General features: G+C 58.5%; 55 protein-coding genes (1 of these 55 running past the window's edge). 21 read left to right on the top strand and 34 right to left on the bottom strand.

What is annotated here, in order from left to right; genetic code table 11:
• The 7 genes from hscA to trmJ all read right to left on the bottom strand — a co-directional run.
• Window positions 1–1,552 carry the 5' portion of a Fe-S protein assembly chaperone HscA gene (gene hscA / locus ABLU95_RS08335; protein ID WP_023290643.1) on the bottom strand. The gene continues 299 nt to the left of window position 1, outside the view, so the window shows 1,552 of its 1,851 coding nt (coding positions 1–1,552); the start codon lies at window positions 1,550–1,552; the stop codon falls past the left edge of the window.
• 15 nt (window positions 1,553–1,567) lie between these two features.
• Entirely contained in the window at window positions 1,568–2,083 is a 516-nt protein-coding gene (gene hscB / locus ABLU95_RS08330; protein WP_023290644.1) for a co-chaperone HscB, read from the bottom strand.
• A 74-nt stretch (window positions 2,084–2,157) separates the two neighbouring features.
• On the bottom strand, window positions 2,158–2,481 hold the full coding sequence (gene iscA, locus ABLU95_RS08325) for an iron-sulfur cluster assembly protein IscA (RefSeq protein WP_002913979.1): 324 nt from the start codon (window positions 2,479–2,481) through the stop codon (window positions 2,158–2,160).
• A 17-nt stretch (window positions 2,482–2,498) separates the two neighbouring features.
• A complete protein-coding gene (gene iscU, locus ABLU95_RS08320) occupies window positions 2,499–2,885 on the bottom strand; it encodes a Fe-S cluster assembly scaffold IscU (protein ID WP_002913991.1) in 387 nt (128 codons plus the stop codon).
• Window positions 2,886–2,911: 26 nt separating this feature from the next.
• Entirely contained in the window at window positions 2,912–4,126 is a 1,215-nt protein-coding gene (iscS, locus tag ABLU95_RS08315; protein WP_017900428.1) for a cysteine desulfurase, read from the bottom strand.
• Between the two features lie 178 nt (window positions 4,127–4,304).
• Window positions 4,305–4,796 carry a Fe-S cluster assembly transcriptional regulator IscR gene (iscR, locus tag ABLU95_RS08310; protein ID WP_002913993.1) on the bottom strand — a complete coding sequence of 164 codons (492 nt, stop codon included), beginning with the start codon at window positions 4,794–4,796 and terminating at the stop codon, window positions 4,305–4,307.
• 256 nt (window positions 4,797–5,052) lie between these two features.
• The gene (trmJ, locus tag ABLU95_RS08305) at window positions 5,053–5,787 is read right to left on the bottom strand and encodes a tRNA (cytosine(32)/uridine(32)-2'-O)-methyltransferase TrmJ (RefSeq protein ID WP_023290645.1); all 735 of its coding nucleotides are present in this window, start codon (window positions 5,785–5,787) and stop codon (window positions 5,053–5,055) included.
• A 120-nt stretch (window positions 5,788–5,907) separates the two neighbouring features.
• Between trmJ and suhB the strand changes: the two genes are divergently transcribed.
• Window positions 5,908–6,711: an inositol-1-monophosphatase gene (gene suhB, locus ABLU95_RS08300; RefSeq protein ID WP_002913995.1), complete on the top strand. Its 804-nt coding sequence runs from the start codon at window positions 5,908–5,910 to the stop codon at window positions 6,709–6,711.
• A 47-nt stretch (window positions 6,712–6,758) separates the two neighbouring features.
• Here suhB and ABLU95_RS08295 read toward each other — a convergent pair whose 3' ends face one another.
• The gene (locus ABLU95_RS08295; RefSeq protein WP_060590176.1) at window positions 6,759–7,739 is read right to left on the bottom strand and encodes a nickel/cobalt transporter; all 981 of its coding nucleotides are present in this window, start codon (window positions 7,737–7,739) and stop codon (window positions 6,759–6,761) included.
• Window positions 7,730–8,368: a DUF1007 family protein gene (locus tag ABLU95_RS08290; RefSeq protein WP_101978397.1), complete on the bottom strand. Its 639-nt coding sequence runs from the start codon at window positions 8,366–8,368 to the stop codon at window positions 7,730–7,732. The genes ABLU95_RS08295 and ABLU95_RS08290 overlap by 10 nt, the downstream gene beginning before the upstream one ends.
• A 124-nt stretch (window positions 8,369–8,492) precedes the next feature.
• Between ABLU95_RS08290 and csiE the strand changes: the two genes are divergently transcribed.
• The gene (gene csiE / locus ABLU95_RS08285; protein WP_348879228.1) at window positions 8,493–9,770 is read left to right on the top strand and encodes a stationary phase inducible protein CsiE; all 1,278 of its coding nucleotides are present in this window, start codon (window positions 8,493–8,495) and stop codon (window positions 9,768–9,770) included.
• Here csiE and ABLU95_RS08280 read toward each other — a convergent pair.
• A complete protein-coding gene (locus ABLU95_RS08280; RefSeq protein WP_048336304.1) occupies window positions 9,767–10,903 on the bottom strand; it encodes a 3-phenylpropionate MFS transporter in 1,137 nt (378 codons plus the stop codon). The genes csiE and ABLU95_RS08280 overlap by 4 nt on opposite strands.
• Window positions 10,904–11,225: 322 nt before the next feature.
• Complete coding sequence (gene hcaR / locus ABLU95_RS08275) at window positions 11,226–12,110, bottom strand: DNA-binding transcriptional regulator HcaR (RefSeq protein WP_086075126.1); 885 nt, start codon at window positions 12,108–12,110, stop codon at window positions 11,226–11,228.
• 135 nt (window positions 12,111–12,245) lie between these two features.
• Here hcaR and hcaE point away from each other — a divergent pair, with 135 nt between their 5' ends.
• From hcaE to ABLU95_RS08245, 6 genes are all read left to right on the top strand, one after another.
• On the top strand, window positions 12,246–13,607 hold the full coding sequence (hcaE, locus tag ABLU95_RS08270; protein WP_048336305.1) for a 3-phenylpropionate/cinnamic acid dioxygenase subunit alpha: 1,362 nt from the start codon (window positions 12,246–12,248) through the stop codon (window positions 13,605–13,607).
• Window positions 13,604–14,122, top strand: a complete 519-nt coding sequence (gene hcaF / locus ABLU95_RS08265) for a 3-phenylpropionate/cinnamic acid dioxygenase subunit beta (RefSeq protein ID WP_023290652.1) — start codon at window positions 13,604–13,606, stop codon at window positions 14,120–14,122. The genes hcaE and hcaF overlap by 4 nt, the downstream gene beginning before the upstream one ends.
• Complete coding sequence (hcaC, locus tag ABLU95_RS08260; protein ID WP_044524356.1) at window positions 14,122–14,439, top strand: 3-phenylpropionate/cinnamic acid dioxygenase ferredoxin subunit; 318 nt, start codon at window positions 14,122–14,124, stop codon at window positions 14,437–14,439. The genes hcaF and hcaC overlap by 1 nt, the downstream gene beginning before the upstream one ends.
• Window positions 14,439–15,251 carry a 3-phenylpropionate-dihydrodiol/cinnamic acid-dihydrodiol dehydrogenase gene (hcaB, locus tag ABLU95_RS08255; protein WP_080901520.1) on the top strand — a complete coding sequence of 271 codons (813 nt, stop codon included), beginning with the start codon at window positions 14,439–14,441 and terminating at the stop codon, window positions 15,249–15,251. Before hcaC ends, hcaB begins: the two co-directional genes overlap by 1 nt.
• 9 nt (window positions 15,252–15,260) lie before the next feature.
• Complete coding sequence (gene hcaD, locus ABLU95_RS08250; protein WP_243806664.1) at window positions 15,261–16,463, top strand: phenylpropionate dioxygenase ferredoxin reductase subunit; 1,203 nt, start codon at window positions 15,261–15,263, stop codon at window positions 16,461–16,463.
• Window positions 16,464–16,564: 101 nt separating this feature from the next.
• Window positions 16,565–16,987, top strand: coding sequence for a DoxX family protein (locus ABLU95_RS08245; RefSeq protein ID WP_023290656.1), 423 nt, complete (start codon window positions 16,565–16,567; stop codon window positions 16,985–16,987).
• A gap of 55 nt (window positions 16,988–17,042) precedes the next feature.
• Here ABLU95_RS08245 and glyA read toward each other — a convergent pair whose 3' ends face one another.
• Entirely contained in the window at window positions 17,043–18,296 is a 1,254-nt protein-coding gene (glyA, locus tag ABLU95_RS08240; RefSeq protein WP_002914027.1) for a serine hydroxymethyltransferase, read from the bottom strand.
• Between the two features lie 325 nt (window positions 18,297–18,621).
• Here glyA and hmpA point away from each other — a divergent pair, with 325 nt between their 5' ends.
• A complete protein-coding gene (gene hmpA, locus ABLU95_RS08235; protein WP_023290657.1) occupies window positions 18,622–19,812 on the top strand; it encodes an NO-inducible flavohemoprotein in 1,191 nt (396 codons plus the stop codon).
• Window positions 19,813–19,886: 74 nt separating this feature from the next.
• On the opposite strand, the gene glnB is transcribed toward hmpA, so the two are convergent.
• The 5 genes from glnB to purL form a co-directional block, all read right to left on the bottom strand.
• Window positions 19,887–20,225 carry a nitrogen regulatory protein P-II gene (gene glnB, locus ABLU95_RS08230; protein ID WP_002914032.1) on the bottom strand — a complete coding sequence of 113 codons (339 nt, stop codon included), beginning with the start codon at window positions 20,223–20,225 and terminating at the stop codon, window positions 19,887–19,889.
• A 65-nt stretch (window positions 20,226–20,290) separates the two neighbouring features.
• The gene (gene glrR / locus ABLU95_RS08225; protein WP_348879224.1) at window positions 20,291–21,628 is read right to left on the bottom strand and encodes a two-component system response regulator GlrR; all 1,338 of its coding nucleotides are present in this window, start codon (window positions 21,626–21,628) and stop codon (window positions 20,291–20,293) included.
• On the bottom strand, window positions 21,615–22,301 hold the full coding sequence (qseG, locus tag ABLU95_RS08220) for a two-component system QseEF-associated lipoprotein QseG (protein ID WP_023290659.1): 687 nt from the start codon (window positions 22,299–22,301) through the stop codon (window positions 21,615–21,617). Before qseG ends, glrR begins: the two co-directional genes overlap by 14 nt.
• Window positions 22,302–22,330: 29 nt before the next feature.
• Window positions 22,331–23,752 (bottom strand): HAMP domain-containing sensor histidine kinase, encoded by a 1,422-nt coding sequence (locus ABLU95_RS08215; protein WP_072420910.1) that lies wholly within the window; start codon window positions 23,750–23,752, stop codon window positions 22,331–22,333.
• Between the two features lie 591 nt (window positions 23,753–24,343).
• On the bottom strand, window positions 24,344–28,231 hold the full coding sequence (gene purL / locus ABLU95_RS08210; protein WP_348879222.1) for a phosphoribosylformylglycinamidine synthase: 3,888 nt from the start codon (window positions 28,229–28,231) through the stop codon (window positions 24,344–24,346).
• 175 nt (window positions 28,232–28,406) lie between these two features.
• On the opposite strand from purL, the gene mltF reads away from it, so the two are divergent.
• Window positions 28,407–30,023: a membrane-bound lytic murein transglycosylase MltF gene (mltF, locus tag ABLU95_RS08205; RefSeq protein WP_348879220.1), complete on the top strand. Its 1,617-nt coding sequence runs from the start codon at window positions 28,407–28,409 to the stop codon at window positions 30,021–30,023.
• Here mltF and tadA read toward each other — a convergent pair.
• Both tadA and yfhb read right to left on the bottom strand, forming a co-directional pair.
• Window positions 30,020–30,529 carry a tRNA adenosine(34) deaminase TadA gene (gene tadA, locus ABLU95_RS08200; RefSeq protein ID WP_023290663.1) on the bottom strand — a complete coding sequence of 170 codons (510 nt, stop codon included), beginning with the start codon at window positions 30,527–30,529 and terminating at the stop codon, window positions 30,020–30,022. The two genes, mltF and tadA, sit on opposite strands and share 4 nt — an antisense overlap.
• A 62-nt stretch (window positions 30,530–30,591) precedes the next feature.
• Window positions 30,592–31,227 carry a phosphatidylglycerophosphatase C gene (gene yfhb / locus ABLU95_RS08195; protein ID WP_017900418.1) on the bottom strand — a complete coding sequence of 212 codons (636 nt, stop codon included), beginning with the start codon at window positions 31,225–31,227 and terminating at the stop codon, window positions 30,592–30,594.
• A gap of 211 nt (window positions 31,228–31,438) precedes the next feature.
• On the opposite strand from yfhb, the gene ABLU95_RS08190 reads away from it, so the two are divergent.
• Together ABLU95_RS08190 and ABLU95_RS08185 are read left to right on the top strand one after the other, a co-directional pair.
• Window positions 31,439–32,287: a MurR/RpiR family transcriptional regulator gene (locus tag ABLU95_RS08190; RefSeq protein WP_023290664.1), complete on the top strand. Its 849-nt coding sequence runs from the start codon at window positions 31,439–31,441 to the stop codon at window positions 32,285–32,287.
• Between the two features lie 56 nt (window positions 32,288–32,343).
• Window positions 32,344–32,604 (top strand): YfhL family 4Fe-4S dicluster ferredoxin, encoded by a 261-nt coding sequence (locus ABLU95_RS08185; protein WP_023290665.1) that lies wholly within the window; start codon window positions 32,344–32,346, stop codon window positions 32,602–32,604.
• A gap of 12 nt (window positions 32,605–32,616) precedes the next feature.
• On the opposite strand, the gene acpS is transcribed toward ABLU95_RS08185, so the two are convergent.
• The 11 genes from acpS to rpoE form a co-directional block, all read right to left on the bottom strand.
• Complete coding sequence (gene acpS, locus ABLU95_RS08180; RefSeq protein WP_004201835.1) at window positions 32,617–32,997, bottom strand: holo-ACP synthase; 381 nt, start codon at window positions 32,995–32,997, stop codon at window positions 32,617–32,619.
• Window positions 32,997–33,728 (bottom strand): pyridoxine 5'-phosphate synthase, encoded by a 732-nt coding sequence (gene pdxJ / locus ABLU95_RS08175; protein ID WP_004201834.1) that lies wholly within the window; start codon window positions 33,726–33,728, stop codon window positions 32,997–32,999. The genes acpS and pdxJ overlap by 1 nt, the downstream gene beginning before the upstream one ends.
• 11 nt (window positions 33,729–33,739) lie before the next feature.
• On the bottom strand, window positions 33,740–34,477 hold the full coding sequence (recO, locus tag ABLU95_RS08170) for a DNA repair protein RecO (RefSeq protein ID WP_002914062.1): 738 nt from the start codon (window positions 34,475–34,477) through the stop codon (window positions 33,740–33,742).
• Window positions 34,478–34,488: 11 nt separating this feature from the next.
• Window positions 34,489–35,394 carry a GTPase Era gene (era, locus tag ABLU95_RS08165; RefSeq protein WP_023290667.1) on the bottom strand — a complete coding sequence of 302 codons (906 nt, stop codon included), beginning with the start codon at window positions 35,392–35,394 and terminating at the stop codon, window positions 34,489–34,491.
• The gene (gene rnc / locus ABLU95_RS08160; RefSeq protein WP_002914065.1) at window positions 35,391–36,071 is read right to left on the bottom strand and encodes a ribonuclease III; all 681 of its coding nucleotides are present in this window, start codon (window positions 36,069–36,071) and stop codon (window positions 35,391–35,393) included. The genes era and rnc overlap by 4 nt, the downstream gene beginning before the upstream one ends.
• A gap of 249 nt (window positions 36,072–36,320) precedes the next feature.
• The gene (gene lepB / locus ABLU95_RS08155) at window positions 36,321–37,295 is read right to left on the bottom strand and encodes a signal peptidase I (RefSeq protein WP_004201827.1); all 975 of its coding nucleotides are present in this window, start codon (window positions 37,293–37,295) and stop codon (window positions 36,321–36,323) included.
• Between the two features lie 15 nt (window positions 37,296–37,310).
• The gene (gene lepA, locus ABLU95_RS08150) at window positions 37,311–39,110 is read right to left on the bottom strand and encodes a translation elongation factor 4 (RefSeq protein ID WP_348879214.1); all 1,800 of its coding nucleotides are present in this window, start codon (window positions 39,108–39,110) and stop codon (window positions 37,311–37,313) included.
• Between the two features lie 185 nt (window positions 39,111–39,295).
• Window positions 39,296–39,775, bottom strand: coding sequence for a SoxR-reducing system protein RseC (gene rseC / locus ABLU95_RS08145; protein WP_004201822.1), 480 nt, complete (start codon window positions 39,773–39,775; stop codon window positions 39,296–39,298).
• The gene (gene rseB, locus ABLU95_RS08140) at window positions 39,772–40,728 is read right to left on the bottom strand and encodes a sigma-E factor regulatory protein RseB (protein ID WP_004201821.1); all 957 of its coding nucleotides are present in this window, start codon (window positions 40,726–40,728) and stop codon (window positions 39,772–39,774) included. The genes rseC and rseB overlap by 4 nt, the downstream gene beginning before the upstream one ends.
• The gene (gene rseA, locus ABLU95_RS08135) at window positions 40,728–41,378 is read right to left on the bottom strand and encodes an anti-sigma-E factor RseA (RefSeq protein ID WP_032453736.1); all 651 of its coding nucleotides are present in this window, start codon (window positions 41,376–41,378) and stop codon (window positions 40,728–40,730) included. The genes rseB and rseA overlap by 1 nt, the downstream gene beginning before the upstream one ends.
• 32 nt (window positions 41,379–41,410) lie before the next feature.
• Window positions 41,411–41,986, bottom strand: a complete 576-nt coding sequence (gene rpoE, locus ABLU95_RS08130) for an RNA polymerase sigma factor RpoE (protein ID WP_002914074.1) — start codon at window positions 41,984–41,986, stop codon at window positions 41,411–41,413.
• 420 nt (window positions 41,987–42,406) lie between these two features.
• Here rpoE and nadB point away from each other — a divergent pair, with 420 nt between their 5' ends.
• Window positions 42,407–44,026: an L-aspartate oxidase gene (nadB, locus tag ABLU95_RS08125; RefSeq protein WP_348879212.1), complete on the top strand. Its 1,620-nt coding sequence runs from the start codon at window positions 42,407–42,409 to the stop codon at window positions 44,024–44,026.
• Here nadB and ABLU95_RS08120 read toward each other — a convergent pair.
• Window positions 44,011–44,748, bottom strand: a complete 738-nt coding sequence (locus ABLU95_RS08120) for a tRNA1(Val) (adenine(37)-N6)-methyltransferase (RefSeq protein WP_348879210.1) — start codon at window positions 44,746–44,748, stop codon at window positions 44,011–44,013. The genes nadB and ABLU95_RS08120 overlap by 16 nt on opposite strands.
• Before the next feature lie 132 nt (window positions 44,749–44,880).
• Here ABLU95_RS08120 and srmB point away from each other — a divergent pair, with 132 nt between their 5' ends.
• Window positions 44,881–46,212 (top strand): ATP-dependent RNA helicase SrmB, encoded by a 1,332-nt coding sequence (srmB, locus tag ABLU95_RS08115; RefSeq protein WP_032453738.1) that lies wholly within the window; start codon window positions 44,881–44,883, stop codon window positions 46,210–46,212.
• A 45-nt stretch (window positions 46,213–46,257) separates the two neighbouring features.
• Here the strand turns inward: srmB and grcA are convergent, their stop codons facing one another.
• Window positions 46,258–46,641, bottom strand: a complete 384-nt coding sequence (gene grcA / locus ABLU95_RS08110; RefSeq protein WP_080901514.1) for an autonomous glycyl radical cofactor GrcA — start codon at window positions 46,639–46,641, stop codon at window positions 46,258–46,260.
• A gap of 311 nt (window positions 46,642–46,952) precedes the next feature.
• On the opposite strand from grcA, the gene ung reads away from it, so the two are divergent.
• The gene (gene ung / locus ABLU95_RS08105) at window positions 46,953–47,642 is read left to right on the top strand and encodes a uracil-DNA glycosylase (RefSeq protein WP_348879208.1); all 690 of its coding nucleotides are present in this window, start codon (window positions 46,953–46,955) and stop codon (window positions 47,640–47,642) included.
• A gap of 55 nt (window positions 47,643–47,697) precedes the next feature.
• On the opposite strand, the gene ABLU95_RS08100 is transcribed toward ung, so the two are convergent.
• Complete coding sequence (locus ABLU95_RS08100) at window positions 47,698–48,783, bottom strand: tRNA/rRNA methyltransferase (protein WP_023290674.1); 1,086 nt, start codon at window positions 48,781–48,783, stop codon at window positions 47,698–47,700.
• Window positions 48,784–48,986: 203 nt separating this feature from the next.
• Between ABLU95_RS08100 and trxC the strand changes: the two genes are divergently transcribed.
• The 5 genes from trxC (at window position 48,987) to ABLU95_RS08075 (ending at window position 54,707) form a co-directional block, all read left to right on the top strand.
• Window positions 48,987–49,412 (top strand): thioredoxin TrxC, encoded by a 426-nt coding sequence (gene trxC / locus ABLU95_RS08095; RefSeq protein WP_002914091.1) that lies wholly within the window; start codon window positions 48,987–48,989, stop codon window positions 49,410–49,412.
• Between the two features lie 69 nt (window positions 49,413–49,481).
• Window positions 49,482–50,180 (top strand): tRNA-uridine aminocarboxypropyltransferase, encoded by a 699-nt coding sequence (gene tapT / locus ABLU95_RS08090; RefSeq protein ID WP_032453740.1) that lies wholly within the window; start codon window positions 49,482–49,484, stop codon window positions 50,178–50,180.
• Between the two features lie 34 nt (window positions 50,181–50,214).
• A complete protein-coding gene (gene pat / locus ABLU95_RS08085; RefSeq protein ID WP_049013875.1) occupies window positions 50,215–52,866 on the top strand; it encodes a protein lysine acetyltransferase in 2,652 nt (883 codons plus the stop codon).
• 120 nt (window positions 52,867–52,986) lie between these two features.
• Entirely contained in the window at window positions 52,987–54,342 is a 1,356-nt protein-coding gene (gene pssA / locus ABLU95_RS08080) for a CDP-diacylglycerol--serine O-phosphatidyltransferase (protein WP_023290677.1), read from the top strand.
• Between the two features lie 41 nt (window positions 54,343–54,383).
• The gene (locus ABLU95_RS08075; RefSeq protein WP_023290678.1) at window positions 54,384–54,707 is read left to right on the top strand and encodes a YfiM family lipoprotein; all 324 of its coding nucleotides are present in this window, start codon (window positions 54,384–54,386) and stop codon (window positions 54,705–54,707) included.
• A gap of 3 nt (window positions 54,708–54,710) precedes the next feature.
• Here the strand turns inward: ABLU95_RS08075 and ABLU95_RS08070 are convergent, their stop codons facing one another.
• Window positions 54,711–56,009: an MFS transporter gene (locus tag ABLU95_RS08070; RefSeq protein WP_023290679.1), complete on the bottom strand. Its 1,299-nt coding sequence runs from the start codon at window positions 56,007–56,009 to the stop codon at window positions 54,711–54,713.
• Between the two features lie 80 nt (window positions 56,010–56,089).
• On the opposite strand from ABLU95_RS08070, the gene ABLU95_RS08065 reads away from it, so the two are divergent.
• On the top strand, window positions 56,090–56,408 hold a 319-nt coding region (locus ABLU95_RS08065), incomplete at its 3' end, for a hypothetical protein (protein WP_348879206.1).

The raw sequence follows: 56,408 nt of genomic DNA, 5'->3' as shown, positions 1-56,408 counted from the left end.
TCATCGAATCTTTAATCATGGTGGCGATTTCGCCATCGGTCAGACCGTAAGACGGTTTCACCTGAATAGAGGCTTCCACGCCGGTCGACTTTTCCATCGCCGTGACGCTCAGCAGGCCATCGGCGTCCACCTGGAAGGTGACGCGAATATGCGCCCCGCCCGCCGGCAGCGCCGGGATACCGCGCAGCGCAAAGCGCGCCAGGGAGCGGCAATCCTGCACCAGCTCACGCTCGCCCTGCATCACATGAATGGACATCGCCGTTTGGCCATCTTTGAAGGTGGTGAACTCCTGGGCGCGGGCCACCGGAATGGTGGTATTACGCGGGATCACTTTCTCCACCAGGCCGCCCATGGTTTCCAGCCCTAACGACAGCGGGATAACGTCGAGCAGCAACAGTTCGCTGTCCGGCTTGTTGCCGACCAGAATATCGGCCTGGATCGCCGCGCCAATGGCGACGACTTTGTCAGGGTCGATGGAGGTCAGCGGGGTGCGACCGAAGAAGTCGCCGACGCGCTCGCGCACCAGCGGCACGCGGGTGGAACCGCCGACCATCACCACTTCCAGCACCTCTTGCGCCTCAACGCCAGCGTCTTTCAGCGCCCGGCGGCAGGCCATTAACGTGCGTTTTACCAGCGGGGCGATGAGATCGTTAAACTGGCTGCGAGTGATATCGCCCTGCCAGCCGCCGACCTCAACGTGCGCCACCTCGGCATCGCTAAGGGCGATTTTCGCCGCGATGGCGGCATCCAGCAGCTCACGCTGCAGGCGGTTGTCGCTACGGTCGCTGAAGCCCGCCTGCTCGCGCAGGTAGTCCGCCAGCAGATGATCGAAATCATCGCCGCCGAGGGCCGAGTCGCCGCCGGTGGCCAGCACTTCAAACACCCCGCGGCTTAAGCGCAGAATAGAAATATCAAAGGTGCCGCCGCCGAGATCGTAGACCGCAATCACCCCTTCCTGGCCGGAATCAAGGCCATAGGCGATAGCCGCCGCGGTCGGTTCATTAAGCAGGCGCAGCACGTGCAGACCCGCCAGGCGCGCCGCGTCTTTGGTCCCCTGACGCTGGGCGTCATCAAAGTAAGCGGGGACGGTGATGACCACGCCGTCGAGCTCGCCGGCCAGCGCTTCAGTGGCCCGGGCGGCCAGCGCTTTCAGGATATCGGCGGAGACGCGAATCGGGTTCAGCAGGCCGCCGGCGGTCTGGATCATCGGCAGGCCGTTTTCACTGGCCTGCAGCTGATACGGCAGATGCGGATAGCGATGTTGGATATCGGCGAGGGAGCGCCCCATCATCCGTTTCACGGAGCTGATGGTATTGGCGGGATCCTGGGCGGCGTTCAGCCGGGCGTCATAGCCGACGGTCAGCCCCGATGCGTGGTAATTCACCACCGACGGCAGCAGATAGCGGCCTTGATGATCGGGCAGAGTCTCGGCCTGGCCGCTACGCACGGTAGCCACCAGAGAATTGGTGGTGCCCAGGTCGATACCGGCCGCCAGACGACGCTGGTGCGGCGCGGCGCTCAGGCCGGGCTCACTAATTTGTAATAAGGCCATAATTGCTTCCGAAAATTAAAAATCGAGCAGTTTTTCTTCGAGTTCTTCAGCACTGCTGCGCAGTTTATCGAGGAAACGGAGCTTACGAACCGTGTCCGCCGCCGCCTCCCAGCTCTCATTATGCAATTGGTCAACCATCAGCTGATGGCGGGTATCAAACAGCGCTTTCACTCGTTTGATAAAGCCTTCCAGCCGCGCTTCGTCTTTCGCCTGGCCGATCTCATCCAGCTCTTCGCGCAGCTCCAGCTGTTCCATCAGGAACGCGGTATCGCGAACGGTATGCTGCTCGCTGGCCAGATCGAAGCCATGCAGCGAGAGGAGGTATTCTGCGCGGGTCAGGGGATGGCGCAGCGTCTGCCAGGCCTGGTTAATGGTGGCGGAATACTGAACCGCCGCAAGCTGTTCCGCAGCGGGCGCGCTGGCAAATTTATCCGGATGGTACTGGCGCTGCAGATCCTGATACCGGACAGCCAGTTGTTCAAGCGAGAGGGTATAGCTGGCTGGTAACCCGAAGAGGGTGAAATAGTCCATAGTAACCTCAGGGTCATGCATCTAAACGAAAACCCCACGCGCGGCGTGACCGCGGTGGGGTTGGGGAGTACCGATTATACGTTAAAGCTTTCGCCGCAGCCGCACTCATCTTTGACGTTAGGGTTAGTGAACTTGAACCCTTCGTTAAGGCCTTCTTTGACGAAGTCCAGCTGCGTGCCGTCGAGGAATTGCAGACTTTTGCCGTCGATCACGACCTTCACGCCTTTGTCTTCAAACACGGTGTCTTCAGCCGCCGGCTCGTCAACAAACTCCAGTACATAGGCCATACCTGAGCAGCCGGAGGTTCTCACGCCCAGGCGCAGGCCAAACCCTTTTCCGCGGTTTGCCAGGAAGGCATTGACTCGCGCTGCTGCACTGTCGCTAAGAGTAATCGACATAACAAAACCTCAACTAATTATTTTGCTTCACGTTTGCTTTTGTAATCCGCAATCGCGGCTTTAATCGCGTCTTCCGCCAGAATAGAGCAGTGAATTTTCACCGGCGGCAGCTCCAGTTCATCGGCGATATCGGTGTTCTTGATCGCCTGCGCTTCGTCCAGGGATTTACCCTTCACCCACTCGGTGACCAGAGAGCTGGAAGCGATAGCGGAACCGCAGCCGTAGGTCTTGAAGCGCGCGTCTTCAATGATACCTTCATTGTTGACTTTAATCTGCAACTTCATCACGTCGCCGCAGGCCGGCGCGCCGACCATGCCGCTGCCGACGTTCTCGTCGCTGTTGTCAAAAGAGCCGACGTTGCGCGGGTTCTCGTAATGATCGATAACTTTTTCGCTGTAAGCCATGATGAATTCTCCTTATTGGTGCCGAATTAGTGATGTGACCATTCAATACTGTTCAGATCCACGCCCTGTTTGAACATTTCCCACAGTGGAGAAAGCTCGCGCAGACGGCCAATGGATTTACGAATCAGGTTGATGGCGTAGTCAATCTCTTCTTCGGTAGTGAAACGACCTAAAGAGAAACGAATAGAACTGTGCGCCAGTTCATCAGTCATGCCTAACGCGCGCAGCACGTAGGATGGCTCAAGGCTCGCGGAAGTACAGGCTGAACCGGAGGAAACCGCCAGGTCTTTCAGCGCCATAATCAGCGACTCGCCTTCAACATAGTTGAAGCTGACGTTAAGAATGTTCGGCGCGCCCTGCTCGAGGTCGCCGTTGAGGTACACTTCTTCCATATCCTTCACGCCGTTCCACAGACGGTTGCGCAGCGTGCGCAGACGCGCCATCTCGCTTTCCATCTCTTCTTTGGCGATACGGTAAGCTTCACCCATGCCGACGATCTGGTGAACAGGCAGAGTACCGGAACGCATACCGCGCTCGTGGCCGCCGCCGTGGATTTGCGCTTCGATACGAATACGCGGCTTACGACGCACGTACAGCGCGCCGATGCCTTTCGGACCGTAGATTTTATGACCGGAGAAGGACATCAGGTCAACTTTCAGCTGGCTCAGATCGATAGGCAGCTTGCCCACGCTCTGGGTGGCGTCTACGTGGTAAATGATACCGCGGGCGCGACACATCTCGCCGATGGTTGCGATATCCTGCACCACGCCGATTTCGTTATTCACATGCATGATGGAAACCAGGATGGTGTCGTCACGCATCGCCGCTTCCAGCTCTTTCAGATCGATAATCCCGTTGCTCTGCGGCGCCAGGTAGGTCACTTCGAAGCCTTCGCGCTCCAGCTGACGGCAGGTATCCAGAACCGCTTTATGCTCGGTTTTGCTGGTGATGATGTGCTTGCCTTTTTTCTGATAAAAGTTGGCTGCACCCTTGATCGCCAGGTTGTCGGATTCAGTCGCACCAGAGGTAAAGACGATTTCGCGCGGGTCGGCACCGACCAGCTCGGCAATCTGATTGCGGGCGATATCAACCGCCTCTTCAGCCTGCCAGCCAAAACGGTGGGAACGGGAGGCCGGGTTACCAAAGGTCCCGTCCATGGTCAGGAACTGCATCATTTTCTCGGCAACACGCGGGTCCACCGGCGTGGTTGCGGAGTAATCGAGGTAAATCGGTAATTTCATTGCTCTTAAACTCCGTACATCACTCAATGCAAGGAATCAGGCAACCGGCTTGATGTACGACCGAGTACACGGAATGTCGGAGCATCCCGGCCTGATTCTGAAAGCTCTTTATAATCGTTGTCCCGCCGTTTCGCGCTGCCTCGCCCTGTCAGCCGCAGCCCGAAACGGGACGGGTCACTCAGGCGCGCAGCTTAACGTCGATCGCGTCCTGGGTGCGCGCATTGCGCTGGGTTTCGTGCTGATGCTGACGACCGGAAACATCGAGGATCTCCTGGTTATTCACCAGTTCCCCGAGGGTGATATTGTTCAGGAAGCCGGTCAGGCGTTCGCTCAGATCGCGCCACAGCGCGTGAGTCAGGCATTTATCGCCGCCCTGACAGCCGCCCTTGCCCTGGCAACGGGTGGCGTCAACGGATTCGTCCACGGCGCTAATGACTTCGCCGACGGCGATACTGCCGGCATCTTTACCTAACAGATAACCGCCGCCTGGGCCACGAACGCTGGAAACCAGGCCATTTTTACGCAGGCGAGAGAACAGCTGTTCCAGATAGGAAAGCGAAATTCCCTGACGCTCTGAAATATCTGCCAACGGCACCGGGCCCGTTTCAGAGTTGAGCGCAACGTCAAGCATCGCGGTCACGGCATAACGCCCTTTAGATGTCAGTCTCATGTCTTACTTAACCTCAAACTCGCCCCTGGCCGGGCTTTTTATTAATATGGGTATTGCATAGCAGGGCCAAGTCTGACATTCCCGAGTAATTTGGTCAACTATTTACTTGACTGTTTTAGTCAGGTATTTGGCTTTCCGTGCCGTTTTCCTTCCGCGTTGCCGGGCGCCCTCACCCCGGCCCTCTCCCACCAGGAGATAGCAAGGGCCGCGTGATTTGCATGCCGGATAAGCGCAGCGCCATCCGGCATCAACGCGGTTACTTGCCTTTATTCTGCTGGTCAATCGAGGCCAGCATGCCGCGCAGGATGTTCAGCTCCTGGCTTTCCGGGCGCGCACGAGTGAACAGACGACGCAGTTTGTTCATCACCTGCCCCGGATGATTCGGGCGGATAAAGCCCGTCGCCAGCAGCGTCTGCTCAAGATGACCGTAGAAACGCTCCAGGTCATCTACCAGCGGGTACGGCGCTTCTTCGTGCTCAACCGCCGGCTGCGCTTGCTCCTGCGCCGCCAGCCAGGCCATCCGCACTTCGTAGGCGATAACCTGCACCGCCATCGCCAGGTTCAGCGAGCTGTACTCCGGGTTGGCGGCGATGGCCACATGGTAGTGACACTTCTGCAGTTCGTCGTTGGTCAGGCCAACGCGCTCGCGGCCAAACACCAACGCCACCGGCGCATGCTGGCCTTCGGCGATGCTTTTCAGGCCGCATTCGCGGGGATCGAGCATCGGCCACGGCAGCGTGCGGGAGCGCGCGCTGGTGCCAACCACCAGGCTACAGCCCGCCAGCGCTTCATCAAGGGTATCGACGATCTGCGCGTTGCCAATGACGTCGCTGGCGCCCGCGGCCAGCGCAATGGCCTGGGAATCAGGTTTCACCAGCGGATTGACCAGCCACAGGTTGGTTAAGCCCATGGTTTTCATCGCGCGGGCAACGGAGCCCATATTGCCGGTGTGGGAGGTTTCTACCAGTACGATTCGAATATTTTGCAGCATTATGGTTCTTCGGCTAAAGATTATTCGGGCATGCTACCATAAAACGGAGACATAAGCAGAATTCGCTGTTATTATATGCGCCGTTTTTTCCCGTTCTTTAACATCCAGTGAGAGAGACCGATGCATCCGATGCTGAACATCGCCGTGCGCGCCGCGCGCAAGGCGGGTAATTTAATTGCCAAACACTACGAAACGCCAGACACCGTAGAAACCAGCCAGAAAGGCAGCAATGATTTTGTGACCAACGTCGATAAAGCCGCCGAAGCGATTATTATCGAAACCATTCGCAAATCTTACCCGCAGCACACCATTATCACCGAAGAAAGCGGTGAACACGCTGGTGAAGAGCAGGATGTTCAATGGGTTATCGATCCACTGGATGGCACCACCAACTTCGTTAAACGTCTGCCGCACTTCTCTGTTTCCATCGCCGTACGCATCAAAGGCCGTACTGAAGTCGCGGTGGTTTACGATCCGATGCGTAACGAACTTTTCACCGCGACCCGCGGCCAGGGCGCGCAGCTGAACGGCTACCGTCTGCGCGGCAGCAACGCTCGCGACCTCGACGGCACCATCATCGCGACCGGTTTCCCGTTCAAGGCGAAGCAGCACGCCACCACTTACATGAATATTCTCGGCAACATGTTCACCGAATGCGCCGATTTCCGCCGCACCGGCTCCGCCGCGCTGGATCTGGCCTACGTTGCCGCCGGCCGCGTTGACGGTTACTTTGAAATTGCCCTGAAACCATGGGATTTCGCCGCAGGCGAGCTGATCGCCCGTGAAGCAGGCGCTATCGTTTGCGACTTCACCGGCGGTCATAACTATATGCTGACGGGCAACATCGTTGCCGGTAACCCGCGTGTGGTGAAAGCGATGCTGGCGAATATGCGCGAGCAGCTGAGCGACGCGCTGAAGCGTTAATCTCTTGCAGATGTAAAAAGGAAGCCGCGGCTTCCTTTTTTTATGTTCTAAAACGGTCGCAAACCGCCGCCTGGCGCGATCGCGCTACTCCACATCACGACAGCGGCCACCAGCAGCGCCACGCCGCCGGCCAGCGCCAGCGTCAGCCAGCCCACCTGACGCCACAGCGGCGGCGCCTGATGCCGACCCAGCTTCACCGCCAGCTGGCGAAAACTGTGCACCAGCAGCGCCAGCGCCGTGATAGTCAATGAGGTCCCTGCCGCCATCGCCAGCGCCGCCGCCATCCCCCAGTTGAACACCCCGATCACCTTGCTGAACAGCAGGACCATGATCGCCCCCGAGCAGGGACGCATGCCCATCGACAGGACAATCACGGACCGAGCCCGCCAGTCGTCGCCGGCCTGCAGCTGCTCCGGGGCCGGGAGATGCTGATGCCCGCAGCCGCAATGTTCGTTATGAACATGATGCGGGGTAAACGCGGTAAACGTTGGCCGGCTCAGCAGCAGACGCAGCTTTTTCAGCGCCCGCCAGCAGAGCAGCAGACCTAACGCGCCCACCAGCAAATAGCTCCCCTTCTCCAGCCAGAAACTACTGAGATGCAGCTGGCGCGCCGGCAGCTGCAGCAGCGCCAGCACCACTACCACCAGCGCGATAGCCACCAGCCCCTGCAATAAAGAGGCGGCCAGCGTCAGGTTAATACTCGATTTCAACTTCGAAGGATGGGTGGCAAGCCAGGTGGTAATGACAATTTTGCCGTGGCCGGGCCCTAAGGCATGGAGCACCCCGTAAACGAAGCTGAACCCAAGCAGCGACAGCCCCGCCGCCGCCGGGTTCTCCGCCACCGCCTGCAGCAGGCGGCTGAGCTCCAGATTGAGCGCGCGCTGCCAGACCGCGCTCTGCATCAGCACCTGCGGCCAGGCCTGCCACAGCCAGAAGCCGCCCGTGACGCTCACGGCCAGCAGTAGCGCCAACGGCCACAGCGCTTTCCAGCGCGACGCGCGCGTGCGCGGGGTAAAAATTACTGACATGTCAGGGTCACCTTCTGGGCAAAATAGCTGCCCAGCGCCATATCCTCCGGCGGCGCATCCGCTTTATCCAGCGACTGGGCGTATGAGAGCATTTTGTCATTCGGTTTTGGCGTCATTACCGTTGCCTTACAGTCGGCCTGCAGCCCTGCGGGCAGGGAAAAATCGCTATCTTTGTCATAAAACATGTCGACATAGTAGGTTGGGTCGAAAGTGGAAAAGGTAAATGTCTGTCCGGCAACGGGTTGCGGCGTCGCCAGCGGCAGGGTGAAGGTCAGTACCGCCTGCAGGCCGTCGCGCTCAAGACCGTAGCCGTCGGGGCGATTTTCAAATTTCACCCGCTGGCCGTTGTGCCACAGCTCGCTGAAATAGTGCTGGCCGAGCACGTTGGCCATCACCTCCGCCGCCAGTTTTTTCCATATTTCGCTGCCCGGTTTCGCGTTTCCGGCGTCGTAGAGCAGATCCGATGAGGTGATTTCATCCATCGTCCAGCGCATTTTAAACCCGCTCAGCAGGCCGTCTTTGACCACCGGCTCGCTCTGCAAACTGATGAAGCTATGCGGATGCGCGGCGGCTGTCCATGATAAAACCATGAAAAACGCCGCGCTGGTGCATTGTTTCACTCTGTTCATCTGTTCCTCACGTGAAAAATTCTGTGAACTTCGCCAGCAATCCTGAGCTAAAGCGGGCGCACTTCCCTGCCCCCGCCGCTGTCATTGTCTATTCTTAGCGGAAACCCTAACTGGAACTTACCAGATGATGACCGTCATTGAACCACCATCTGCGCTTTCCAGTCCACAGCGCCGTAGCCAGGTGCTCCTGATGTTTTATCTGCCCGGACAGTCGGTAACGACTGAACGGCTTGGCAGAATCAACCTCGTTGATGAGACCACGGCCCGGCAGGATATTGAGGAGACCGGACGCGAAATTCAGCGTTACCACCGCCTGACCCTTCGGTCACAGGTGGACGGCAGCTATCGGATTGAAGGCGCCGCGCTCGACCAACGTTTATGCCTGCTGCATGCGCTGCGGCGGGGCCTGCGCCTGTGCCCGCAGTTCGTTAACCATCATTTTACCCCGGCGCTGAAAACGCAGCTTAAACAGGAAGGCATCGCCCGTACTCTGTACGATGATACTAACCTGCAGGCGCTGGTGAACCGCTGCGCGCGAGCGCTCAATCGCCAGTTCGACTGCCGGGACGTTCAGTTTCTGCGCCTGTACCTGCAGTACTGTCTGCTTGAGCATCACCGGGGATATTCACCCGACTTCAATGATGAACAGCAACGCTGGGCGCAGACCGCCGCCGAGTTCACGCTGGCGCAGGAGATTGTCCGCCACTGGCAGCGTCGGGTCGGCGCGACGCCGCATGTCGGAGAGCCTTTTTTCCTCTCGCTGCTGTTTATGATGCTCAAAACCCCCGATCCGCTTCGCGATGGTCACCCGCAGGATCGACGCCTGCGGCTGGCTATTTCCGGCCTGATCCACCGCTTCCAGATGCTCGCCGGCAGGTCGTTCAGTGACGAGCAGGGGCTGAGCGATCAGCTTTATATTCACTTGTCGCAGGCGTTGATCCGCAGCGTGTTTGCTATCGGCATCGATAACACGCTCACAGAGGAAGTGAGTCGGCTCTATCCTCGCTTACTGCGTACCACCCAGGCGGCATTGAGCGAATTCGAAGAGGCCTGGCACGTCCGTTTTAATGAGGAAGAGACCGGCTTAATTGCGGTGATCTTTGGCGCCTGGCTGATGCAGAAAAGCGACCTGCATGAGAAGCAGGTCCTGCTGCTGACCGATGATAATCCGGATATGGAGGCGGCCCTGGAGCAGCAGTTGCGCGAACTGACGCTGCTGCCGCTGAACATCAAATACCAGAACGTAGAGCGCTTTCAGAAAGAGGGGGCGCCCAAAGGGGTGACGCTTATCGTCACCCCCTATGCGACGGCGCTGCCGCTGTTTTCACCGCCGCTGATCCACGCGGAGAACTGCTTCACTGAACGCCAGCAGCAGCATATCTGCGCGATGCTCGAAGACTAGGCCGCCACCGTTTTTGGCCGGATAGCCAGCGCCGGGATGGTCAGCAGCGCCATCACCCAGAACACGCCCTGGTGCAGGTGCTGGTAGAGGAAGCCGGCGAAGACGGTCATGATGGCAATACTGCCGCCCATCGCCACCGCGGAGTAGACGGCCTGCAGGCGGATCACTTCGCTGCCCTGGCGGGCGGCGATATAGCGCATCGCCGCCAGATGACACACCGTAAAGGTGCCGCAGTGAAGGATCTGCGCGAGGATAAGCCCCGGCAGCGCCGTGGTCCAGCCCATCAGCGTCCAGCGGACCAGCCCGCACAGGGCAGAGAGCAGCAGCAGATCCCGCGCGCTGAAGCGGCGGAACACCTTTTTACTCAGCGCGAAGATCACCACTTCCGCCACCACGCCTAGCGACCACAAATAGCCCACCGCCGAGGCCGAATAGCCTGCCTGCTGCCAGTAAATGGCGCTAAAGCCGTAGTAGGCGGCGTGCGCCCCCTGCAGCAGGCAAACGCAGGCGAGAAAGCGCCAGCTCTGGCGCACCAGCGTCAGCCAGGCCGCCAGCCCGGCCCCCTGCTGCTGGCGCGACGCCCCCTCGGGCATCACCGACGGTTTCAGCAGCATGCCGAGCAGCATCGAGGCGACGCCCAGGCTGAGCATCAGCAGGATCGCCCGGTAATCAAACAGGCTCACCAGCTTGCCGGTCAGCGCCGAACCAATCACAAAGGCGATGGAGCCCCATAGCCGCACCCGGCCATAGTCCATGGTGATTTGCTTTTGCCAGGTATTGGCCAGGGCATCCGTCAGCGGCACCAGCGGCGAAAAGAACAGATTGAAGCCCACAATGATCGCCAGCAGCCATGCGACATGGCTGCCGGCCCAGAAGGCCAGCGCGAAGAGCAAGGTTAACAGCGCCAGCACGCGCAGCGCGGCGATCAGCCGGGAGGGGTCGCTCACCCGCGGGGCGATCAGCAGGCTGCCGAGAAAACGGGCTACCAGACCGGCGCCGAGCAAGATGCCGATGGTTTCCGGGGTCAGTCCGTTACCGGCCAGCCAGACGCTCCAGAAGGGCAGAAAAATACCGTAGCTAAAAAAGTAGGTGAAGTAACTGAGCGCCAGCCAGCGCGTGGAGTGCAAGACCATGATTTCCTCCCGAATGGTGGCGACAGTCTGGCGATAAACCCCGGCGGACGCAAGTCAGGCAGAAAGCGGAAAAAGGCGGTTTATTCACCACGGTGCCTCGTTCTCCGGGCGATGCCCCTGGCGGAAAAAATGGCATTCCGGCGGATACCGCGGCTGAAACGCAGTGCCCGAGGCGTTGGAGTTAGCCATGGCGTAGGATGACAGGCCAGACAGGCTGACAGACATAACCCTGAAAGTTTGCGTTAAAATCGTGAAGTTCATCACAGCTCACGACCGACGTTCAGGCGCCGCCGCCCGTCAGCGGTCCGCTAAAGACAGGAGATTATCCTGCAGCCGCATGCTCTCTGGCCGTGGCGATAAAATCGGCCAGCGCCGGCTTGATGGTGCCTTTTTTCCATGCCATCAGCAGCGCAATGGTCGGGGCATTGCCGGCGATAGGACGAAAAACCACCCGGCCAGTATTAAAATGATTCATATAACCGGGTATCAAAGTCACCCCGAGCCCCATCCCCACCAGATTCATGGTCACCAGAATATTGGTCGCCACCTGGACAATACGCGGCTGGCTTTTTTGCTGTTCGAACCACGCCTGGACGATCGGCGCCAGCGCCCCAGAGTACGCCGGGTCAGTGCTGACAAAATCAACGCCGTCCAGCTGGCTGGCGCTCACCTTCTCTGCTTTCGCCAGCGGATGATCTACCGGCAGCACCACCACCAGCGGTTCGTGGAGCAACTCAAGATAGTCAATTTCCGGACTGTAGATCGGTTGGCGCATCAGTCCGATATCCAGTTCACCGCTGCGAATTTTATCTTCCTGCTCGGTGGTGATAAGACTGACCAGCTCAACCCGGGTATTCGGTTGTTTGCGGCGAAACAAGGGCAGAACGCCGGGCAGCAAATTGACTTCGGCCGACGGAACAAAACCAATCGCCAGGTGGTTATCGTGCTGGACGATTTTTCGCGCGCGCATTTTGGCACTCTCTGCCTGGTCGAGTATCGCCTTCGCATCCTGCAGAAAACACTCCCCCGCCGCCGTCAGCGTCACCTTGCGTTTGTCGCGCTCAAGCAACGACACGCCGACGCACTGTTCCAGATCGCGAATTTGACTGCTCAGCGAAGGCTGCGAGGTATGCAGTTTTTCTGCCGCGCGGGTGAAGTTTAGTTCCTGCGCCACCGCGACGAAATAGCGCAGGTGCCTCAATTCCATCAACCCCTCCTTGTTATCGATAAAACATCTCAGCTGGTAGAAATTAACTATTTCACACATTGATAACCCACAAGCAACATAAGGATGACACAAAAAAGAGAAGGTCAATACCTCTTACCCCACAGGATGAAAAAAATGACCATCAAAATGAAAACCGATGTCTACCAACTGGTCGACCCGCAAAACGGTCGCGTCACCCCACGGATCTATACCGACCCTGAGATCTATCAGCTTGAGCTGGAGCGGATCTTTGGCCGCTGCTGGCTGTTTCTGGCCCATGAAAGCCAGATCCCGCGGGCAGGGGATTTCTTTAACACGTACATGGGTGAAGATGCCGTGGTGGTGGTCCGCCAAAAGGACGGCAGCATTAAAGCCTTTTTAAATCAATGTCGTCACCGCGCGATGCGCGTGAGCTACGCCGACTGCGGCAATACCCGAGCCTTCACCTGCCCCTATCACGGCTGGTCTTATGGCATCGACGGCGAGCTGATCGACGTCCCGCTCGAGCCGCGCGCCTACCCGCAGGGGCTGTGCAAGTCCCACTGGGGGCTCAATGAAGTCCCGTGTGTGGAAAGTTACAAAGGCCTTATTTTCGCCAACTGGGATCCTACAGCCCCCACGCTGCGTGACTATCTGGGCGATATGGCCTGGTATCTTGACGGCGTCCTCGACCGTCGTGAAGGCGGGACCGAGATCGTTGGCGGCGTACAGAAGTGGACCATCGACTGCAACTGGAAATTCCCCGCCGAGCAGTTCGCCAGCGACCAGTATCACGCGCTGTTCAGCCACGCCTCGGCGGTGCAGGTGCTGGGCGCGAAAGATGATGGCAGTGAAAAGCGCCTGGGCGAAGGACAGACCGCCCGTCCGGTGTGGGAGACTGCCAAAGACGCGCTGCAGTTTGGTCAGGAGGGGCACGGCAGCGGCTTTTTCTTCACCGAACAGCCGGACGCTAACGTCTGGGTCGACGGCGAGGTCTCCCGCTATTACCGCGATACCTTTGCCGAAGCCGAGCAGCGGCTGGGCACCGTCCGCGCCCTGCGCCTCGCAGGTCACAATAACATCTTCCCGACCCTCTCGTGGCTAAACGGTACCGCCACGCTGCGCGTCTGGCACCCGCGAGGACCGGATCGGGTTGAGGTCTGGGCATTCTGTCTCACCGATAAAGCCGCCTCCGATGAGGTCAAAGCGGCGTTCGAAAACAGCGCCACGCGCGCCTTTGGTCCGGCTGGTTTCCTCGAGCAGGATGACTCGGAAAACTGGTGTGAAATTCAAAAACTGCTGAAAGGACACCGGGCGCGTCACACCAGCCTGTGCCTGGAGATGGGATTAGGCGAGGAAAAACGCCGCACAGACGGCATTCCCGGGATAACCAACTATATCTTTTCCGAAACTGCCGCCCGCGGTATGTACCAGCGCTGGGCCGATCTGTTAAGCAGCGAAACGTGGCAGGAAGTGCAGGAAAAAACCGCCGCTTACCAGCAGGAGGTGATGAAATGAGCGCCTTAGTCTCTGCTGAACTGCACTACCGCATCAGCCAGTTCCTCTACGAGGAGGCGCGTCTGCTGGACGACTGGCAGTTTCGCGACTGGCTGACGCAGCTGGACGACGAGATCCGCTACACCATGCGCACGACCGTCAACGCCCAGACCCGCGACCGTCGCAAAGGGGTCCAGCCACCGACCACCTGGATCTTTAATGACAACAAAGACCAGCTTGAGCGCCGGATTGCTCGCCTGGAGACCGGCATGGCATGGGCAGAGGAGCCGCCATCCCGCACCCGCCATCTGATTAACAACCTGCAGATCAGCGAAACCGGACAACCGGATCGCTTCGCCGTGCGCCTTAACTATCTGCTATATCGCGCACAAAAGGAGCGTGACGAGACCTGCTACGTCGGCACGCGGAGGGACACCGTCCGCCGTCTGCCTGGCGGCGAGTGGCGCCTGACGGCAAGAGAGATCGTGCTCGATCAGGCAGTGATCGCGTCCCACAACCTGAGCGTACTCTTCTGATGAATCGAATATTCGCCTGCTCCACCGTTGAGCTGCCGGAGGGGGAAGCCCTCCGCCTGGAGACCTCTCCCGTTATTGCCCTGTTCCATATTGGCGGAGCGTTTTATGCCGTTAACGATCGCTGCAGCCATGGCAACGCGTCGATGTCCGAAGGCTACCTGGAAGACGACGCGACGGTGGAATGTCCACTACACGCCGCCAGTTTCTGCCTGAAAACCGGCAAAGCGCTGTGTCTGCCCGCCACCGAGCCGCTGACCACCTATACGGTGCACGTGGAAGGCGGTGAGGTGTTTATTGATATTCCTGAGGAGGCCTGATGAGCGATTTACGCGATAACATGGTGTTGATTACCGGCGGCGGTTCCGGCCTGGGTCTGGCGCTGGTTGAGCGCTTTATTGACGAGGGGGCGAAGGTCGCGACCCTCGAACTGTCCGGCGCGAAAGTCGCCAGCCTGCGCCAGCGCTTTGGCGATCGGGTGCTGGCGGTGGAAGGCAGCGTAACCCGCTACGGTGATTATCAGCGCGCAGTGGATCAGATCCTCACCACCTATGGCCGTCTGGACTGTTTTATCGGCAACGCCGGTATCTGGGATCATAACGCCTCCCTGATGGACACCCCGGCGGAGGCGCTGGAGAATGGCTTCCATGAGCTGTTCAACGTCAACGTGCTGGGCTATCTGCTCGGCGCCAAGGCCTGCGCCCCGGCATTAATCGCCAGCGAAGGCAGCATTATTCTGACCCTCTCCAACGCGGCCTGGTATCCGGGCGGCGGCGGCCCGCTCTACACCGCCAGCAAACATGCGGCGACCGGCTTAATTCGCCAGCTGGCCTACGAGCTGGCGCCGAAGGTGCGGGTCAACGGCGTTGGCCCCTGCGGGATGGCGACCGATCTGCGCGGCCCGCAGGCGCTGGGGCAAAGCGACACCACGATAATGCACTCCCTAACGGCGGAGAAGATCGCCGCCATCCTGCCACTGCAGTTTTTCCCCGAACCGGTCGATTTCACCGGCCCGTACGTCATGCTGGCTTCCCGACGTAATAATCGGACGCTGAGCGGGGTGATGATCAATGCCGATGGCGGGCTGGGGATCCGCGGGATCCGCCATGTCGCCGCCGGACTAAACCTGTAAGGAGTGATGATGAGCGAACCGATGATTGCCATTATCGGCGGTGGACAGGCCGGGGCGATGGCCGCCGCGGCCCTCCGCCAGCAGGGTTACCAGGGTCCCCTGCACCTGTTTTCTGATGAACCCCATTTACCCTATGAGCGCCCGCCGCTGTCGAAAGCGATGCTGCTGGATGCAGATCCACAGCGACAGCCGGTGCTCCCCGCCAGCTGGTGGCAGGACAACAACGTCCAGCTGCATCTCGGTGTGACGCTGCGCGATATCGATCGTCAGGCGCAGAGCCTGACGCTGGCAGACAATCGCGTCTTTCACTGGCGACAACTGCTGCTGGCGACCGGAGCCGCCGCCAGGCCGCTGCCGCTGCTCGACGCGCTGGGGGAACGTTGCCTGACCCTGCGACACGCCGGCGATGCTGCGCGTCTGCGCGCGGCGCTGCAGCCAGGGAGCGAGGTGGTTATCATCGGCGCAGGCACCATCGGCCTGGAGTTGGCCGCCAGCGCTATTCAGCGCGGCTGTCGCGTCACGGTGGTGGAGCAGGCATCGACGGTGATGGGTCGCAACGCCCCGCCGCCGGTCCGCGATTACCTGCTGGCCCGCCATCGCCAGGCCGGGGTACGGGTGCTGTTGAACAGCGCCATCGAACAGGCGGAACAGGGAACCCACCTCTCCCTCACTTTACAGAGTGGCGAAACCCTGCGCGCCGGGACGGTCGTATATGGCATTGGCATCGTGGCTAACGATGCTCTCGCGCGCCGCGCCGGGCTGGAGACCGACAATGGCATCGTCGTGGATGCCGACGGCAGGACCTCGGACCCGGCTATTTTTGCCGCCGGCGACGTCACGCTGACGCGGCAATCAGATGGTTCGCTGTCGCGTGTCGAGAGCTGGGAAAATGCTAATATCCAGGCGCAGATTGCCGCTGCGGCCATGCTTGGCAAACCACGCCCCGCCAGGGCGCCAGGCTGGTTCTGGACCGATCAGTACGAAGATAACCTGCAGTTTATTGGCGATATGCAGGGCGAAAAGTGGTGGTGTCGGGGAGCGCCCGCCGATCGCAAAGCGATCTGGTTCCAGCTGCGCGACGGCGTGTTAACCGGCGCGGTCACCCTCAATCACGGTCGCGAGATCCGCACGCTACGCAAGCTCATCCAGAGTGGTCAAGCGGTGAATGCCGAAACGCTATGCGATGAAAACGTCCCGTTAAAAATGCGGTAATTTCGTTGTTCAGCGGACCGGGGATGTTGCCAGGACTAACGTGGCGGGAAGCAAAAACGTGTATTACGTTTAAAGGACACTTCTCTCATAACGAGCTGATTATGAACACACTCCGCTATTTTGATTTTGGCGCATCCCGCTCTCTGCTACTGCTTATCGCCCGCATCGCCGTGGTAGTTCTGTTTATTCTTTTTGGCTACCCCAAACTGCTGGGCTTTGACGGTACGGTGCAGTACATGGCCGCCTCCGGCGCGCCGATGCCGACCCTGGCGGCGATTATCGCCGTCATTATGGAAGTGCCTGCCGCCATTTTAATTGTGCTGGGCTTTTTCACCCGCCCGCTGGCGGTCATCTTTATCTTCTACACCCTGGGCACCGCGGTGATTGGCCATCACTACTGGGATATGACTGGCGATGCGGTATTGCCGAACATGATTAACTTCTGGAAAAACGTCAGCATCGCCGGCGCTTTCCTGCTGCTGGCGGTAACCGGCCCCGGAGCGATTTCGCTCGACCGCCGCTAATCTCCAGACGCAAAAAAGGCCGCAAACGCGGCCTTTTTGATGTCAACGCTAACGCTTACGCATAAACCGGGAAGCGGGCGCAGATATCCAGGACTTTGCCTTTCACGCGCTCAATGACCGCGTCGTCATTGATATTGTCCAGCACATCACACATCCAGCCAGCCAGCTCTTTGACTTCCGCTTCTTTAAAGCCGCGGCGAGTCACTGCCGGAGAACCGATACGGATACCGGAGGTTACGAACGGGCTCTTCGGATCGTTCGGCACGCTGTTTTTGTTGACGGTGATGTTGGCGCGGCCCAGGGCAGCGTCAGCTTCTTTACCGGTCAGGTTTTTATCCACCAGGTCCAGCAGGAACAGATGGTTCTCAGTACCGCCAGACACCACTTTGTAGCCGCGGTTCAGGAACACTTCCACCATTGCTTTGGCGTTTTTCGCAACCTGCTGCTGGTAAACTTTAAACTCTGGCTCCATCGCTTCTTTCAGCGCCACCGCTTTCGCTGCGATAACGTGCATCAGCGGGCCGCCCTGCGCGCTTGGGAATACCGCAGAGTTCAGTTTCTTGTACAGCTCTTCGCTACCGCCTTTCGCCAGGATCAGGCCGCCGCGCGGACCGGCCAGGGTTTTGTGGGTGGTGGTGGTCACGACGTGAGCATGCGGAACCGGGTTCGGATACACGCCAGCGGCAATCAGGCCTGCCACGTGCGCCATATCGACAAACAGGTATGCGCCGATGCTGTCAGCGATTTCACGCATTTTTGCCCAGTCAACGATACCGGAGTAAGCGGAGAAACCACCGATGATCATCTTCGGTTTATGTTCCTGAGCCTGCTTCGCCATGTCGTCATAGTCAATTTTGCCGGACTCATCAATACCGTAAGGGATGATGTTGTACAGTTTGCCGGAGAAGTTAACCGGAGAGCCGTGAGTCAGGTGGCCGCCCTGCGCCAGGTTCATCCCCAGCACGGTATCGCCCGGCTGCAGCAGCGCGGTGTAAACGGCAAAGTTAGCCTGGGAGCCGGAGTGCGGCTGGACGTTAGCATAGTCAGCGCCGAACAGCTCTTTCGCGCGGTCGATAGCCAGCTGCTCAACCACGTCGACATATTCGCAGCCGCCGTAGTAACGCTTGCCCGGATATCCTTCAGCATATTTGTTGGTCAGCTGAGAGCCCTGCGCTTGCATCACGCGCGGACTGGTGTAGTTTTCGGAGGCGATCAGTTCGATGTGCTCTTCCTGACGTACTTTTTCCTGCTCCATAGCCTGCCACAGTTCGGCATCATAATCGGCAATGTTCATTTCACGCTTTAACATCCGCATCTCCTGACTCAGCTAACAATAAAATTTCGGCCTAAAAAGGCGGTCCGATTGGACAACGGCCCACAGTATAACCGAATCATTCTGTGATAACAGGTCTTGACAAAGGATTTTACGCAAACGTTTGGCTCCGCATGACACAAGGCTTTGAGCAATAACGCCTCTCTCAGTATCAACGGATTTCTTTTCAGGATTGTGATGCAAATTCTTCATGTTGTAACTGCAACGGCGGAAAGTGTTAAAGAACCATTTACAACGCAGGGTTATTTCCTTAAGATGTATTTAAAATACATCATTAAAGTAACACACAAGGAAGCACGCTATGCTCGACGCTCAAACCATCGCTACGGTCAAAGCCACCATCCCCCTGCTGGTAGAGACTGGACCAAAATTAACCGCCCATTTCTACGATCGTATGTTTGCGCATAACCCGGAGCTCAAAGAGATCTTCAATATGAGCAACCAGCGCAACGGCGACCAGCGAGAAGCGTTGTTCAACGCCATTGCCGCCTACGCCAGCAATATCGATAACCTGCCCGCCCTGCTGCCGGCGGTGGAAAAAATCGCCCAGAAACACACCAGTTTCCAGATCAAACCGGAGCAGTACAACATCGTGGGCAGCCATCTGCTGGCGACCCTCGATGAAATGTTCAGCCCGGGTCAGGAAGTCCTTGATGCCTGGGGGAAAGCTTACGGCGTGCTGGCGAACGTTTTTATCGGCCGCGAAGCCGAGATCTATCAGCAAAACGCCAGTAAAACCGGCGGCTGGGAAGGGACCCGCGCGTTCCGCATCGTGAAGAAAACCCCGCGCAGCCAGCTTATCACCAGCTTTGAGCTCGAGCCGGTCGACGGCCAGCCGGTCGCCGATTACCAGCCTGGCCAGTATCTGGCCATCTGGCTGAAGCCGGAAGATTTCGAATATCAGGAAATTCGCCAGTACTCCCTGACCCGCAAAGCGGACGGCAAGGGCTACCGCATCGCGGTTAAACGCGAAGAAGGCGGCCAGGTTTCCAGCTGGCTGCATAACCATGCCAGCGAAGGCGATGTGGTCTATCTCGCGGCGCCGGCCGGGGACTTCTTCCTTAACGTTGAACCGCAGACGCCGGTCACTCTGCTCTCCGGCGGCGTCGGGCAAACGCCGATGCTGGCGATGCTGGATGCGCTGGCGAAGAGCCGCCATCAGGGTCAGGTGAACTGGTTCCATGCGGCGGAAAATGGCGAAGTCCATGCCTTTGCGGATGAAGTACAGGCGCTCGGCGCGGCGCTGCCGGCGTTTACCGCTCACGTCTGGTATCGCAACCCGAGCGAGGCCGACCGTCAGGCAGGACGTTTTGATAGCGAAGGTTTGATGGATTTAGCGGCGGTGGCGGAAACCCTTCGCGACCCGCAGATGCAGTTCTATCTCTGCGGCCCGGTGGCCTTTATGCAGTATGCGGCGCAGCAGCTGGTGGCGCAAGGGGTGAATAAAGACAACATTCATTACGAATGCTTCGGGCCGCATAAGGTGCTGTAAGCCCCGACGACGCGGGGATTTGTAGGCCGGGTAAGCGCAGCGCCACCCGGCAATACTGCAGCGAGCGGCGAGCGTTAAATCGCCGCGTCGTCTTCTTCGCCGGTACGGATACGAATCACGCGCGCGACATCAAAGACAAAGATTTTACCGTCACCGATTTTGCCGGTCTGCGCGGTACGGATGATGGTATCCACACAGGTATCGACGATATCGTCGGTCACCACGATTTCAATTTTCACTTTCGGCAGAAAATCCACCATATACTCCGCGCCGCGGTAGAGTTCGGTGTGCCCTTTCTGGCGGCCAAAGCCTTTCACTTCCGTTACCGTCATCCCGGTGATGCCGACTTCGGCCAGCGCTTCACGCACGTCATCCAGTTTGAAAGGTTTAATAATCGCATCAATCTTTTTCATGGTGTTCCTGTCTTAGTCGCGTAACCGGTTGCTTACCGTATCATAACTTGCGCTATGTTGCGGAGCTACTCTTTAAAGTCGTTGGCGTCGATCTCATGGCGCGACAGCAGCTTATAGAATTCAGTGCGGTTGCGTCCAGCCATCCGCGCGGCATGGGTGACGTTGCCCCTGGTAATCTGCAGCAGCTTACGCAGGTAGTTCAGCTCAAACTGATTGCGCGCCTCCACGAAGGTCGGCAGGGCGGTGTTCTCGCCCTCCAGCGCCTGCTCCACCAGCGCATCGCCGATCACCGGCGACGAGGTCAGGGCCACGCACTGCTCAATCACGTTCACCAGCTGGCGCACATTGCCGGGCCAGTTGGCGGCCATCAGCCGCTTCATCGCATCGCTGGAAAACGCCCGAACGAACGGCTTATGGCGATCGGCGGACTGACGCAGCAGATGGTTGGCCAACAGCGGAATATCTTCCGTGCGTTCGGAGAGCGGCGGGATCTTCAGGTTAACCACATTGAGGCGATAGAACAGATCTTCGCGAAACTCGCCGCGAGCCATCGCCTTCGGCAGGTCGCGGTGGGTGGCGGAGATGATCCGCACGTTGATCTCGATATCGCGGTTGCTGCCGAGCGGGCGTACCTTACGCTCCTGCAGGACGCGCAGCAGCTTCACCTGCAGGGCGACCGGCATATCGCCAATCTCATCGAGAAACAGCGTACCGCCTTCGGCGGCCTGGAATAACCCTTCGCGGTTGCTGACCGCGCCGGTAAAGGCGCCCCGCGCATGGCCGAACAGTTCGGACTCGAGCAGCTGTTCCGGCAGCGCGCCGCAGTTAATCGCCACGAACGGCTTGTCATGACGCGGGCTGGCGTTGTGGATCGCCTGGGCGACTATCTCCTTCCCGGTCCCGCTCTGGCCGTTAATCAGCACGCTAACGTCGGACTGCGCCACCATCCCGGCCTGCTCGAGCAGGCGCAGCATCAGCGGGCTGCGGGTGACAATGGCCTGACGCCAGGCTTCGTCGGTGGCTGGCGAGCGCTGCTCCAGCGCCTCATCAATGGCTTGATACAAGGCGTCTTTATCAACCGGCTTAGTCAGGAAGCTGAAGACGCCCTGCTGGGTGGCCGCCACCGCGTCGGGGATCGAGCCATGGGCGGTGAGAATGATCACCGGCATGCCGGGCTGTCCCTTCTGGATCTCACTGAAGAGCTGCAGACCGTCCATTTCATCCATCCGCAGATCGCTAATCACCAGATCCACCTTCTCACGCCCCAGCACGCGCAGCGCTTCCGGGCCGCTCTCGGCGGTGACCACGCTATAGCCTTCGCTGACCAGGCGCATGCCCAGCAGCTTCAGCAGCCCCGGATCGTCATCCACCAGCAGCAAACGCGCCGGTTTACGGATCGTCATGGATAACCTCCGGCACTTTTTCGCTGCCGAAATTGCCGCCCGGCTTGCGGCTGGAGAGCTGGCGTTCAATATCCGTCAGATTCTCCAGCTTACGGGTGGTCAGCTCCAGCTGTTCGCGCAGCGACTGCTCCTGCTGGCGCAACGTCTCCAGCTCGCTATCGCTGGACTGCTGAAGCTTCGCGTAGCGGGCTCGCTCCTCCACCAGCTGCAGCTGACGGGCCTGCCCGTCGCGCCAGAGCTGATACAGCGGGCGGACCTGAACGGCGATTTGCGGGCTGAAGGTGTCGAGACGCGCCACCAGCTCGCGGCGCTCGTCAGGGGTAATTTTGGCATCGGCAAGCAGAATGCCGCGGCGGAACGCGTCCTGCCAGCTGTCGTCGGTATGGCGTTTCGCCTCCGCTCGCGCCTGCGCCGGCGCGAGACGATCGGCGCAGTCAATGCCCCGCAGCCAGTAGAGGGGGTTTTTGTCGCTGGCATCGCTGCTGTGCGCCCAGATATCGGCGCAGTCCACCGCGACAAAATCGGCCACCTGATGCTGCGCCTGCCCGGGGGCGGCGGCACCTTCCGCACTATGCGGCGAGAAGCCGGCGGAACACCCCGCCAGCGTCAGACAAGCAATGCCTGAGAGCAGCCATCCGCTAAGGGAACGGCGCCAGGCCAGGAATTGGGACATAGTTCCCCGATATCGATTCATTAGTTGGATTATTCCGGCGCTGAGGGAAGCGTAATGCGAAAACAGACCTGCCCGGCGGGGGCGTCAACCAGACTGAGCTCCCCTTGCATCTGACGGACGCAGTCGCGGGCGATGCTTAACCCCAGTCCACTGCCTTTCACGGCCCCTTTACGCTGGTGACTCCCCTGGTAAAAGGGCTCAAAAATCATATTCTTTTCCGCGGCCGGGATCGGTTCGCCGCTGTTGGCGACATCAATACGCACCTGCTCTCCGTGCCGGTAGCTATGGATACGAATGTTACCGGATTCAGCGCCATAGTGCACCGCATTGGAGTAGAGATTATCCATTACGCTTATCAATAGCGCAGGCTCTGCCAGACAATGCCGCGCCTGCAGCGCCAGCTCGGTATGCATCAGTTTAGCCCGCGCGGGCAAACTGTGCGCCGCCACGACGTTTTCCACCAGCTCCACCAGGTCCACTTCTTCCCGGGCTACCGGGCCGTCGGCCTGTTTGCGGTTGTAGTCCAGCAGCTGTTCAATCAGCTTTTGCAGGTTGCGGCTGCTGCTGTCGAGGATCTCGACGATCTCCTGCTGCTCCGGCGTCAGCGGCCCGGCGACACGGTCGGCCAACAGCTCGGTGCCTTCACGCATACTGGCCAGCGGGGTTTTCAGCTCATGCGACAGATGGCGAAGAAACTGATGCCGCTGCGACTCCAGCCATGCCAGGCGCTCGCTGAGCCAGATAATGCGCTTGCCCACCGAGCGCAGCTCGCGCGGGCCGGTAAACAATGCCGCGTCGTCCAGCGACTTCCCAGCCCCCAGCTGGTTGATCATTCTTTCGATGCCTTTCACCGGGCCGATGATCATGCGGGTAAAAAGCAGCACCAGCGCCAGGCTCAGCAGAAACAGCACCAGCGCCTGCCAGCCGAAAAACTGGCCGCGCTCGGCAATCTCCTGCTGCAGCTGCTGGCCGCGGGAATAGACCACCGCCCGGGTCGCCTGGACCATGTCGCTGTTATTACTGGCGAACACTTCCAGTCTGGCGGCTGCCTGGGCGTCGGGGCCGCTGTTGTTACACTGCAGCTGCGCCAGATCGCTGACATCCTGGCGCAGCGCCTGCCAGAGCTTCTCGTCCGGCAGCACGCCGGCGTGCGCATCCAGCATCTGGCTGTAGCGCTGCCGCTGGTTTTGATAGACGCGCGCCAGCGTCGGATCGTCCAGCACGCAGTACTGGCGATAGCTGCGCTCCATCTCCAGCGCGGCATTGATCATCGCCTCGCTGCGGCGGGCATCGACCAGCGTAGTGCGGTTGATATGCGCCGCCTGGGCGCTGAGGGCATTGAGGCTCTGCCAGGCCTGCCAGGCCAGCACCAGCAACGGCAGCAGGATCAGCACAAAGGAGAGCGTCACCAGCTGACGCAGCGAACGGGGAAAAAGAGAGAGTCGCTTCAAGGGTGTGGTCTCAATCATTAGCTCTGGTCGATGCTAACTGAGGAGCGCGGCGGAGAAAAGCGATACCCGTCGCCACGGCGCCGCAGAAACAACAAAGCCAGGCGCAAGGCCTGGCTTTGTTGAGAAATGAGGCGGTGCCTTACTCGACGTTTCGCCCGATGTCTGATAAAGCCAGGCTGTTATCAGGAGTTGGACGGCAGGCACCTGTTTGTGCGTCATTCGAAGTTTATGTAGCGCGTCCCGAAGGGGCTGACATAAGAAGGTGAATGAGCCACTGGTTAATATTATGCATGAACTATGCCATCTTTCAAAACATTTTATTAACACGTTGATATATATGACTTTCACCATAAAATCCAACCATTCCAGCGCTGTATACTTTTCATCCATGATGTCGCCGATTAGCGACACTAAATATGCCCCAGGTTACTCATCATTTAAATCAATAACTTAAGTGTCGCCTTTTGACGACACCGCAATATGCCAGTTGTCGGTGATTCCCGACACCCTGGCGTGCCGACCGTCACAGATAAAAAAAGCCCCCTGCCTGAGCAGGGGGCCGATACGTTCGCGAGACACGCTTCGGGAAGATTAACCCAGCTGTTTACGCGCGTTGCGGAAGATACGCATCCACGGGCTGTCTTCGCCCCAGTTTTCCGGGTGCCAGGAGTTGCTTACGGTGCGGAAGACGCGTTCCGGGTGCGGCATCATGATGGTCGCGCGCCCGCTTTCGCTGGTCACCGCGGTGATACCGTTCGGGGAACCGTTCGGGTTCGCCGGATAGGTTTCGGTCACTTTACCGAAGTTATCCACGAAGCGCAGCGCCACCAGACCTTTGCTCTCCAGCTGAGCCAGATGCGCGCTGTCGCGTACTTCCACCTGCCCTTCGCCGTGGGAGACCGCAATCGGCATCTGTGAGCCAACCATGCCCTCCAGCAGCAGAGACGGGCTTTGCGTCACTTCCACCAGGCTGAAGCGCGCTTCAAAGCGGTCAGACTGGTTGCGCACAAAGCGCGGCCACAGGTCGCTGCCCGGGATCAGCTCGCGCAGGTTGGACATCATCTGACAGCCGTTGCACACGCCAAGCGCCAGGGTCTGCGGACGATGGAAGAAGGTCGCGAACTCATCGCGCACGCGCTCGTTGAACAGAATCGACTTCGCCCAGCCTTCGCCTGCCCCCAGCACGTCGCCGTAGGAGAAGCCGCCGCAGGCCACCAGGGCATGGAAATCGCCCAGACCGGTGCGGCCCGCCAGCAGGTCGCTCATATGCACGTCGATGGCGTCAAAGCCGGCGCGATGGAAGGCTGCCGCCATTTCAACGTGAGAGTTCACCCCCTGCTCGCGCAGGACGGCCACTTTCGGACGCGCGCCGGTGGCAATGTAAGGCGCGACGACGTCGTCATTAATATCAAACGAGAGCTTCACATTAAGGCCCGGATCGGCGTCGTTGGCTTTCGCCTCGTGCTCCTGATCGGCGCAGGCCGGGTTGTCGCGCAGACGCTGCATCTGCCAGGTGGTTTCCGCCCACCACATGCGCAGGGTGGTGCGGCTTTCGCTAAACACCGTCTGACCGCTGGCGGTCAGCACGAAGCGATCGCCCTCGACCGCTTTACCGAGGTAATGCACGCAGTCCGCCAGGCCGTTAACCGCCAGAATGGCTTCCACTGCCTCACGGTCTGCGGCGCGGACCTGAATCACCGCCCCCAGCTCTTCGTTGAACAGCGCCGCCAGACGGTCGTCGCCCAGCGCGGCGATATCCGCTTCCAGTCCACAGTGGCCGGTAAAGGCCATTTCCGCCAGGGTGACCAGCAGGCCGCCGTCGGAGCGGTCGTGGTAGGCCAGCAGTTTACGCTGCGCCACCAGGGCCTGCATCGCATCCCAGAAGCCTTTCAGCTGCGCGACATCGCGCACGTCAGCCGGCTTGTCGCCGAGCTGGCGATAGACCTGCGCCAGCGCCGTCGCGCCCAGCGCGTTGTGCCCTTTACCGAGGTCGATCAGCAGCAGGGCGTTATCTTCCGTCGAGATCTGCGGCGTGACGGTATGACGAACATCTTCGACACGAGCGAAGGCGGAGATCACCAGCGACAGCGGAGAGGTCATCTCACGCTGCTCGCTGCCTTCCTGCCAGCGGGTTTTCATCGACATTGAGTCTTTGCCGACCGGAATGGTCAGGCCCAGCGCCGGGCACAGCTCTTCGCCCACCGCTTTCACCGCCTCATACAGACCCGCGTCTTCGCCCGGGTGGCCGGCGGCGGCCATCCAGTTAGCCGACAGCTTCACGCGGTTCAGCTCGCCAATCTGCGTGGCGGCGATATTGGTCAGCGCTTCGCCAACCGCCAGACGGCCGGAGGCGGCGAAGTCCAGCAGAGCAACCGGGGCGCGCTCGCCCATCGCCATCGCTTCGCCGTAGTAGCTGTCGAGGCTGGCGGTGGTGACCGCGCAGTTGGCCACCGGGATCTGCCACGGGCCGACCATCTGGTCGCGGGCGACCATGCCGGTCACGGTGCGGTCGCCGATGGTCACGAGGAAGGTTTTCTCGGCCACCGTCGGCAGGTGCAGAACGCGATTAACCGCATCGGCGATGGTGATCGGTTGGCGATCCAGCGCGCTGCCCTGGGCTTTCAGGGTCTGCACGTCGCGGGTCATTTTCGGCGTTTTGCCAAGCAGGACGTCCAGCGGCAGATCGATCGGCTGATCGTTAAAGTGGCTGTCGCTCAGGCTCAGGTGCTGCTCGGCGGTGGCTTCGCCGATAACCGCATAAGGCGCGCGCTCGCGGCGGCACAGCTCGTCGAACAGCGGCAGTTGCTCCGGGGCGACCGCCAGGACATAACGTTCCTGCGATTCGTTACACCAGATCTCCAGCGGGCTCATGCCTGGCTCATCGCTCAGGATATCGCGCAGCTGGAATTTACCGCCGCGGCCGCCGTCGCTGACCAGCTCCGGCATGGCGTTGGAGAGACCGCCGGCGCCGACGTCGTGGATAAACAGGATCGGGTTGGCGTCGCCCAGCTGCCAGCAGCGGTCGATCACTTCCTGACAGCGACGCTCCATTTCCGGGTTGTCACGCTGGACGGAGGCGAAATCGAGGTCGGCATCGGACTGGCCGGAGGCCATGGAAGACGCCGCGCCGCCGCCGAGGCCGATGTTCATCGCCGGACCGCCCAGCACGATCAGCTTCGCGCCGACGGTAATCTCGCCCTTCTGCACGTGCTCGCCGCGGATGTTGCCGATACCGCCGGCCAGCATGATTGGTTTGTGGTAGCCGCGCAGCTCTTCACCGTTATGGCTGGTGACTTTCTCTTCATAGGTGCGGAAGTAGCCGTTCAGCGCCGGGCGACCAAATTCGTTGTTAAACGCCGCGCCGCCCAGCGGGCCTTCGGTCATGATGTCCAGGGCGGTGACGATGCGATCCGGCTTGCCGAAATCTTCTTCCCACGGCTGTTCGAAGCCCGGGATGCGCAGGTTGGAAACCGAGAAGCCCACCAGGCCCGCTTTCGGCTTCGCGCCGCGGCCGGTGGCGCCTTCATCGCGGATTTCGCCGCCGGAGCCGGTTGCCGCGCCCGGCCATGGGGAGATGGCCGTCGGGTGGTTATGGGTTTCCACCTTCATCAGAATGTGCGCCGGCTCCTGATGGAAGTCATAGCGTCCGGTCTGGTGGTCGGCAAAATAGCGCCCCACTTCAGACCCTTCCATCACCGCGGCGTTGTCTTTATAGGCCGACAGGACGTAGTCCGGCGTTTTTTCGAAGGTGTTTTTGATCATTTTGAACAGCGACTTCGGCTGCTGTTCGCCGTCGATGATCCAGTCGGCGTTGAAAATTTTGTGACGACAGTGCTCTGAGTTCGCCTGGGCGAACATATACAGCTCGATATCGTTCGGATTGCGTCCCAGACGGGTAAAGGCGTCCTGCAGGTAGTCAATTTCGTCATCTGCCAGCGCCAGCCCCAAACGGAGGTTGGCGTCAATCAGCGCCTGACGCCCTTCGCCCAACAGGTCAACGCTGGTCACCGGCGTCGGCTGATGATGAGCGAACAGCTTTTCGCCCGCTTCCAGCGCGTCGAAGACGCTCTCCATCATGCGGTCGTGCAGTTCCGCCGCCACCGCGGCCCACTGTGCTTCGGTCAGAGTCGAGGCTTCAACATAATACGCCACGCCGCGCTCCAGACGCACAACCTGAGCCAGGCCGCAGTTATGGGCGATATCGGTAGCTTTAGAAGACCAGGGAGAGATGGTGCCAGGGCGAGGGGTCACGAGCAGTAATTTACCGGTCGGGGTATGGCTGTTTAAGCTCGGGCCATACTTAAGCAGTCGCGCCAGGCGCTCGCGATCGTCAGCGCTCAGCGGGGCGTTCAGATCGGCAAAATGAATATACTCGGCATATATGGCGCTTACCGGAAGGTTGGCCGCCTGAAATCGTGCCAGCAGTTTATTAATACGGAATGCCGACAGTGCAGGTGAACCACGCAAAATTTCCATCATAAGTCTCTCGTCTTCGAAGCTTTCAGGGTGAGCCAGGGGGGGAAACGGGCGTCATTATAGTGAATCCTGCGCCCCGACGAAACCGTTTGCGTAGAAATAAAATCATTGATGCTGTTTATCAATAAATGTGACGTCCATCGCGAATAAGTTGCCAACTGGCGCATTCTTAAGCAGAATGCCGCTCATTCGACGACAACCTTGCGTTTTTTCCGGACATCGCCTGCTGAGGAACCTGAAGCTGCAGAAGATTAACGCGCTGAAAAAATTAAAGATTAATTATCTGCTCATCGGCATTGTCACCCTTTTGCTGGCGGCTGCCCTGTGGCCGTCGATCCCCTGGTCCGGTAAACCGGAGAACCGGGTGGCGGGCATTATCGCTCGCGGCGAGTTACGCATCAGCACCATCAACTCGCCGATGACCTTCACCACCATGAACAATAAAACCTTCGGCCTGGACTACGAACTGGCGAAGCAGTTTGCCGACTACCTCGGCGTGACGCTTAAGATAACCGTCCGCCAGAACATCAGCCAGCTGTTTGACGACCTCGACGACGGTCAGGCCGATATGCTGGCCGCCGGGCTGGTCTATAACCAGGAGCGGGTGAAAAACTACCAGGCCGGCCCTGGCTACTACTCCGTTTCCCAACAGCTGGTCTATCGCGTCGGCAATACCCGGCCGCGCAGCCTCGCGGCGCTGACCGCCGAGCAGCTCGCCATCGCCCCGGGTCACGTGGCGATCAACGATCTCCAGGTACTGAAAGCGGAGAAATACCCGGATCTTGCCTGGCGCGTGGACGAAAAGCGCGGCACCACCGCGCTGATGCAGGCGGTGATTGACGGCAAACTCGATTACACCATCGCCGACTCGGTAGCCGTCAGCTTGTTTCAGCGCGTCCATCCGGAGCTGGCGGTAGCCCTCGATATCACCGACGAACAGCCGGTCACCTGGTTCAGCGCTCGGGACGACGATAATTCGCTGTCGGCGGCGATGCTTGATTTCTTCAACAATATTAATGAAGACGGCACCCTGGCGCGCCTGGAAGAGAAGTACCTCGGCCACGGCAACGATTTCGATTATGTCGATACCCGCACCTTCCTGCGCGCGGTGGAAAACATTCTTCCGGAGGTGCAGCCGCTGTTTGAAAAGTACGCCCGCGAGATCGACTGGCGCCTGCTGGCCGCCATCGCCTGGCAGGAATCCCACTGGGATCCGCAGGCCACCTCGCCTACCGGCGTGCGCGGCATGATGATGCTTACGCGTAATACGGCGCAGAGTCTGGGGCTGACTGACCGGACCGATGCGGCGCAGAGTATCGACGGCGGTATGCGCTATCTCCAGGATATGATGGATAAAGTGCCGGATTCGATCCCGAAAGATGAACGCATCTGGTTTGCGCTGGCCGCTTACAATATGGGCTATGCCCATATGCTGGACGCCATGGCGCTCACCCGCAAACAGAAAGGCAATCCCAACAGCTGGGCAGACGTTAAGCTGCGTTTACCCCTGCTGAGCCAGAAACCCTATTACAGCAAACTTAAATACGGCTATGCCCGCGGCCATGAGGCCTACGCCTATGTGGAAAACATCCGCAAATATCAGATAAGCCTTGTCGGCTATTTGTCAGAAAAGGAGCGCCAGCAGCAGCAAACGCTGGTCCTGGCGGAGGATTACCCGGCGGTGCTCCCCAATGAGCTCGAACAGCCGCAGGAGACCACCCTGCCCTTTTTCAAGTTTCGCGCCGATAAACAGATGGATAATGCCCGGATGAAACTCCCCGGCCACCTGTATTAACTTTCCCCGTTCTGCTCCCGGGCTTTCTTCAGCGCTTTTTTCTCTTCCCGCCGCCAGCGGAAGAAGTCGCTCAGCATGGCAGAGCAGGATCCCGCCAGCACGCCTTCGCTAATCTCAACCCGATGGTTCATTCCCGGGTGGTGCAGAACATCCATCAGTGAGCCGGCGGCGCCGGTCTTGGCATCCCTGGCGCCAAACACCAGGCGGGCGATACGGCTGTGCACCATCGCGCCCGCGCACATCACGCAGGGCTCGAGGGTCACGTACAGCGTGGCGTCGATCAGGCGATAGTTTTGCAGCACCAGCCCGCCCTGGCGTAAGGCCATAATTTCCGCATGGGCGGTGGGGTCGTGACGGCCTATCGGCCGGTTCCAGCCCTCGCCAATGACCTGATTGTTATGCACCAGCACCGCGCCCACCGGCACCTCGCCCTCTTCCCAGGCGCGCTTCGCCAGCGTCAGGGCATGACGCATCCAGTATTCATCATTGAGTTCGAGGTCAGACACAGCGGCCACTCCAGCAGAAAAAGCGGGGCGCATTATACATGGGAGCTATCAATTACACACTATTACTCCAGTTGCTGCAGCTCTCCCTGCGGGGTGACCCGCCAGCGATGCTGGCAAAAGCCGAGCAACGGGTTATCCTGCTCGCTATCGCTATAGCCGCTATACAGCTGCAGCGGAGCGCCAATCTTTTTCTCCAGCTGCACCACCTTTTCATGTCCCAGGCAGCGCAGGGTCAATACCCAGCCGCCCCAGCGGCGCGCGGTGCGGCTGGCTATCAGATTCACCCGCGGCAGCCAGAGGGTATCGCGATAGACCTGTTCCACCAGCGACTGCGGCGAGCCGGTGATCAACCAGACGTCGGCATCGGTACTGGTCAGGTAGGCCGTCAGCCGCGCATGAACCACCGGAAACGCCGTCACATGATGACGAAACCAGCCGACGAACTCCGCTTCCAGCCGCTTCAGTACCGCCTCGCGACGGCCAAAGGTTGACGCCCACAGCAGCAGGCTCATCGGCCAGCGCGCCGCCCGCCCGCACACCGCCAGCCCGGCAAGGATCGCCGGCCCCATCGCCACCACCAGCAGCAGGTTCAGCGGCAGGTGGCGCAGCAGGTAGCGCAGAAAACTGCCGAACATATCCTGTTGATGCAAGGTTCCGTCCAGATCGAAAAACACCACTCTCCGTTCACTGTGCTGCAAACTGCCTCCTTCTATCAGGATTCGCTTCTCGTTAGGGTAAGCTTAACAGTCTTATGCCATGAAGAGGGAAAACATCCCTGCCGTTAAGGAAGAATTAAATTAGCAGGCGAAGGAAAAATTGTGGCTTATGAATTTTTAATTCGTGGTATACCCCTTATAATCGAATAAAAATTCTGTCAGTCACGAGCCGGACGGCTCCAGCGGAGCTCCAATGAACTGTTTAACGCGTATTCGTCAGCGCTATCCCACCCTGGCGGCGAGCGACAAAAAGTTGGCCGATTTTATTCTGAGCCAACCCGATGACACCCGGCACCTCAGCTCGCAGCAGCTGGCGGTGGAAGCCGGTGTGAGTCAGTCCAGCGTGGTTAAATTTGCCCAGAAACTGGGGTTCAAAGGCTTTCCGGCGCTGAAGCTGGCACTGAGTGAAGCCCTGGCCAGCAGCCCGGATCCGCACTCCGTTCCGGTACATAACCACATTCGCGGTGACGACCCGCTGCGTCTGGTGGGCGAGAAACTCATTAAAGACAATGTCGCCGCTATGCATGCCTCGCTGGACGTCAACACTGAAGAGACGCTACGGGAAGCCGTCACGCTGCTGCGCAACGCCCGGCGGGTGATCGTCACCGGGATTGGCGCGTCCGGCCTGGTGGCGCGTAACTTTAGCTGGAAGCTGATGAAGATCGGCGTTAATGCTGTTTCGGAGCAGGATATGCACGCCCTGCTGGCGACGGTGCAGGCCATGTCCAGCGACGATCTGCTGCTGGCGATCTCTTACTCCGGCGAGCGTCGGGAGATCAATATGGCGGCCGGTGAAGCGCTGCGCGTGGGCTCCAGGATCCTGGCGATCACCGGCTTTAGCCCTAACGCCCTGCAGCAGCAGGCGACCCACTGCCTGTACACCATCGCCGAAGAGCAGGCGACGCGCAGCGCGGCCATCTCTTCCACCAGCGCGCAAATGATGCTCACCGACCTGCTGTTTATGGGGCTGGTGCAGCAGGATCTGGAGCGGGCGCCGGAGCGCATTCGCCATAGCGAAGCGCTGGTGAAAAAGCTGGTCTGAGCAGAAAATGGGCGTATAATGCCCGCCCTGTTTGTGTTGTTTCTGAGATTTTCCTGATGGCGCTGTTAATTACCAAAAAATGCATCAACTGCGATATGTGCGAGCCGGAGTGCCCCAATGAGGCCATTTCGATGGGTGACAGCATTTATGAAATTAACAGCGACCGCTGCACCGAATGCGTGGGCCATTACGACACGCCCACCTGCCAGAAGGTGTGCCCGATCCCAAATACCATTCTGAAAGATCCGGCACACGTCGAGAATGAAGAACAGCTGTGGGATAAATTCGTCCTGATGCACCACGCGGATAAAATTTAACCGCTTCCCGGCTTAGCTTTCGACAATCACCGTGGCGCAGGCGTAATGGCGCTCATCGGCGAGCGTGACATGAATATGGCTCACCCCCAGTCGTTCCGCCAGCCGTTGCGCCTCACCCCATAGCCGCAGCTTCGGCTTGCCCAGCTCATCGTTGTAAACTTCGAACTGATTAAAGGCCAACCCGTTGCGGATCCCGGTCCCCAGCGCTTTCGCCGCCGCTTCCTTGACCGCAAAGCGTTTCGCCAGAAAACGCACCGGCTGCTGGTGCTGCTCCCAGATGCTCCATTCATGGTCGCTCAGCACCCGGCGGGCAAGGCGATCGCCGCTGCGGGCGATCACCGCCTCGATGCGGGCGATCTCGACGATGTCGGTACCCAGCCCGAGGATGGCCATTAGCCGCGCGCTTCCAGCATCAGACGTTTCATTTCCGCCACCGCCTCTTTCAGGCCGCTCATTACCGCCCGGCCAATAATCGCGTGGCCGATATTCAGCTCATGCATTTCCGGCAGCGCAGCAATCGCTTTCACGTTGTGATAGGTCAGACCGTGACCCGCATTGACCTTCAGGCCGAGGCTGGCGGCGTAGGTGGCCGCTTTGGCAATACGTTCCAGCTCCTTCGCCTGCTCGGCGTCGGTTTTAGCATCGGCATAGCAGCCGGTGTGGATTTCGATATAGGGCGCGCCAACGTCCGCCGCCGCTTTGATCTGCGCTTCATCCGCATCGATAAACAGGGAGACCAGGATACCGGCATCCGCAAGGCGTTGACAGGCATCACGCATCTTGTCGCGCTGGCCGGCCACGTCCAGTCCGCCTTCGGTGGTCACTTCCTGACGCTTCTCCGGCACCAGGCAGCAGAAATGCGGTTTGGTTTCGCAGGCGATCGTCAGCATCTCTTCGGTGACCGCCATTTCAAGGTTCATGCGGGTGTGCAGCGTCTGGCGCAGGATACGCACATCGCGATCGGTGATATGGCGGCGGTCTTCGCGCAGATGCACGGTTATGCCGTCGGCGCCGGCCTGTTCGGCAATGAAAGCCGCCTGAACCGGATCCGGGTAAGCGGTGCCGCGGGCGTTACGCAAGGTCGCGATATGGTCAATATTGACCCCTAACAGTAATTCAGCCATGACAATCCTCGTTAATCATTATTCGTATTATCCGCTCGCGCCTTTCGCGCGGGCATAAACTGGCGAAACAATTCCCGGCTCTTGAGCGGTTTGCCGCCGAGATAGGGCTTCAGGGCGATACGGGTAAAGCGCTTTGCGGCGCGCAACGTATCAACATCAGGAAACTCGCGACTCGCCAACGCTTTCAAATGGTGCCCGGTAAACGTGTTGTTATCAATCACCAGGCTGGCAATAAAGCCTTTTTCTTCGCGATAGCGGTAGGTCATGGTGTCGTCCACCGGCTCGCCGCTCCCGGCACAGTGGAGAAAATCCACGCCATAGCCCAGATGCCCGAGCAGCGCCAGCTCAAAGCGCCGCAGCGCAGGCTCCGGCGAACCGCTGGCCCCGGCGAGCGCCTGAATGCAGTGCAGGTAGTCAAAAAAGAGTTCGGAGAAGCGCGTTTCGTGCTCAAGCACGCGGGAGATAAGCTCGTTAACGTAAAGACCGCTGTAGAGGGTGATGCCGCTGAGTGGCAGCGCCAGCGAGACAGCTTCCGCGCTGCGCAGGGTTTTGACTTCGCCGCGGCCGCCGAAGCGAACCAGCAAGGGGGTAAAGGGCTGTAAAGCGCCTTTAAGATTCGAGCGTTTGGAGCGTGCGCCCTTGGCAACCAGGCGCACGCGACCGGATTCTTCCGTGAAGACGTCCAGCATCAGGCTGGTTTCGCTCCACGGTCGGCTATGCAGGACAAAGGCGCGCTGCCATCCATCCACGTTGCGTTAACTCAGAGGTCGTCAACATAACCGAGACTGCGCAGGGCGCGCTCGTCATCGGCCCAGCCGGATTTCACTTTGACCCACAGCTCGAGGTGGACCGGCGCTTCAAACATCTCCTGCATGTCCTTACGCGCTTCGATGCCGATGGTTTTGATTTTGGCGCCTTTGTTGCCAATCACCATCTTCTTCTGCCCTTCACGCTCGACAAGGATCAGGCCGTTGATGTCGTAACCGCCACGCTCGTTGGTCACGAAACGTTCGATTTCCACGGTGACGGAGTACGGTAGCTCAGCGCCGAGGAAACGCATCAGTTTTTCACGGATGATTTCGGAGGCCATAAAGCGCTGGGAACGGTCGGTAATATAATCTTCCGGGAAGTGGTGGATCGCTTCCGGCAGATGCTTACGCACGATCGACGCAATGGTGTCGACGTTGGTCCCCGTTTCCGCCGACATCGGCACGATATCAAGGAAGTTCATCTGGCTGGCGAGGAACTGCAGATGCGGTAACAGATCCGCTTTTTCCTGCACGTTATCCACTTTGTTGACCGCGAGGATCACCGGCGCTTTGGCGTCGCGCAGCTTGTTGAGCACCATCTCGTCGTCCTGAGTCCAGCGGGTGCCTTCCACCACGAAGATGACCAGCTCAACATCGCCAATAGAGCTGCTGGCCGCTTTGTTCATTAAGCGGTTAATGGCGCGCTTTTCTTCCATATGCAGGCCCGGGGTATCGACGTAAATCGCCTGATACGGCCCTTCGGTATGGATGCCGACGATGCGGTGACGGGTGGTCTGCGCTTTACGGGAGGTGATCGAGATCTTCTGCCCAAGCAGCTTATTCAACAGCGTGGATTTGCCAACGTTTGGACGACCCACGATGGCGACAAACCCACAATAACTTTTTTCTTCGCTCATTCCAGCTCCAGCTTTTTCAGCGCCTGTTCGGCGGCAGCCTGCTCCGCCTTACGACGGCTGGAACCTGTGCCAACCACCGGTTCACTCAGGCCACTGACCTGGCAGTGGATAGTAAATTCCTGATCGTGCGCTTCGCCGCGCACCTGGACTACCAGGTAGGACGGCAGCGGCAGATGACGACCCTGCAGATACTCCTGCAGACGCGTCTTCGGATCCTTTTGCTTATCGCCCGGGCTGATTTCGTCCAGACGAGTCTGGTACCAGGAGAGGATTAAGCGTTCAACGTTCTGAATATCGCTGTCGAGGAAAACCCCGCCAATTAACGCTTCAACGGTGTCCGCGAGAATCGATTCGCGACGGAAACCGCCGCTTTTCAGTTCGCCCGGCCCGAGGCGCAAGCATTCGCCCAGTTCAAACTCGCGGGCGATTTCCGCCAGCGTGTTGCCGCGCACCAGCGTCGCGCGCATACGGCTCATGTCGCCTTCATCCACGCGAGGAAAGCGATGATACAGCGCATTAGCGATCACGAAACTTAAAATGGAGTCGCCTAAAAATTCCAGGCGCTCATTATGTTTGCTGCTGGCACTGCGGTGAGTTAATGCCTGTTGCAACAGCTCCTGATGATGAAAAGTGTAGCCCAGCTTTCGTTGAAGCCGATTAATTACGATGGGGTTCATGCGTTACCAATAAATGAATGCGTCAAAGATGCAGCACACGAAACCGACCTGAGCATACGCTTCAAACAGTAAGTTGAAACAGACCAATACGCTTTCGTGTGCAGTGTCACCCGGCAGAGCGACAACCAAAAACTTCGGGGGGATATTCTATACGCAACGACACGGGATGTCGTTAGTTTGAATGGATTTAAATACTAAATAATTCGCGCCGCTGCGATAACAGCAGCGGCGTGAATTCAGCAGATGAAATTAATGAATTCCACCAATGCGCGATAACCGCACGCCGGTCGGCCATTCACCTTCCTGCTTTTCAAAACTCATCCAGATAGCGGTGGCCTTCCCGACCAGGTTTGCTTCCGGCACAAAGCCCCAGTAACGGCTGTCGGCGCTGTTATCCCGGTTGTCGCCCATCATGAAGTACTGACCCGGCGGCACAATCCAGGTGGCCAGCGGCAGACCGCTCTGATGGTAATACATCCCAGCCTGATCCTGAGCAATCGGCACCATCAGAATACGATGCGTGACGTCGCCCAGCGTCTCCTGACGCTCGGTGAGGCGAATGCCGTCGGCTTTGGTTTCACCCTTCGGCAGCTGCCAGAAACCGCTGCTCGCTTCGCCGCCGTTGCTGCGGGAGAAGGTCTGAACGAAATCGCTCGGCTCCACGTTGGAGTAAGTCACCGGCAGCGCGTTGCCGCAGGCCTGTCCGGAGCTGCAGCCCGGCTGAATGGTGACCTGCTTGGCAATCGGATCGTAGGTGACTTTATCCCCCGGGAGCCCCACCGCGCGCTTGATGTAGTCCAGGCGCGGGTCTTCCGGATATTTAAACACCACGATGTCGCCGCGCTTAGGATGGCCCGTCTCGATCAGCGTTTTCTGGTAGATAGGATCTTTAATGCCGTAGGCAAATTTCTCCACCAGGATGAAATCGCCAATCAGCAGAGTCGGCATCATCGAACCTGACGGGATCTGGAACGGCTCATAAATGAATGAACGTACCACCAGAACGATCGCCAGCACCGGGAAAACCGATGCGCCGGTTTCCAGCCAGCCCGGTTTCGGGCCGACTTTCTTCAACGTCTTTTTGTCCAGCTGCTCGCCGGTCGCTGCCTGAGCAGCGGCCTGACGCTCACGACGTTTCGGTGCAAAAATGAACTTGTCCAGGCACCATAAAACGCCCGTCACCAGGGTTGCAATCACCAGGATCAGGGCAAACATGTTCGCCATGCCAACTCCTTAGGGTTATTTGCCGTCTTTACCAACGTGCAGAATGGCGAGGAACGCTTCCTGCGGCAGTTCAACGTTACCGACCTGCTTCATACGCTTCTTACCTTCTTTCTGCTTCTGCAGCAGCTTTTTCTTACGGCTGACGTCACCGCCGTAGCATTTCGCCAGCACGTTTTTACGCAGCTGTTTCACGGTAGAACGCGCAATGATGTGGTTGCCGATGGCCGCCTGAATCGCGATGTCGAACTGCTGACGCGGAATAAGATCTTTCATCTTTTCCACCAGCTCGCGGCCGCGATACGGCGCGTTATCGTTGTGGGTGATCAGCGCCAGCGCATCGACGCGCTCGCCGTTGATCAGCACATCGACGCGTACCATGTTCGACGCCTGGAAGCGTTTGAAGTTGTAGTCCAGCGACGCATAGCCGCGGGAGGTAGACTTCAGACGGTCGAAGAAGTCGAGCACCACTTCCGCCATCGGGATTTCGTAGGTCAGCGCCACCTGTTTACCGTGGTAAACCATGTTGGTCTGCACGCCGCGCTTCTCCACACACAGGGTGATCACGTTGCCGAGGAACTCCTGCGGCAGCAGCATGTGACACTCGGCGATCGGCTCACGCAGCTCCTGAATATTATTCAGCGGCGGCAGCTTGGACGGGCTGTCGACGTAGATAACTTCTTTGGAGGTGGTCTCCACTTCGTAAACTACCGTCGGCGCGGTGGTGATCAGGTCAAGATCGTATTCACGCTCCAGACGCTCCTGAATGATCTCCATGTGCAGCAGGCCGAGGAAGCCGCAGCGGAAGCCGAAGCCCAGCGCGGTAGAACTTTCCGGCTCGTAGAACAGAGAGGCGTCGTTGAGGCTCAGTTTGCCCAGCGCGTCGCGGAAAGCTTCATAATCATCGGAGCTCACCGGGAACAGGCCGGCATACACCTGCGGTTTCACCTTCTTAAAGCCAGGCAGCGCTTTGTCTGCCGGGTTGCGGGCGGCGGTCAGGGTATCGCCCACCGGCGCGCCAAGGATGTCTTTGATCGCGCAGACCAGCCAGCCTACCTCGCCGCATTTCAGCTCGGTACGGTCAACCTGTTTCGGGGTGAAGATGCCCAGACGGTCGGCGTTATAGACCTGGCCGGTACTCATGACCTTGATCTTGTCGCCCTTGCGCATGGTGCCGTTTTTAATTCGTACCAGCGACACTACGCCGAGGTAGTTATCGAACCAGGAGTCGATAATCAGCGCCTGCAGCGGCGCGTCCGGATCGCCTTCCGGCGGCGGAATATCGCGCACCAGACGCTCCAGCACCTCGGTCACGCCGATGCCGGTTTTCGCCGAGCAGCGCACCGCGTCGTGGGCGTCGATCCCGACGATATCTTCAATCTCGTCCGCTACGCGCTCAGGGTCGGCCGCAGGCAGGTCGATCTTGTTGAGTACCGGAACGACCTCCAGGTCCATCTCCATCGCGGTGTAGCAGTTGGCCAGGGTCTGGGCTTCTACGCCCTGCCCGGCGTCAACCACCAGCAGCGCGCCTTCGCACGCGGCGAGGGAACGGGAAACTTCATAAGAGAAGTCCACGTGGCCCGGGGTGTCGATAAAGTTCAGCTGATAGGTCTCACCGTCGTTGGCCTTATAGTCCAGGGTGACGCTCTGCGCCTTGATGGTGATCCCGCGTTCGCGCTCAAGATCCATGGAGTCCAGAACCTGGGCTTCCATTTCACGATCAGAAAGGCCACCGCAAATCTGGATGATACGGTCAGACAGCGTCGACTTACCGTGGTCGATGTGAGCGATGATCGAAAAGTTACGTATATTCTTCATATTTAGAGTTAATTATGCCTTACGAGTATCATGAGGCCGCTGTACTGTGCCTGACGTTTTTTAATCCGAAAACGCCGCATTCTACACTACATCCTTGAAACCAGGAAATGCTGTTAGATCCAGCATAACCGCAGAAATTGTGGCGTTGTAACAGGAAGGGTAAATAAAGATAAGGGCCAGTGAAATCACTGACCCATGTCGGAGGAAGGCGTTTCGATACGCACCAGATCCGGCGGCAACGCGACGCTCAGAATCACCGGCTGCCACGACTGGCGCGCTGCCAGCTGCGGCGACAGACCGCGCGCCACCAGAAACCCGCCGACGCCGCCCAGCAGCGCGCCGCACAGCGAAGCGATATCGCTGGCAAACAGCACCTGGAAAATCGACGCCATCACAAACAGACCCACCAGCGGCGCCATGTAGACCAACAGCGCCGAACCCAGCAGACTGCTCTCGGCGATCCCCAGCTCCACTTTTTGCCCCGCCGTCAACGGCTGCTCGCAGGGCACGCTGATGGTATGGCTGGTCTGCGGCCCCAGCTTGTTTAATACCCGGCTGCCGCAGCCGGCGCGGGAGGCGCAACTGCTGCAGGAGGCTTTAACGTCGCAGTGCACCTGCGCCACGCCGTTATGCCAGGAAACCACGGTGGCCCACTCTTTGATCATTGTACTGCCTTGAATTTAATGCTGTCTGAGATACGCTTCGCCGTCTGCGGCGGCAGTTCGCCCACCACGGTGATCTCCGCGTTATCGCGTACCGTCGTGCTGACGGTGCGTCGGCCGGTGCGCAACAGCTGGTCGCTGCTGGCCGCGGTGGCGCGGTTGATATTGATCGAGAAGCTGAACAAGCCGTCGGAATAGAGACGTGATTCTACCGGACCATCAAAGGTGGGCAGACGACGCTGGCTGCTGGAGACCTCAGTCATGCCCTGCGGGAGCCACGTTGGCGCCCAGTTGAAGTTGGCTTTGTCGCCTCCTTCAGGCACCGACAGCTGCGGCGGCAAATTCGCTTTCGCCAGCGTCTCCATGCTGGCGCTGACGTTATCGCCAACGTTGAAAGAGACGACCCGGAACTGCTCCAGCGTTTCACCGTCGCGGTCGAGCAAATCGACGCGCAGCGGCAGCTTGGTCTCAGCGTCCAGCCAGGCGATAAAGCTATAGCGCGTGCCGTCGCGAGCCACGACGCGGATCACGTCGCAGAGGCGGTCGGCGATACGGGTACGGCCCACGGAGATAAAATCATAGGCTGCGCTGAGACGTTTGAAATCGCTGTAAACCAACGACGGCAGTGAATCGACGATATAGTCGCCGTTCAGGGTGAACGGATCGAGGCCGGGTTCAAAATAGCTGATTTCCGTACCGCGCAGGACCACTTCCCGGCGCGGACCGTCCAGCTGCAGAAGCTGCGCCAGCGGTTGATTGTTCAGTCGCGCGTGACGATAGCGCAGCGACTCAACGCCTTGTTTGCTGATGCTGACGAAAGACAGCTCATAATTGAGGGACTGGCTGGCCAGGTTCATCTGCTGCAACAACGCCCCGGACGATGTATCAGCCGAGGCGTTGACAGAGAACAACAGACTGCCTGCCATGAGCGACATGGCACACCAAAGTTGCTTCATTACTGCGATTGCGTTCCTAAAGTTTGATAACCCGGCACCTGGACTGCGGCCTGCTGAGTCTGGGCCTGGCCAAACTGAAGCTGCTCAGCGTGCAGGCGGCGCTGCAGTTCGTAGTCCTGCAGCATGGCGTTAATCCGCCGACGCTGTTCCTGGACCTGAGCCTGCTGGCCGCTACCTGCTGATACGTCAGCCGGTACGCCAAGGCTTACCGGGCTCGCTTTACCCATCATCGGCAGCGTATTGAACACCGGCGCCTCTGGCTGCTGAGCGGCATCAGACTGCCCATTATAGTGCTGGACGCCGACGATAACCGCAAGCGATACGCAGGCGGCAACGCCCATCTGGGTCAGTGAGCTGGCCCACGGACGCACTTTGTTCCAGAACGGCATCTGCCGCCACTGGTGCGGTGCGGGCTGAGATTCAGGAATAAGCGGCGCCGTCTGACGAACGGGCTCATTTTCAATGGCGGCCATCACCCGGGCGGAGATATCAAATTGCAGCACCTCTGCGGTATCGCCACGCAGCGTATCGCGGATAAGGTGATAACTCTCCCAGGTTTTTTGCATCTCAGAAGAACGACTCAGCTCGTTGAGCAGTTCGTTATCCAGCGTTTCACCATCCATTAAAGCCGAAAGTTTTTCTTTCTGCATGCCTGATACCCTTTTCCAGTATTCCGCTATCGTCAACGCCTGATAAGCGGTTGAACTTTATTATCAATAGCTTCTCGCGCCCGGAAGATACGTGAACGCACCGTCCCAACCGGACAATCCATGATAGCGGCTATCTCTTCATAGCTTAGGCCATCCAGCTCCCGTAACGTAATTGCCATGCGTAAATCTTCCGGAAGCGATTCAATGGTACGAAAAACTATTTGTCTCAGTTCTTCTGACAACATTAAGTTCTCAGGGTTCGAAATTTCTTTCAACGCCCCGCCGCTTTCGAAGTTTTCCGCCTCGTTGGCGTCAACATCGCTGGACGGCGGACGGCGTCCCTGAGCAACCAGATAATTCTTCGCCGTATTGACGGCGATACGGTATAACCAGGTGTAAAAAGCGCTATCTCCCCGGAAAGAGTCCAGCGCACGCCATGCCTTAACGAACGATTCCTGAACGACGTCAGCGATATCGCCCGGCGGTACATAGCGGGAAACCAGGCTCGCGACCTTATGCTGATAGCGCACTACCAGCAAATTAAACGCTTTCTGATCTCCTTTCTGGACCCGTTCAACAAGGACCTGATCCGTTAACTGCTCGCTCATCCGAGGTAATGTCTCCCCAAACCCAATTCCCATGCGTCTTCAAAACACCACCCAAAATCTGCATTATGAGCAAGCTGACTCTTGGAGTGTATGAAAACAATAAAGTTCCGTTACGCTTTTGTTTTTTGTCTGGCAACGGCGGCAGATCGTTATCAATCATTATATGCCCAGGTTGCTAAACGATAGGTTAGTCAATAAGAAAAAGCGCAGGCCCGTCTGAAGGGTATCGTAACACGGCGTTTATTTCACTATAAAATCCAATGCTATCAACCTGCCACGCGTCTCATTTTCGCCGTGCTCCAGACCGTTTCCGCTCGCCTGCTGTTTAGCCGTCACAACGCCAGTTAAAAAAAATTGTACGATTCCTCACGAGCTGGTGCTATTGTGAGCTAAATGTGTTTAGTAAATTAAACAAAGACGATGAATGCCACTCCTGACTTCTCTTGTGATGTGTTGATTATCGGCAGCGGCGCTGCCGGCCTCTCTCTTGCGCTGCGCCTGGCAGAGCACAGTTCGGTGACGGTGTTGAGCAAAGGGCCGATCAGCGAAGGTTCGACGTTCTATGCGCAGGGCGGGATTGCCGCCGTCTTCGACGAGACCGACAGTATTGAATCCCATGTCGAAGATACCCTGATCGCCGGCGCAGGGTTATGCGATCGCCATGCGGTCACCTTCGTCGCCAGCAACGCCAGACCATGCGTCCAGTGGCTTATCGATCAGGGCGTATTGTTTGACACCCAGGTCCAGGCCAATGGCGAAGAGAGCTATCATCTCACGCGCGAAGGGGGCCACAGCCATCGGCGCATTCTTCACGCCGCCGACGCTACCGGCAAAGCGGTGGAGACGACGCTGGTCGATAAAGCCCTCGCCCATCCCAATATCCGCATCCTTGAGCGCAGCAATGCCGTCGACTTGATCGTATCGGATAAGATTGGCCTGCCGGGCACGCGCCGGGTAGTCGGGGCATGGATCTGGAACCGCAATAAAGAGCGCGTGGAAACCTGCAGCGCGAAGGCGGTGGTACTCGCCACCGGCGGAGCCGCCAAGGTTTATCAATACACCACTAACCCCGACGTCTCTTCCGGAGACGGTATCGCGATGGCCTGGCGGGCGGGCTGCCGGGTGGCGAATCTGGAATTCAACCAGTTTCACCCCACCGCGCTGTATCATCCGCAGGCGCGCAATTTCCTGCTGACCGAAGCGCTGCGCGGCGAAGGCGCCCACCTTAAACGCCCGGACGGCACCCGCTTTATGCCGGACTTTGACGAACGCGGCGAGTTGGCCCCACGCGATATCGTCGCCCGCGCCATCGATCATGAGATGAAGCGCCTTGGCGTTGACTGTATGTTCCTTGATATCAGCCATAAACCCGAGGCGTTTGTTCGCCAGCACTTCCCGATGATTTACGAAAAGCTGCTCGGTCTGGGAATTGATTTAACCAAAGATCCGGTGCCGGTCGTCCCTGCCGCGCATTACACCTGCGGCGGCGTGATGGTGGATGATAATGGCCGCACCGACGTCGATGGGTTATACGCCATCGGCGAAGTCAGCTATACCGGGCTGCACGGCGCGAACCGTATGGCCTCGAACTCGCTGCTGGAGTGTCTGGTTTACGGCTGGTCCGCCGCAGAAGATATTGCCCGTCGCCTGCCGCTGGCCCAGAAGGTCAGCACCCTGCCGGCGTGGGATGAAAGTCAGGTGGAGATCCCGGATGAACTGGTGGTTATCCAGCATAACTGGCACGAGCTGCGCCTGCTGATGTGGGACTACGTGGGGATTGTGCGCACCACCCGCAGGCTGGAGCGCGCCCTGCGGCGCATTACCATGCTGCAGCAGGAGCTGGATGAGTATTACGCCCGCTTCCGCGTCTCGAATAATCTGCTGGAGCTGCGCAATCTGGTGCAGGTGGCGGAACTTATCGTACGCTGCGCGATGTTGCGCAAAGAGAGCCGGGGACTGCATTACACCCTCGACTATCCGCAGCCGCTGCCGAACAGCGGTCCGTCGATATTGTCGCCCCTGGCTCACATAAAGAGATAAAAATCCTCGGTCAGAGCGGTAAAGCCTTCTGAATACTGCTGCTCTGGCCCGCGGATCGCCAGCCTGTCGCTGAAACACTCCCCCGCCGTCGGGGAGAAAGCCAGCAGCACCCGATGCGGCGGCCGCATCTCGGTCTCCGCCACGTCAGTGCGCAGTCGCAGGTGCCAGCCCATCGCGGTTGCCCGTTCGATAAACGCATTACCGATATCGACCGGCAGCACCACGCAAAAAAAGCCTTCTTCGGTGATATGCTCAGCGGCACAGGCCAGCAGAGAAGCGTGATCGAGCGTCGTGGTATACCGCGCCTGCTCCCGCTGCGAGGTGGCGCAAGGCACCCCTTCCGCAAAAAAGGGCGGGTTACTGATTATCAGTTGATAGCGTCGGGTCTGCGGCGGCTGCCACTGATGGATATCGGCCTGACAGACCTCAACCCGCGAAGCCCATGGCGACGCAAGGGCATTTTCCTGCGCCTGGGCGGCGGCCTCCTCATCCAGTTCGACCGCATCGACACGCACATCATCGCCGGTACGCTGCGCGAGCATTAGCGCCAGCAGGCCGCTGCCGGCGCCAATATCCAGCACATGTTTCACCCCGGCAATCGGCGCCCAGGCGCCGAGCAAAATGCCGTCGGTACCCACCTTCATCGCGCAACGATCGTGGGCGACAAAAAACTGTTTGAAGGTAAAACCATTGCGCGGCAGCGCAAACTTCGACTGAGACATCCTCAATAACCTTGCCGACAAAAAACTCCTGAACGTAAGGCTATGCACAATACCGGAGAACAGATAGCCTTACAAACAGATGAACATTACGTCAGTAACGTCTATAATCGGCGGCCCACTCAGAGGTAGAACATGACTGTAACGACTTTTTCCGAACTTGAACTCGATGAAAACCTGCTGGAAGCCCTCCAGGATAAAGGTTTCACTCGCCCGACAGCCATTCAGGCCGCCGCTATTCCGCCTGCGCTCGATGGCCGTGACATTCTCGGTTCAGCGCCGACCGGCACCGGTAAAACGGCGGCGTATCTGCTGCCAGCGTTGCAGCACCTGCTCGATTTCCCGCGTAAGAAATCCGGCCCGCCGCGTATTCTTATCCTGACGCCGACCCGTGAGCTGGCGATGCAGGTGGCTGACCACGCCCGCGAGCTGGCGAAGCATACCCATCTGGATATCGCCACCATTACCGGCGGCGTAGCCTACATGAACCACGCGGAAGTGTTCAGCGAAAACCAGGACATCGTGGTCGCCACCACTGGTCGCCTGCTGCAGTATATAAAAGAAGAGAACTTCGACTGCCGCGCCGTCGAGACCCTGATCCTCGATGAAGCCGACCGCATGCTGGACATGGGCTTTGCGCAGGATATCGAAACCATCGCCGGTGAAACCCGCTGGCGCAAGCAGACCATGCTGTTCTCCGCGACGCTGGAAGGCGATGCGATCAAAGACTTCGCTGAGCGCCTGCTGGAAGAGCCGGTTGAAGTTTCCGCTACCCCGTCTACTCGCGAGCGTAAGAAAATCCATCAATGGTACTATCGCGCGGACGATATCGAACATAAGACCAGGCTGCTGGTGAATCTGCTGCAACAGCCGGAAGCTACCCGCGCTATCGTCTTTGTGCGCAAGCGCGAGCGCGTGCATGAGCTGGCCAACTGGCTGCGTGAAGCGGGGATTAACACCTGCTGGCTGGAGGGCGAGATGGTGCAGGCCAAGCGTAACGAAGCCATTAAGCGTCTGACCGACGGCCGCGTAAACGTGCTGATCGCCACCGACGTCGCCGCCCGCGGTATCGATATTCCGGACGTCAGCCACGTCTTTAACTTCGATATGCCGCGCACCGCCGACATCTATCTGCACCGTATCGGTCGTACCGGCCGTGCAGGTAAGAAAGGCACCGCGATTTCGCTGGTTGAAGCGCACGATCACCTGCTGCTGGGCAAGATCGGCCGCTACGTTGAAGAACCGCTGAAAGCTCGCGTGATTGATGAATTGCGACCCAAAACCCGCGCGCCAAGCGAGAAGTTGACCGGTAAGCCATCGAAGAAAGTGCTGGCGAAACGCGCCGAGAAAAAAGAGAAAGAAAAAGAGAAGCCGCGGGTGAAGAAGCGCCACCGCGATACGAAAAATATCGGTAAGCGCCGGAAGCCAAGCGCGACCGGGACGCCATCAGCGTCGAGCGAAGAGTAAAAAAAACGCCGGGATATCCCGGCGTTTTCACATCTGGCGTTAGCCTTACAGGCTTTCGGTAAAGGTACGAGCGATAACGTCGCGCTGCTGTTCCGGGGTCAGGGAGTTGAAGCGTACCGCGTAGCCGGAAACACGAATGGTCAGCTGCGGGTATTTTTCCGGATGCTCAACCGCGTCCAGCAGGGTTTCGCGACGCAGCACGTTAACGTTCAGGTGCTGACCGCCTTCCACGCGAACTTCTGGTTTCACGTCTACCGGGATTTCACGGTATTCGATTTCACCCAGTTTGCTGACTTCCACCACGTCATCTTCCGCAAAACCACCTTTGGCGCACAGGCAACGCGCTTCGCCTTTTTCGCTATCCAGCAGCCAGAAAGAGTTCAGCAGGTCGTCGTTTGCCGCTTTAGTAATTTGGATACCAGTAATCATTTGATGCCTCCCAGGCAGTGTTTATTCGATTTTGGCCTCTTCGCGGCCAATTGGTAAAACCATTGTTGTATGAGTGTATATATATCAGCCGCACCCTCGGCATTCTTTGATGTAAATCAATAAAAACCACTCACTCTAAGTGGGTATGCAAGGATTTTATTGTTTTACATCAAGTTACGCCATACGCCGCTATAAATAATTTTGTAAATTTTCAATTTTTTTTGCATAAAGGCCCGCGTCAAGCCGTGCCGATTTTGTTCTGTAGAAAGAAGCCGTTAAGCTATAGCGATGACCCTTTGCAGGAGAGCAAGATGACCACCCCTTTAACCTGGCATGACGTGCTGGCGGATGAAAAGCAACAACCCTATTTTCTCAATACTCTGAAGACCGTCGCCGAAGAGCGCCAGTCCGGGATCATCATCTATCCACCGCAAAAAGATGTCTTTAATGCGTTTCGCTTTACCGAACTGGGCGATGTCAAAGTCGTCATTCTCGGTCAGGACCCCTATCACGGCCCGGGGCAAGCCCACGGTCTGGCGTTCTCGGTTCGCCCCGGCGTCGCAATCCCGCCCTCGCTGCTGAATATGTACAAAGAGCTGGAGGCCACTATCCCTGGCTTTACCCGCCCTACCCATGGTTACCTGGAAAGCTGGGCGCGCCAGGGGGTGCTCCTGCTTAATACGGTCCTGACCGTCCGCGCCGGGCAGGCGCACTCGCACGCCAGCCTCGGCTGGGAGACGTTTACCGATAAGGTAATCGCGTTAATCAATGAGCACTGCGAGGGGGTGGTCTTTCTGCTGTGGGGCTCCCATGCGCAGAAGAAAGGCGCGATTATCGATCGCCAGCGCCACTGCGTACTGAAGGCGCCGCACCCTTCACCGCTCTCCGCGCATCGCGGCTTCTTTGGCAGCAACCATTTCGTGCAAACCAATCAGTGGCTGGCCGATCGCGGCGAAGCGCCGATTGACTGGATGCCGGTCCTTCCCGCCGAAAGCGAGTGATCGACAGCCATAAAAAAAGCCAGCATCAGCTGGCTTTTGTATTCAGGGACAGGTATTACGCCTTGTTCTGACGCCACCATTCCGCCAGCAGGACGCCGGTCGCCACAGAGACGTTCAGGCTTTCGACATTGCCGGTACCATCGATGGCGACGCTGAGGTCCGCGCTGGAGATGGCTGCATCCGACAGGCCATCGCGCTCCTGGCCTAACACCAGCACCATTTTCTTCGGCAGCTCGGCTTTAAAAAGCGGGGTACCATTATGGCTGGAGGTCGAGACAATCGCGTAGCCCGCCTGACGGAACTGATCCAGAGTATCGATGAAGCTGTCGCCGGTGATCGGTTCAACATGTTCCGCACCGCCTTCCGCCGTACGGATCGCCGCGCCGGACTCCAGCACGCCGGCATCCTGAACCACAACACCCTTCACGCCGAAGTGCGCGCAGCTGCGCATGATCGCCCCGAGATTATGTGGGTTACCCACGTCCTCCAGCGCCAGAACGCAATCTTCTTCTGCGGCCTTCGCGACCCACTGGGCAACAGAGGTACCGTGGCGTTTTTTGATCAGGAAGCAGACGCCGCCGTGGTGATCGGTCCCGGAGGCTTTTGCCAGCTCGGCTTCATCAACCACATGGTAGGCTTTACGGTTAGCCGCCATCCAGCGCAGCGCCTCTTTAAAGCGCGGCGTCACGCTCTGGATAAACCAAGCGCGGACAATGGCTTCCGGGCGGCTCTGGAACAGGGCCTGACAGGCGTTTTCACCATACACGCGGGTCTCTTCCGCACGCTGGCGACGCAGTACTTCCGGATCGATAAAGCTCTTCCCGCTGATCCCGCCGTGATCCTCTTTTACCGGCGTCTCATCGCCAGGAGCGCGAGAAACGGTACGCCACGGGGACGCATCGTCACGATTAAAATCATCGCGCTTGCGCTCATCACGCTTGCGGTCATCGCGTTTACGATCGTCACCGCGGCTGTTTCGTTCGTCACGCGCAGGGCGGCTGCGGCCGTCAACACGAGATTTTCCTGGACGACCTCCCCCTTTCCCGGTACGTGGGTTATGGGTGCGTTTGTCAGAATCATCATCACTGCGGACATACATCACTTTGACCTTGCCGCTTTTATTTTTCAGTTCGTCGCTCATCAATTTTCTCCACCTGCGCTGCGCGAAGCGCGCAGATTACCCGATGTGTCATCGCTTCGCCATGATTTCGTTTAAAAGACGGCCTCTATTGCACTCATCGAACAAAACGCATTGTCCTTAAATAACACTTAATCGATAATATGTAACATCACAGAAACATATTGGCCACGTGCCACGTTGCAACCCATCACCAGAGGTTAGTTATGAATACCGTTTGTGCCAGTTGTCAGGCTCTGAACCGCCTCCCGGACGATCGTAGCGCGGATGGCGCAAAGTGCGGACGCTGCGGTCACGATCTTTTTGATGGCGACGTCATCAACGCGACCGGGGCAACGCTGGATAAACTCTTAAAGGACGATCTGCCGGTCGTTGTCGATTTCTGGGCACCATGGTGCGGTCCCTGCCGCAGCTTCGCGCCGATCTTTGAAGACGTCGCGGAAGAGCGTAGCGGGAAGATGCGTTTTGTGAAAGTTAACACCGAAGCGGAACGTGAGCTTAGCGCACGGTTTCGTATCCGCAGCATCCCGACCATTATGATGTTCAAAAATGGCGAAGTGATCGACATGCTCAATGGCGCGGTGCCAAAAGCGCCATTTGATAGCTGGCTGAACGAAGCCGGACAGCAGTAATCCTTCCGGGGCACCGCTTGTGCCCCGTTTTCGCCTCTGCGACAATAGCGTTTTTCACTAGCGACTCCCATGACTGATAACGCTGTCCTTCGCCTGCGCGCCGAACGTCTCGCGCGAGCCACCCGCCCTTTCCTTGCTCGCGGCAACCGCATCCGCCGCTGCCAGCGCTGTCTGCTGCCGCTCAAGCAGTGCCTGTGCGCCACGTTAACGCCGGCGCAGGCCACCAGCCGTTTCTGCCTGGTGATGTTTGATACGGAGCCGATGAAGCCCAGCAACACCGGCCGGCTCATCGCCGATATTCTGCCGAATACCGAGGCTTATCAATGGTCGAGAACCGAGCCGCCGCAGGGGCTGCTCGATCTGGTCGCCCATCCCGATTACCAGCCGATGGTGGTGTTTCCCGCCTCCTACGCCGCACCGGAGCGCCAGGTCCTGAGCGCGCCGCCGTCCGGCAAACCGCCGCTGTTTATCATGCTCGACGGCACCTGGACCGAAGCGCGTAAAATGTTCCGTAAGAGCCCTTATCTGGACGCGCTGCCGATCATCTCCGTCGATCTGTCGCGCATCTCAGCCTACCATCTGCGCGAGGCGCACGCCGACGGACAATATTGTACCGCGGAAGTGGCTATCGCCCTGCTGGATCTGGCGGGCGATGCGCCGGCCGCCGCAGCGCTTGGCGAACACTTCACCCGCTTTCGGACCCGCTACCTGGCGGGAAAAACCCAGCATAAGGGCAGTATCACAGCGGGCCAGGTGGAAAACGTTTAAAATCATTCGGTCACTGGGATGAAAGGAGACCGGTATGAGCCAACGAGGCCTGGAAGCGCTGCTGCGACCAAAATCCATCGCCGTTATTGGCGCATCAATGAAGCCGCAGCGCGCTGGCTATCTCATGATGCGCAACCTGCTAGCCGGCGGCTTCAATGGCCCGGTACTGCCGGTGACCCCCGCCTGGAAGGCGGTGCTTGGGGTGCTGGCGTGGCCCACCATCGAGAAGTTGCCGTTTACGCCGGATCTGGCGGTGCTTTGTACCAACGCGCGACGTAATCTCGAGTTGCTCGAAGCCCTGGGGCAGAAAGGCTGCAAGACCTGCATCATCCTCTCTTCGCAGCCGGAACAGTATCCGGCGCTGCTCGAATGCGCTGCACGCTATCAGATGCGCCTGCTCGGCCCAAACAGCCTGGGGCTGCTGGCGCCGTGGCAAGGCCTGAACGCCAGCTTTTCTCCGGTCGCGATCCACCGCGGTAAACTGGCCTTTATCTCGCAGTCGGCCGCCGTCTCCAACACCATCCTTGACTGGGCGCAACAGCGCGAGATGGGGTTTTCCTACTTCATCGCGCTGGGCGATAGCCTGGATATAGATGTCGATGACCTGTTGGACTTTCTGGCCCGCGACAGCAAAACCAGCGCCATTTTGCTTTACCTTGAGCATCTCAGCGACGCGCGCCGGTTTGTCTCCGCCGCGCGCAGCGCCTCGCGAAACAAGCCAATCCTGGTGATCAAAAGCGGCCGTAGTCCCGCGGCGCAGAAACTGTTGCACGTCAATTCAGGGATGGATCCGGCATGGGACGCGGCCATCCAGCGTGCTGGTCTGCTGCGGGTCCAGGATACCCATGAGCTGTTCTCCGCCGTAGAAACCCTGAGCCATATGCGCCCGCTGCGCGGTGAAAAACTGATGATCGTCAGCAACGGCGCGGCGCCGGCGGCGCTGGCGCTGGATGAGCTTTGGTTGCGTAACGGTAAGCTGGCGACCCTCAGCGAGGAGACGCGCGACGCCCTGCGCCAGGCGCTGCCGGGCGGCGTTGAGATCGCCAACCCACTGGATTTACGCGATGACGCCAGCAGCGAACACTATCAGCGGGCGGTGAATATTCTGCTTAACAGCCAGGACTACGACGCGCTGCTGGTGATCCACTCGCCCAGCGCCGCCGCGCCGGGCACCGAGAGCGCCCTGGCGCTGATAGACGCCCTAAAGCACCATCCGCGTGGCAAATATGTCACCGTGCTGACCAACTGGTGCGGCGAATTCTCTTCCCAGGAGGCGCGACGGCTGTTCAGCGATGCCGGCCTTCCCACCTACCGTACGCCGGAGGGCACCATCACCGCCTTTATGCATATGGTCGAGTACCGCCGTAACCAGAAACAGCTGCGCGAGACTCCAGTGCTGCCGGACTCGTTAACCGCCAATACCAGCGAAGCGCATGCTCTGCTCCAGCAAGCGATAGATGACGGCGCCACCACGCTGGATACCCACGAGGTCAGCCCGGTGCTCCGGGCCTACGGTATCCACACACTGCCAACCTGGATCGCCGCTGACAGCGCGGAAGCGGTGCATATCGCTGAGCAGATAGGCTATCCGGTTGCGTTGAAGCTGCGTTCCCCGGATATTCCGCACAAATCAGAAGTACAGGGGGTCATGTTGTATCTGCGTACCGCGGCAGAAGTACAGCAGGCAGCGGATGCGATGATCGATCGCGTCAGGCTGGCCTGGCCCCAGGCGCGCATTCATGGCCTGCTGGTGCAGAGTATGGCCAATCGCGCCGGCGCCCAGGAGCTGAGAGTGGTGGTTGAGCACGATCCCCTCTTCGGCCCGTTGATTATGCTGGGCGAAGGCGGCGTGGAGTGGCGGGCCGAGGACCAGGCCGCTGTGGCGCTGCCGCCGCTGAATATGAACCTGGCGCGTTATCTGGTGATCCAGGCGATCAAAAATAAGAAGATCCGCGGCCGCAGCGCATTGCGACCGCTGGATATCGCAGGCTTAAGCCAGCTGCTGGTTCAGGTCTCGAACCTGATCGTCGACTGCCCGGAGATCCAGCGGCTGGATATTCATCCCCTGCTCGCCTCCGGCAACGAGTTTACGGCGCTGGACGTTACCCTGGGGCTTGCTCCCTTTAGCGGCGACAGTGAAAGCCGTCTCGCTATTCGTCCCTATCCGCACCAGCTGGAGGAGTGGGTGGTGATGAAAAATGGCGATCGCTGTCTGTTCCGGCCGATCCTTCCGGAAGATGAACCGCAGTTGCTCGCGTTTATCGCTCAGGTCACCAAAGAAGATCTCTATTATCGCTATTTTAGTGAGATCAACGAATTTACCCATGACGACTTAGCCAATATGACCCAGATCGACTACGATCGAGAAATGGCGTTCGTCGCCGTCAGGACCACCGCGGAACAGAGCGAGATCCTCGGCGTGACGCGGGCGATCTCCGACCCTGACAATATTGATGCCGAGTTTGCTGTGCTGGTCCGTTCAGATTTGAAAGGGTTAGGCCTGGGGCGAAGGCTGCTGGAAAAGCTGATCGCCTATACGCAAAGCCATGGCCTGCAACGGCTGAATGGGATTACGATGCCGAATAACCGAGGCATGATCGGCCTCGCCAGAAAGCTGGGATTCACCGTTGATATTCAGCTGGAAGATGGGATTGTCAGTCTGTCGCTGCCCCTGAATCAGGGATAATCGCGCGACGCTGACCGCAATTGTTGACCACATTAGCGGGTAGTAATGGTATTATTGCCCGCTTACGTCGTCTGCATGGTACAGAAGACCCTTCAATAAACAGAGAAGAAACGCACTGTGATGTTGTCAAAATTTAAGCGTAATAAACATCAACAACACCTTGCCCAACTCCCTAAGCTTTCTCAGTCAGTTGATGATGTAGAGTTCTTTTACGCCCCTGCAGATTTCAGGGAAGCGTTACTGACCCGGATTGCCAACGCCACTCAGCGTATATGCATTATTGCGCTCTACCTGGAGCAAGATGATGGCGGAAAAGGAATTTTGCAGGCCCTTTATGACGCCAAACGTCAGCGTCCGCAACTGGATGTTCGCGTCCTCGTTGACTGGCACCGCGCTCAACGTGGCCGTATCGGCGCCGCCGCCTCCAACACCAATGCTGACTGGTATTGTCGGATGGCCAATGAAAATCCGGGCGTAGAGATCCCCGTTTACGGCGTGCCGATTAACACCCGGGAGGCGCTCGGCGTTCTCCATTTCAAAGGCTTTATTATCGATGACTGCGTCCTCTACAGCGGCGCCAGCCTGAACGATGTTTATCTGCATCAGCATGATAAGTACCGCTATGACCGCTATCAGTGCATCCGTAACGGCAAAATGGCGGACGTCATGTTCGACTGGGTCGACAATAATCTGGTTCAGGGACGCGGCGTGAATCGTCTCGACAGACCGGATCGGCCAAAAAGTCCGGAAATCAAAAACGATATTCGCCAGTACCGTCAGGAGCTGCGCGACCGCAGCTACCATTTTGTCGGCACCGCCGGTGACGAAGAACTCTCCGTCACCCCGCTGGTAGGCTTGGGGAAATCCAGCCTGCTGAACAAAACTATCTTTCACCTGATGCCCTGTGCCGAGCACAAGTTAACGATCTGCACCCCCTACTTCAACCTTCCTGCCGTGCTGGTAAGAAATATCATCCAGCTGCTGCGCGACGGTAAACAGGTGGAGATTATTGTCGGCGATAAAACCGCGAACGATTTCTATATTCCGGAAGATCAGCCGTTTAAAATCATCGGCGCGCTTCCTTATCTGTATGAGATCAACCTGCGGCGTTTCCTCAGCCGGCTGCAGTATTATGTGAATACCGATCAGCTGATCGTCCGCCTGTGGAAGGATGACGATAACAGCTACCACCTGAAGGGCATGTGGGTTGACGACGAGTGGATGCTGCTCACCGGCAACAACCTTAACCCGCGCGCCTGGCGACTCGATCTGGAAAATGCCATTCTGATCCACGATCCAAAGCAGCAGCTGGGAGCCATGCGGGAGAAAGAGCTGAAGCTCATCCGCACCCACACCACGGTGGTGAAACATTATCGGGATCTGCAAAGTATTGCCGACTATCCGGTGAAAGTGCGTAAACTGATCCGCCGACTGCGGCGGATCCGCATTGACCGGCTGATCAGCCGTATTCTCTGACAATCAGCCCCGCCTCGACGGGGCTTTTTTCTGGAAGCGCTATGCGTACGATAATCGTGATTGCTTCGCTGATGTTAACGGGCTGCAGCCACATGGCAAATGATGCATGGTCCGGTCAGGACAAAGCCCAGCATTTTCTGGCCTCGGCGATGCTGTCTGCCGCCGGCAATGAATATGCGCAACACCAGGGTTACAGCCGGGACCGCAGCGCTGCTATCGGCCTGATATTTTCCGTCAGCCTCGGCGCCTCAAAAGAGCTTTGGGACAGCCGCCCGGCAGGCAGCGGCTGGAGCTGGAAGGATTTCGCCTGGGATGTAGCCGGCGCGACCACCGGCTACGCTGTTTGGCAACTGGCGCACCAGTAACGGCTAAAGACGCAGGCCTTTGCCTTTGCGATGCAGCATCAGGGAGACCAGGAAGGCGATGGCCGCCATCACCGTCACGTACCAGTAGAACGCGTGCTCTATCCCCGCCGATTTCAGCGACAGCGCGACATATTCCGCCGAGCCGCCAAACAGGGCATTCGCGACGGCATAGGACAGCCCTACCCCAAGCGCGCGAACCTGCGCCGGGAACATCTCGGCCTTCAGGATGCCGCTGATCGAGGTATAGAAACTGACAATCAGCAAGGCGCAGATCACCAGGCCGAAGGCAGCATAGGGTGAGCTCACTTTTTGCAAGGCGCTCAGGATTGGCACGGTAAATAATGTCGCCAGCACGCCAAAGCACAGCATGGAGGTACGGCGGCCAACTTTATCCGAAAAGGCGCCGAACAGCGGTTGAACCAGCATATAAACGAACAGCGCCGCGGTCATGATCACGCTGGCGGTGCTGGCCGTCATGCCCGCCGTGTTGACCAGATACTTTTGCATATAGGTAGTAAAGGTATAGAAGGTCAGCGATCCGGCGGCAGTAAAGCCCAACACCATCACGAAAGCCCGGCGATTACGCCACAACCCTTTAAATGAGCCAGCCTCTTTCAGCGCCCGGGTCTCCTGCTTCGAGGTTTCGTCCAGCTGGCGACGCAGCCACAGCGCGACGATAGCCAGTACTGCCCCGAGAGCAAAAGGAATACGCCATCCCCAGGCATGCAAATCTTCGTCGCTCAGCACCTGCTGGAGCGCCACGACCACTAATACCGCCAGCAGTTGACCGCCAATTAACGTGACGTACTGGAAAGAGGCATAGAAGCCTTTCTTTCCTTCAATCGCCACTTCACTCATATAGGTCGCGCTGGTGCCATATTCTCCACCGACCGACAGCCCCTGAAACAGACGGGCCAACAGCAGCAGCGCCGGAGCCCAGGTGCCGATGACCGCGTAGCCCGGCAGGCAGGCAATCACCAGTGAACCAAAGCACATCATACAGACCGAAATAAGCATGGAAGCCTTACGTCCGCGGCGGTCGGCGATCCGACCAAACAGCCACCCACCGATAGGACGCATCAGAAATCCGGCGGCGAATACGCCTGCCGTTTGTAAAAGTTGAGTGGTGGTATTTCCGGATGGAAAGAAGATATGGGCAAAATAGAGCGAGCAGAATGAGTAGACGTAAAAATCAAACCACTCAACCAGATTTCCCGAGGAAGCGCCAACAATTGCCCAAATACGACGACGGGTATCGGCCTGCTCCGGCGCGGCCCGTTCGGTAATGCTACTCTCTGTCATTGTTATATTGCTCCAGCAAAGACTGCAGTCTGTCTTGTCGGGCGTACCACGTCACGCAGACAAATTAGTTAGTAAACTAAATGTTATATAATTGTTATATCTTTATATGTGATTGCATTCACATTTTTTTTCGCAAGCACGGTTTTCGCGATCAACGCCAGCGCAGAGGCAAGGAAAAAGTGGATTATGGCGAAGGGTTTGCCATGACGGGGTTTTATGTTGCTTTGAATGAAGATAATGGTGCGGGTATGGCGGGATTTTCCCCGGAGGCGGTGCTGCGCACCTTGTCCGGGCTACGGTTCCGTAGCCCCGGTAAGCGCAGCGCAACCGGGGGAAGCATGCCGCACACAGCAAAAAACCCCGCACCTTTCGGGACGGGGTTCTTTTTAAACGCAAAAA

Source organism: Klebsiella sp. GG_Kp146, from assembly GCF_040061975.1.
GTDB classification, from domain to species: Bacteria; Pseudomonadota; Gammaproteobacteria; order Enterobacterales; family Enterobacteriaceae; genus Klebsiella; species Klebsiella quasipneumoniae.
The sequence above is the reverse complement of the archived record's forward strand: the minus strand, read 5'-3'. Positions and strand labels throughout refer to the sequence as shown.

Excerpts from the sequence above, each read along its gene's own strand:
- hscB (WP_023290644.1), bottom strand. The coding sequence starts at position 2,083 with ATGGACTATTTCACCCTCTTCGGGTTACCAGCCAGCTATACCCTCTCG.
- iscA (WP_002913979.1), bottom strand. The coding sequence starts at position 2,481 with ATGTCGATTACTCTTAGCGACAGTGCAGCAGCGCGAGTCAATGCCTTC.
- iscU (WP_002913991.1), bottom strand. The coding sequence starts at position 2,885 with ATGGCTTACAGCGAAAAAGTTATCGATCATTACGAGAACCCGCGCAAC.
- iscS (WP_017900428.1), bottom strand. The coding sequence starts at position 4,126 with ATGAAATTACCGATTTACCTCGATTACTCCGCAACCACGCCGGTGGAC.
- iscR (WP_002913993.1), bottom strand. The coding sequence starts at position 4,796 with ATGAGACTGACATCTAAAGGGCGTTATGCCGTGACCGCGATGCTTGAC.
- trmJ (WP_023290645.1), bottom strand. The coding sequence starts at position 5,787 with ATGCTGCAAAATATTCGAATCGTACTGGTAGAAACCTCCCACACCGGC.
- suhB (WP_002913995.1), top strand. The coding sequence starts at position 5,908 with ATGCATCCGATGCTGAACATCGCCGTGCGCGCCGCGCGCAAGGCGGGT.
- ABLU95_RS08295 (WP_060590176.1), bottom strand. The coding sequence starts at position 7,739 with ATGTCAGTAATTTTTACCCCGCGCACGCGCGCGTCGCGCTGGAAAGCG.
- ABLU95_RS08290 (WP_101978397.1), bottom strand. The coding sequence starts at position 8,368 with ATGAACAGAGTGAAACAATGCACCAGCGCGGCGTTTTTCATGGTTTTA.
- csiE (WP_348879228.1), top strand. The coding sequence starts at position 8,493 with ATGATGACCGTCATTGAACCACCATCTGCGCTTTCCAGTCCACAGCGC.
- ABLU95_RS08280 (WP_048336304.1), bottom strand. The coding sequence starts at position 10,903 with ATGGTCTTGCACTCCACGCGCTGGCTGGCGCTCAGTTACTTCACCTAC.
- hcaR (WP_086075126.1), bottom strand. The coding sequence starts at position 12,110 with ATGGAATTGAGGCACCTGCGCTATTTCGTCGCGGTGGCGCAGGAACTA.
- hcaE (WP_048336305.1), top strand. The coding sequence starts at position 12,246 with ATGACCATCAAAATGAAAACCGATGTCTACCAACTGGTCGACCCGCAA.
- hcaF (WP_023290652.1), top strand. The coding sequence starts at position 13,604 with ATGAGCGCCTTAGTCTCTGCTGAACTGCACTACCGCATCAGCCAGTTC.
- hcaC (WP_044524356.1), top strand. The coding sequence starts at position 14,122 with ATGAATCGAATATTCGCCTGCTCCACCGTTGAGCTGCCGGAGGGGGAA.
- hcaB (WP_080901520.1), top strand. The coding sequence starts at position 14,439 with ATGAGCGATTTACGCGATAACATGGTGTTGATTACCGGCGGCGGTTCC.
- hcaD (WP_243806664.1), top strand. The coding sequence starts at position 15,261 with ATGAGCGAACCGATGATTGCCATTATCGGCGGTGGACAGGCCGGGGCG.
- ABLU95_RS08245 (WP_023290656.1), top strand. The coding sequence starts at position 16,565 with ATGAACACACTCCGCTATTTTGATTTTGGCGCATCCCGCTCTCTGCTA.
- glyA (WP_002914027.1), bottom strand. The coding sequence starts at position 18,296 with ATGTTAAAGCGTGAAATGAACATTGCCGATTATGATGCCGAACTGTGG.
- hmpA (WP_023290657.1), top strand. The coding sequence starts at position 18,622 with ATGCTCGACGCTCAAACCATCGCTACGGTCAAAGCCACCATCCCCCTG.
- glnB (WP_002914032.1), bottom strand. The coding sequence starts at position 20,225 with ATGAAAAAGATTGATGCGATTATTAAACCTTTCAAACTGGATGACGTG.
- glrR (WP_348879224.1), bottom strand. The coding sequence starts at position 21,628 with ATGACGATCCGTAAACCGGCGCGTTTGCTGCTGGTGGATGACGATCCG.
- qseG (WP_023290659.1), bottom strand. The coding sequence starts at position 22,301 with ATGTCCCAATTCCTGGCCTGGCGCCGTTCCCTTAGCGGATGGCTGCTC.
- purL (WP_348879222.1), bottom strand. The coding sequence starts at position 28,231 with ATGATGGAAATTTTGCGTGGTTCACCTGCACTGTCGGCATTCCGTATT.
- mltF (WP_348879220.1), top strand. The coding sequence starts at position 28,407 with ATGCCGCTCATTCGACGACAACCTTGCGTTTTTTCCGGACATCGCCTG.
- ABLU95_RS08190 (WP_023290664.1), top strand. The coding sequence starts at position 31,439 with ATGAACTGTTTAACGCGTATTCGTCAGCGCTATCCCACCCTGGCGGCG.
- ABLU95_RS08185 (WP_023290665.1), top strand. The coding sequence starts at position 32,344 with ATGGCGCTGTTAATTACCAAAAAATGCATCAACTGCGATATGTGCGAG.
- acpS (WP_004201835.1), bottom strand. The coding sequence starts at position 32,997 with ATGGCCATCCTCGGGCTGGGTACCGACATCGTCGAGATCGCCCGCATC.
- pdxJ (WP_004201834.1), bottom strand. The coding sequence starts at position 33,728 with ATGGCTGAATTACTGTTAGGGGTCAATATTGACCATATCGCGACCTTG.
- era (WP_023290667.1), bottom strand. The coding sequence starts at position 35,394 with ATGAGCGAAGAAAAAAGTTATTGTGGGTTTGTCGCCATCGTGGGTCGT.
- rnc (WP_002914065.1), bottom strand. The coding sequence starts at position 36,071 with ATGAACCCCATCGTAATTAATCGGCTTCAACGAAAGCTGGGCTACACT.
- lepB (WP_004201827.1), bottom strand. The coding sequence starts at position 37,295 with ATGGCGAACATGTTTGCCCTGATCCTGGTGATTGCAACCCTGGTGACG.
- lepA (WP_348879214.1), bottom strand. The coding sequence starts at position 39,110 with ATGAAGAATATACGTAACTTTTCGATCATCGCTCACATCGACCACGGT.
- rseC (WP_004201822.1), bottom strand. The coding sequence starts at position 39,775 with ATGATCAAAGAGTGGGCCACCGTGGTTTCCTGGCATAACGGCGTGGCG.
- rseB (WP_004201821.1), bottom strand. The coding sequence starts at position 40,728 with ATGAAGCAACTTTGGTGTGCCATGTCGCTCATGGCAGGCAGTCTGTTG.
- rseA (WP_032453736.1), bottom strand. The coding sequence starts at position 41,378 with ATGCAGAAAGAAAAACTTTCGGCTTTAATGGATGGTGAAACGCTGGAT.
- rpoE (WP_002914074.1), bottom strand. The coding sequence starts at position 41,986 with ATGAGCGAGCAGTTAACGGATCAGGTCCTTGTTGAACGGGTCCAGAAA.
- nadB (WP_348879212.1), top strand. The coding sequence starts at position 42,407 with ATGAATGCCACTCCTGACTTCTCTTGTGATGTGTTGATTATCGGCAGC.
- ABLU95_RS08120 (WP_348879210.1), bottom strand. The coding sequence starts at position 44,748 with ATGTCTCAGTCGAAGTTTGCGCTGCCGCGCAATGGTTTTACCTTCAAA.
- srmB (WP_032453738.1), top strand. The coding sequence starts at position 44,881 with ATGACTGTAACGACTTTTTCCGAACTTGAACTCGATGAAAACCTGCTG.
- grcA (WP_080901514.1), bottom strand. The coding sequence starts at position 46,641 with ATGATTACTGGTATCCAAATTACTAAAGCGGCAAACGACGACCTGCTG.
- ung (WP_348879208.1), top strand. The coding sequence starts at position 46,953 with ATGACCACCCCTTTAACCTGGCATGACGTGCTGGCGGATGAAAAGCAA.
- ABLU95_RS08100 (WP_023290674.1), bottom strand. The coding sequence starts at position 48,783 with ATGAGCGACGAACTGAAAAATAAAAGCGGCAAGGTCAAAGTGATGTAT.
- trxC (WP_002914091.1), top strand. The coding sequence starts at position 48,987 with ATGAATACCGTTTGTGCCAGTTGTCAGGCTCTGAACCGCCTCCCGGAC.
- tapT (WP_032453740.1), top strand. The coding sequence starts at position 49,482 with ATGACTGATAACGCTGTCCTTCGCCTGCGCGCCGAACGTCTCGCGCGA.
- pat (WP_049013875.1), top strand. The coding sequence starts at position 50,215 with ATGAGCCAACGAGGCCTGGAAGCGCTGCTGCGACCAAAATCCATCGCC.
- pssA (WP_023290677.1), top strand. The coding sequence starts at position 52,987 with ATGTTGTCAAAATTTAAGCGTAATAAACATCAACAACACCTTGCCCAA.
- ABLU95_RS08075 (WP_023290678.1), top strand. The coding sequence starts at position 54,384 with ATGCGTACGATAATCGTGATTGCTTCGCTGATGTTAACGGGCTGCAGC.
- ABLU95_RS08070 (WP_023290679.1), bottom strand. The coding sequence starts at position 56,009 with ATGACAGAGAGTAGCATTACCGAACGGGCCGCGCCGGAGCAGGCCGAT.